Raw genomic sequence first — 54864 nt, 5'->3', positions numbered from 1 at the left:
CCTGGCAGCGGGTGGCCGGCTACTGGCGCGAGAGCGGCACGCTGTCGCCGATGGCCGCCCTGCCTGGCGCCCGCAGCTGCATGGCCACGCCCGGCGAACGCACGACCGACAACGACTGCCGCGCCTTCCTGGTCGACAACCCGTGGTCGGCCGCCTTCGTGTCCTGGGTCATGGCGCGCGCCGCGGTACCGGGCTTCGCCCGTTCGCCACGGCATATCGACTACATCCGAGCCGCCCGCCGCACCGTGGGCGCCGGCGGGCCGTACCGGCTCACCGACCCGGCACTGGAAAAGCCGGCACCCGGCGACCTGCTGTGCTTCCTGCGCGAGCGTAGCAGGCCACTCAGCTACAGCGGCCTGGCCCAGGCCCTGGACAGTGGCGGCGCCGACCGCTGGAAGTCGCATTGCGAAGTGGTCGTGGCCGCCAATGCCGGCGGCGACCAGACCCTGTACCTGATCGGCGGCAACGTCGCCAACACGGTGGCCATGCGCAAGCTGCCACTGGACCGCACCGGCCGTCTGGTCGTGCCGCCGCAGTCCGATGCGGCGCCGGCAGCACTGGAACCGGCCTGCTCGCCGGGCCGCGAAGAGGAATGCGACTTCAACCGGCAGGACTGGGCCGCGCTGCTGAAGCTGGTCGAGGCGGCGCCGGCGCAGCCGCCACCGGGCACGCCGGAGATACCGCGGTAAGCGGCACGCCAGGACGCCCGACCCCGGGCCGCTTCGCTGCCGATGCGTACGCATCCGCCACCGCGCCGGCGTGGTTCCGCTTTTGCGCGCGCCCGCCTAAAGTGGCGCCATGCCTACCTTGTTGATTCTGATGATCGTCGGTGCCATCGGCTATGCCTTCTGGGATGCGTCCCGGGCCGCGGCCGAGCGCGCCACCGAACTGGGCCGCAATGCCTGCCAGGCCGCGGACGTGCAGTGGCTGGACCAGAGCGTGCACGCGACCGGGCTGCGGCTGTGCCGGCTGCCCAGCGGCTGGCTGGGCTTCGAGCGCAGCTTCCGCTTCGATTATTCCTACGACGGCGTCGAGCGCCACAGCGGGCGCATGGTGCTGCGCGGCAGGCAGCTGGTGTCTTTCGTCGGACCGGCCACGGCGCGGGTCAGCATGCTGCAGCCGCGCACCGAGGAAGCGGAAGACATCTGAGCGGCGCCCCGCGCGCCGCGGTCGGCACGCCCGTAAACGAAACCGCCGCCTCGCGGCGGCGGTGTTGCCTATTTCACGACCCGCAGGAACGGGCGCTTGCCCGAGGGTTGCGGCGGATCCGGCGGCGTGGGCGGCGGCGTATCGTCGTCGTGCGGCTCCGGACCATCGGTACCCGGGATGTCGTCGGGCAATGCCATGCCCTGCCCGGTTTCGCGCGCATACACCGCCAGCACCGCGGCGATCGGCACGTTCACCGGGAAGCTGACGCCCGAGAAACGTGCGGTGAAACTCACCGCATCGTTGTCGATGTGCAACCGCATCACCGCGCGCTCGGCGATGTTCAGCACGACCCGCTCGTCCTTGACCGCGCTGGCCGGCACCTGTACGCCCGGCACGCCGGCATCGACCATGATGTGCGGGGTCATGCCGTTGTCGTTGATCCACTCCACCAGCGCCCTCAACAGGTAGGGACGATGGCTGCTCATGCGGAAAGATTCTTCACTCATGTGGCAAGTGTACGCGGCATCGAGCGCCATCACCGCCAGCGGGCGGTGATCGATAAGTCTGCATACAGCAGATGCGTCAGACCGGAAGGTCGCGCAGCTTCTTTTCCTGCTCGGTGAGACTGCGGATGAAACCCGGGTTGCGGAAGATGCGGTTGCCGTAATCCTCGATCGCCTTGCCATCCTTGGGCAGCGGGATGCCCAGCGCATCAAGCCGCCAGATGATCGGCGCCATCGCGCAGTCGGCCAGGCTCATTTCCGGATTGAGGAAGAACTTGGACGCCTTGAACAGCGGCACCGACTGCGCCACCAGTTCCTTCAGGCGCTTGCGGGCCGCCTCGGCCTGGGACTTGTTGCCCAGCTGGATCGCCTGCACCTGCGGCACCCAGTCGTGCTCGATGCGCAGCATCGCCAGGCGCAGGCGCGCCCGCGACAGGGGGTCCACCGGCATCAGCGGCGGATGCGGGTAGCGCTCGTCCAGGTATTCGCTGACCACGGAGGCCGCATACAGCACCAGCTCGCGCTCGACCAGGGTCGGCACCGAGTGGTAGGGATTGAGGTCGATGAGGTCTTCCGGCGGATTCTGCGGATCGACCGGCACCAGATCGTAGGTGACACCCTTCGCCGCCAGCACCAGCCGCACCCGGTGGCACAGGACATCGTCGTTGGCCGAGAACAACGTCAGGATATTTCGCATGCGCACACTCGCCGCCATCAAGGGCTCTCCAAGGGCCGGAATCCGCCAGCCTTACGGCGCCGCGGGCCCAGCGCCCGCGGTCCGCCACCTTCCCTGAGTGTGCAGTCAGCCGGTGCCGATGCCAAGTGCCGGGCGACTTCCCCCGGCGGCCCGGCGACCCACCCTCGCGTCAATGCACGTCCGTCCAGTACTCGTTCTTGAGCAGGTACGCCAGGAAGGCGAGCAGCGCCAGGAACAGCACCACCCACACGCCCAGGCTCTGGCGCTTGAGCGCGGCCGGCTCGCCGGCATACTCAAGGAAGTTGGTGATGTCGCGGACGGTCTGGTCGTATTCCTGCGGCGTCACCCGGCCCGGGCTGGTGACCACCAGCCGCTCCGGATGTCGCTCGCCGGCGACGTCGGGCTCGCCGAACTCGGCGTGCTGCAGGCCCTGCAGCTCCCACAGCGGATTGGGCATGGAGGCGTTCGGGAACAGCTTGTTGTTCCAGCCCAGCGGCCTCGACTCGTCCAGGTAGAACGACTTGAGGTAGGTGTAGACCCAGTCGCTCTGGCGCACGCGCGCGATCAGGCTCAGGTCCGGCGGCATCTTGCCGAACCACTTTTCGCCCTGCTCCTTGGTCATGGCGACATGGATCTGCTCACCGAACTTGGCACCGGTGAAGTTCAGGTTGTCCATCACCTGCTGCTCGGTCAGGCCGAGGTCCGACGCCATGCGCGAGTAGCGCAGGTACTTCAGCGAATGGCAGCCCGAGCAGTAGTTCATGTAGGCCTGGGCACCGCGCTGCAGCGATGCCTGGTCGGACAGGTCGTTGCCGGCCTGCTGCAGCGCTCCTTCGGTAGCGGCGAAGGTGGTGGCCGAGAACAGGAGCGCGGCAGCGGCCGTTGCCAGCAAGGCAATCCATTTCTTAGTCATGCGTCGTCACCCGCTCCGGCACCGGCTTGGTCTTGTCCAGCTTGGTCCACACTGGCATGGTCAGGAAGAAGAGGAAGTAATACGCGGTCAGGAAGCGGCCGATGATGGTCTCCACCGGGTCGGTACCCGGGCCCGCGCCGATCTTGCCCAGCCACACGAAGCTGATCGCGAAGCCGAACAGCAGCAGCTTGGACAGCAGGCCGCGGTAGCGGTAGGACTTGACCTTGGCGCGGTCCAGCCACGGCACCAGGAACAGGATCGCGATGGCGCCGAACATCACCAGCACGCCGCTGAGCTTGTGCGGGATCACCCGCAGCATCGCGTAGTAAGGCGTGTAGTACCACACCGGCTTGATGTGCGCCGGGGTCACCAGGCTGTTGGCCTCGGTGAAGTTGTCGTGCTCGAGGAACCAGCCGCCGAACGCCGGGGCGAAGAAGATGATGAAGGCGGCGATGATCATCATCGCGAACACGTAGAAGGTGTCCTTCACCGTGTAGTACGGGTGGAACGGCACGCCGTCGGCCGGGGCGGTCGGCGACCAGCGGTTGCCCTTCGGCCCCTTCTTGATCTCCACGCCATCGGGGTTGTTGGAGCCCACCTCGTGCAGCGCGCCCAGGTGCAGCACCACCAGCAGCAGCAGCACCAGCGGCACCGCGATCACGTGCAGGGCGAAGAAGCGGTTCAAGGTGGCGTCGGACGGCAGGTAGTCGCCCATGATCCACTCGGTCAGGCCATTGCCGATCACCGGGATGGCGCCGAACAGCGAGATGATGACCTTCGCGCCCCAGAACGACATCTGACCCCACGGCAGCACGTAGCCCATGAAGGCTTCGGCCATCAGCGCCAGGTAGATCAGCATGCCCAGGATCCACACCAGCTCGCGCGGCTTCTTGTAGGAGCCGTACATCAGGCCGCGGAACATGTGCAGGTACACGACGATGAAGAACAGCGAGGCGCCGGTGCTGTGCATGTAGCGGATCAGCCAGCCCCACTCCACGTCGCGCATGATGTACTCGACCGAGGCGAAGGCTTCCGCCGCGCTGGTCTTGTAATGCATGGTGAGGAAGATGCCGGTGACGATCTGGTTGACCAGCACCACCATCGACAGCACGCCGAAGATGTACCAGATGTTGAAGTTCTTCGGCGCGTAGTACTCGGACATGTGCTTCCGGTACATCGGCATCAGCGCCGGGGCGCGGTCGTTGACCCAGCCCATCACGCCGTTGGCGGCGCGAACGAGGATGTTGTCAGCCATGATTACGCCGCCCCCTTGGGATCGACGCCGATGACGATGGTGTTGTCGTCGGCGTAGTGATGTGGTGGCACGACCAGGTTGGTCGGTGCCGGCACGCCCTGGAACACGCGCCCGGCCATGTCGAAGCGCGACTTGTGGCAGGGGCAGAAATAGCCGCCCTTCCATTCCGGGTCATACGGCTCGGGCTTGATCTCGGCAGCCATCTCCGGCGAGCAGCCCAGATGGGTGCACAGGCCGACCAGCACCGAGATTTCGGGCTTGATTGAGCGCAGCTCCGGATTGGCCTTGCGCACGTAGTCCGGCTGCTGGTCGACGTTCTCGGACTTGGGGTCGCGCAGGCGGCCGTCGAGCGTCGGCAGCGCGTCGAGCACCGCCTTGGAACGCTTGACGATCCAGATCGGCTGGCCTCGCCACTCCAGGACCAGGCGCTGCCCCTCCTGCAACGCGCTGATGTCGGCATTCACCGGTGCGCCGGCCAGCTGGGCCTTGGCACTGGGATTCCATGACTTGATGAAAGGAACTGCTGCGAAACCTGCCCCGACTGCGCCGACCACGGCGGTGGTCGCTGTCAGGAAGCGCCGGCGTCCGGCATTTACTGGATCGTTTACCCCATCGTTGGCCATCCGGCCCTCCGATATTGATTAGGTGGCTTGCGGCTGCCTGCGACCGGTGGAACCGGACCGCTCAGAATCGAATCTCCCCCGAGTTTAGCTGAACGTTCAGCGGCCGCACAACGCGATGAAACACGAGTGCATGACTTTTGTCACGTGCTCCTGGAATTAAGCGCAAAAGCAATCATTGGCGCGAGCCCAGCTCGCCACGGTAGCGGTCGGCCAACTGCGCCACGCGCTTCACGTAGTACCGGGTTTCGTTGTAGGGCGGCACCCCGCCATGCCGGTCGACCGCACCCTCGCCGGCGTTGTAGCCGGCCGCGGCCAGCGTCAGGTCGCCATTGAAGCGGCGCAGCAGCCACGACAGGTACTGCACGCCGCCGCGGATGTTCTGGCTGGCGTCGTAGGCGTCGCTCACGCCGAAACGACGCGCGGTGGCCGGCATCAGCTGCATCAGCCCCTGCGCGCCGGCGCGGCTCAGGGCGGTGGGATTGAATGCCGACTCGGCATGGATCACCGCGCGCACCACGGCCTCCTCGACCCCGAACTCGCGCGCCGCGGCGGCGATCTCGGAGCGGTAGGCCTGGGTGTTGAGCCGGATCGTGCCGAAGTTGACCCCCGGGTTGGCGCCGCAGGCGTAGCAGCGCTCGATGTAGCTGTAGCGGATGGTGCGCACTTCGCCCACGCTGGCGACCTGCGCCGGCCGGGCGCTGGTGTAGTGACGCACGCCGTCCTTCATGTAGGTGTAGACCTGCCCGCTGACCACCCGTTGCGCACGGCTGGCGCCGGGTGGGGAACGCGGCGGCGCGCTACTGGCTGCCGCCGCTGTCGCCGTCGCCGGCGGCGCCGGGGCGGGAACCGGGGCAGGAGCCGGGGCGGTGGCGGCAACCGCGGTGGTCGGCCGCCGCTCGCTCGGGCGCGGCGCGGCGGACGACGGCCGGTAGCTGCCGACCACGCTGCAGCTGGCGCCATGAATGCGCTTGCTGACGTAATTGGAGACGCCGTCGGCACCGAGACACTTGTACAGGGTACCGGCACTGGCCGGCACAGCCGTCAGCGCGGCGATCAATACCCCAGCGATCCCCAGTCCGGTCTTCATTGCGGGCGGAAGTGTCCCAGTTTCCCGGCAGGAATGCCAACTGCCGGCCGCGGCCGGTACGCCCCCCCCGGCGGCAACCCCGGTACAATCGCCCCCCGCCGCGGCGCCAGCGCCGCCTGCCCGCCCACCCGTCTGGAATAAGCGCCATGCCCGGGACGCCAGCCTCCCCCCTGCCGAACGTGGCGGTTTCCGCCATGCCTTCCGTCGAAATGAATACCCCTGAACTGATCCCCCTGCCCGGGCGCGGGCGCGACGCAGCTGCCGGCTCGCCGGCGCGCGGCAAGCTCTATATCAAGACCCACGGCTGCCAGATGAACGAGTACGACTCGGCCAAGATGGCCGACGTGCTGGCCGAAGCCGAGGGCCTGGAGCTGACCGACAACCCCGAGGAAGCGGACGTGGTGCTGGTCAACACCTGCTCCATCCGCGAGAAGGCGCAGGAGAAGGTGTTCAGCCAGCTCGGCCGCTGGAAGGAGCTCAAGGCCGGCGGCCGCGACGTCATCATCGGCGTCGGCGGCTGCGTGGCGTCGCAGGAGGGCGAGGCCATCGTCAAGCGCGCGCCGTACGTGGACCTGGTGTTCGGACCGCAGACCCTGCACCGGCTGCCGGAACTGATCCGTGCCCGCCGCGAGCAGAACCGGCCGCAGGTGGACATAAGCTTCCCCGAGATCGAGAAGTTCGACCGCCTGCCCGAGCCGCGCGCCGAAGGCCCGTCGGCATTCGTGTCGATCATGGAAGGCTGTTCCAAGTACTGCTCGTTCTGCGTGGTGCCCTACACCCGCGGCACCGAGGTCAGCCGCCCGTTCGAGGACGTGGTGGTCGAATGCGCGCAGCTGGCCGCGCAGGGCGTGCGCGAGATCAACCTGCTCGGGCAGAACGTCAACGCCTACCGCGGCCCGTATGGCGACGGGGAACTGGCGGACCTGGGGCTGCTGATCCGCACCATCGCCGAGATCGACGGCATCGGCCGCATCCGTTTCACCACCTCGCACCCGCTGGAGTTCAGCGATTCGCTGGTGGACGCCTACCGCGACGTGCCCAAGCTGGCCAACTACCTGCACCTGCCGGTCCAGGCCGGCAGCGACCGCGTGCTCAGCGCGATGAAGCGCGGCTACACCGCACTCGAGTTCAAGGCCAAGATCCGCAAGCTGCGCGCGGTGCGCCCGGACATCTCGATCAGCTCGGACTTCATCGTCGGCTTTCCCGGCGAGACCGGGGCCGATTTCGAGAAGACCATGAAGCTGATCGAGGACGTGGGCTTCGACCAGAGCTTTTCCTTCATCTACTCGCGCCGCCCCGGCACGCCGGCCGCCGACCTGGAAGACACCACCTCCGAGGCCGAGAAGCACGCACGCCTGTCGCGCCTGCAGGCGCACATCAACGCATATGCCGCCGACATTTCCAGGAACATGGTCGGCAGCGTGCAGACCGTGCTGGTCGAAGGCACCTCGCGCAAGGACGACAACGAGCTGACCGGCAAGACCGAGAACATGCGCTCGGTGAACTTCCCGGGCCCGAAGCGGCTGATCGGCCAGTTCGTCGACGTGGTCATCACCGAGGCGCTGACCAATTCGCTGCGCGGGCGCATCGTCACCGCCGACTGAGTCGTGCCCGATGGCCGGCACGGGCGCGCCCTGGCGTGAACTGTCGGCCACTTCCGGAGCAGCCGAGCAGGCCTTGCGCGTGGCGGGCGGCGCCACGGCCTGCCGGCATGGTCGCGCAGGCATCATCCACACCCGCGACGGACAACCAGCCGCGCCCTGGACAAATCTTCGCCAGCACCCGCAACGCCTTGCCACGCATGGCCTGCGCGCATCCATCCACAGCTTCGTCGTGCAGGCATCCACATCCGGTGTGGACAACCGCGCAGCGTCCGCTCAGTCCAGCCGCTTGCGGAAGCGCAGGATCGCGCCGGCCATCATCACCGCGCTGAAGACCAGCAGCGCCAGCGCGTCGGGCCATAGCTCCCACAGGCTCGCGCCGCGCAGCATCATGCCGCGGATCAGGCGCAGGAAGTGGGTCAGCGGCAGCAGCTCCGCCAGCCACTGCACCGAGCGCGGCATGCCCGAGAACGGGAACATGAAGCCGGACAGCAGGATCGACGGCAGGAACAGGAAGAAGGTCATCTGCATCGCCTGGAACTGCGACTGCGCGCGGGTCGAGATCAACAGGCCCAGCGCCAGGTTGGCGACGATCAGCAGGCTGGCGGCGATGAACACGTGCCACAGGCTGCCCGCCATCGGCACGTGGAAGAACCATGCGCCCAGTGCCAGCACCATGCCGGTCTGCAGCAGGCCGACCGCCACGTAGGGAACGACCTTGCCGACCATCAGCTCGGCACTGGTCAGCGGCGTGGCGATCAACAGTTCCATGTTGCCGCGCTCGCGTTCGCGCACGATCGCCACCGCGGTGAACAGCACCATGGTCATGGTCAGGATCACCCCTACCAGACCCGGCACGATGTTGGTCGCGGAACTGCGCTGCGGGTTGTAGAAGCTGACCACGCCGATCGCACCCGGCGCCAGCGGGTCGAAAGCCATGCCCTCCAGCGGCATGCGCGCCAGCTGCGCCGCCGCGCTCTGGACCGCGTTGTCGCTGCCGTCGACCAGGATCTGCAGCGCCTCGCGGCCTTCGGCGCGGCGGCGCTCGTAGTCCGGCGGGATGACGATGCCGATGCTGATCTCGCCGCGGCGCATGGCATCGAGCAGTTGCTGCGGCGTCGCCGCCTCCAGCACCGGCGAGACCACGCCGCTGGCCACGATGTCGCGCGCCAGCATCCGCGAGGCCGAGGTCCGCGCCTGGTCGGCGAAGCCGGCGGACAGGTCGCGCAGGTTGGTGTTGATCGCGTAGCCGAACAGCAGCAGCTGCATCACCGGGATGCCGATGATCATCGCCAGGGTGATGCGGTCGCGCCGCATCTGCCGCAGCTCCTTGGTCATCACCCCCAGCAGACGGCGCAGCTTCATGCGTCGCCCCTGCCGGCCACCGGGCGCTGCCGGGTCGCGGCGACGAACACGTCCTCCAGGCTGGCGGGCTGCGGCAGCAGGCGCGCGGCGATGCCCGCCGTCTCCAGCGCCTGCGCCAGCGGCGCCTGGCCTGCGTCCTTGTCCAGCAGCACGCGCAGGCGGTTGCCGATCTGCGCCACGCTGGCCACGCCCGCGCAGGCCGACAGTGCCCGTGCCGCCTGCCGCGGCTGGTCGGCATCGACCACCAGGGTGCGCCCGGCCAGCCCGGCGGTGAGTTCGGCCGGGGTACCGTCGGCCACCAGCGCGCCGTGGTCGAGGATGGCGATGCGATGGCAGCGCTCGGCCTCGTCCATGTAGTGGGTGGAGACCAGCAGCGTGGTGCCGGCATCGGCCAGCTCGAACAGCTTTTCCCAGAAATCGCGGCGCGACTCCGGGTCCACCGCACTGGTGGGCTCGTCGAGGAACAGCAGTTCCGGCTGGTGGATCACCGCCGCCGCCAAAGCCAGGCGTTGCTTCTGGCCGCCGCTCATGGTGCCGGCCAGCTGCTTCTGCCGGTCCTGGAAATGGTATTGCTCGACCAGCGTGTCGATGCGCCGCCGCGCCTGCGCCCTGGGCAGGTCGTGCACGGCCGCCAGGAACTCCAGGTTCTCGCGCACGCTCAGGTCGTCGAACAGCGAGAACTTCTGCGTCATGTAACCGATGCGGCTGCGCAGCGCCTCGGCCTGCTCGGGAATGCGCAGGCCCAGCACCTCGATCTGGCCCGCGCTGGGCGTGAGCAGGCCGCACAGCATGCGGATGGTGGTGGACTTGCCCGAGCCGTTCGGGCCGAGGAAGCCGTATACCTGCCGGCGCGGCACGTCCAGGTCGATGCCGTCCACCGCCAGCAGCGCGCCGAAGCGCCGCACCAGGCCGCGCGCACGGATCGCGACCCCCGCCTCCTCCATCACCGCGCCCCCCCCGCGGCATCGGCCAGCACCTGCACCGGCGCTCCCACCGGCAGCGCAGCGGCCTCCTTGCCCAGGCTGATTTCAGCCAGGTAGCTCAGGCGCTCGGCATCCTGCCCGGTCAATGCAAAGTAGGGAGTGAATACCGGATCGCTGCGGATCATGCGCACGCGCCCGTCGAACACCTGCCCCGCCGGCTGTATCTGCACCCGCAGGCGGTCACCCACTGCCAGGCGGTTGCGCAGCGCCTGCGGCAGGTAGACGCGCGCATACGGCGCCTCGCCCACCAGCAGCACCACCAGCGGCGCCCCCGCCCCGGGCTGGTCGCCGAGCTTGTAGGGAAGGCTGTCGACGCGGCCGGCACGCGGCGCCACCAGCGTCAGTTTGTCCAGCAGCACCGATTGCGCCGTGGCCGTGGCCCGGGCCGCCGCCAGCGCCGCCTCGCCCTGCAACAGCTGTTCACTGCGGCTGCCGCGCAACCGTTCATCCAGTACCGCCGCGGCCAGCCGCACCTGTGCCTGAGCGCTGCGCGCGGCGGCAAGCGCGCGGTCCAGCTCCGCCGGCGCCACCAGCTGGCGCCGGGCCAGCGGCTGCAGCCGCGCGTGGTACGCCTGCGCCTCCCGCGCCTGCGCCTGCGCCGCGGCCAGCGCCGCGCGGGCCTGGTCGATGTCCTCGACGCGCGGGCCGTGGCGCAGTTCCAGCAATACGGCGTCGCTTTGCTCCACCCGCGCCTGCAACGCGTCCAGCTGCGACCGGGTCTGCGCCGGTTCCAGCTGCATCAGCGGCGCACCGGCAGCGACCTGCTGGCCCTCGCGCACGTCCAGGCGCACGATGCGCTCGGACACCGGCGCCGGCACCGTTACCCGGTCCCATTCCAGCGTGCCCAGCGCCTGCGGCGCCTGCCGCGAGCAACCGGCCAACGCCAACGCCAACGCCAACGCCAACGCCAACAACATTGCCACGGGGATGCCCCGGTCATTCATGTCCTGGCTCCAGAACCTGCGTCAACACCGCCAATGCGTGCCGCTGTACCGCATCGGCGCCCAGTTCCCCGGCACCGAACACCTGCTGCCAGATCGGCGCACTGGCCAGCGGGAACATCGTCAGCCCGACCATCGACACCACCATCAACCGCGGATCCAGCGCCGGGGCGAGTCGCCCGGCCTGTTGCGCGGCGCTCAACCGCTCCACCAGCAGGCGCGGCAGCAGCGGCCCGGCCTGCTCGATCATCATCCCGCGCAGGGCACCGCCTTCGCAGAGGATTTCCCGCACCCACAGCGTCGGCAGCCACGGATTGGCCACCACCGCGCGGGTGATGCCGGTGACGAAGCCGCCCACCATCGCCGCCACGTCGTCGCCCGCCTCGGCCACGCCGGCATGGACCGCGGCCATGACCGGCAACAGCCGCTCGGCCACCACCGCCTGCCGCAGCTGCAGCTTGTCGCCGAAGTAGTAGTGGACCAGCGCCGGCGTCACTCCGGCGCGACGGGCGATGTCGCGCAGCGAAGTGGCGTTGATGCCGTGGGCGACGAAGCAGGCCAACGCCGCGTCCAGCAGCCGTTCGCGCAGGTCGACGGCATCGGCACCGGGCCGCCGCCCCGGTGCGCGCTTGCGCGGCTTGCGCGCGACAGGTACCGGCTGCGCCGCGGCAGGCCGCGGCAGGGCGGCACCGGCAGGGTCCGCGGCTGGATTGGGGTGGGCACGTTTCATGATTCCATTTAATTCAATGAATAATTAAATTTCAATGATGATCCGTTGCGACCCGCACAGGGCGATGGCCCGGTCGCGTATGGCCAGCCCGGCCCGGCACCCGCGCGAAGCGGAAGTGAGACAATGCGGCATCGGCGCAGCGGCATTGATACCGGGCGCATCGGCACCATTTCTGCATCCATGACTGCGACCATCCATCACGACTTCACCCTCGACCCGGCCGACAACGAGCGGCTGGCCAACCTTGCCGGCCCCTTCGACGAGAACCTGCGCCAGGTCGAACTGCGCCTGGGCGTGCAGATCGCCAACCGCGGCAATGTGTTCCGGGTCAGCGGGCCGGGCAAGGCTGTCGGCGAGGCCGAGCGCCTGCTCAAGGCGCTGTACGACGAAGCCGCCGGCGCCCCCCTGGACAGCCACGCCATCCACCTGCTGCTGAGTCGCGCCAACGTCGAGCAGGTGGCCGAGCGTGCCTACGATGCGCAGGAGGTGGCGATCAAGGTCAAGCGCGGCACCGTGCGCGGCCGCGGCCAGAACCAGTCGCGCTACCTGCACCAGATCGCCACCCACGACATCAACTTCGGCATCGGCCCGGCCGGCACCGGCAAGACCTTCCTGGCGGTGGCCATGGCGGTGGAAGCACTGAACGAATCGCGCGTGCAGCGGCTGATCCTGGTGCGCCCGGCGGTGGAGGCCGGCGAGAAGCTGGGCTTCCTGCCCGGCGACCTCACCCAGAAGGTCGACCCGTATCTGCGCCCGCTGTACGACGCGCTGTACGAAATGCTGGGCGTGGAGAAGGTCGCCAAGCTGCTGGAGAAGAACGTCATCGAGATCGCGCCGCTGGCGTACATGCGCGGGCGCACGCTCAACGACGCCTTCGTGATCCTGGACGAAGCCCAGAACACCACCATCGAGCAGATGAAGATGTTCCTGACCCGGCTGGGCTTCGGCTCGACCGCGGTGGTCACCGGCGACCTCACCCAGACCGACCTGCCCAAGCACGTCAAATCCGGGCTGCGCGACGCCATCGAGGTGCTGCGCGACGTCGAGGGCGTGAGCTTCACGTTCTTCGAATCGCGCGACGTGGTCCGCCACCCGCTGGTGGCGCGGATCGTCAGCGCCTACGACCGCCGCGACCTGCAGCGGGTCAACCCCGCGGCCGGGTAAGGGCCGGCACGCCCGGCACCGATCCGCGCGGGAGGTGGCATGACCGGAGACGGGCGACGCGCCGCCCGCCACCGCCATCGACGCGGCGGTGCTCGCGGCCAAGGCCAAGGTCGGGCAACCGTCCGGGCACAAGCTGCACCTGGGCATACGCCTGCCGCCACAGGACTGGCCGCCGTATTCCAACGGCTCTCTGTCCTGCACGCAGCCCTGCTGCTTCAAGCTGCGCGCCCCGGCCGCGCAGGCGCGTATTGCGCCGGATGGATTCGAGGTGCTGGCCGACGAGGCCGCGCGCATGCGGGTCCCGGCCCTGCAGGTGGCCAATGGCGGCGGCTGCGCAGGCCGCACCCTTCATGTATCCAACGACATGACGCCGGAAGCGGGGGCCGCGCAACCGGTCCGCCAGATCACCCTGCTGCTGGGCGACAACCGCCATGCGTCCGCCGAAGAAGCCGGCATCGCCGACCCGCGCACCACCGCCGAGATCGTGGAAATCGCCTTCGACGCGGACGCGTGGAAGTCGCAGTGAAACGGCTTGCGCGCGATACTGTGCATCTCCGCACTGCCTGATCGCTGGAACCTGCCATGACCAAGGGCCCCGTCCGTCTCGATGTCGCCGTCAGCTACGCCCTGCCCCGCGCCGGGCTGCCGGCCGCGGTGAGTTTCCGGCGCTGGGTCGCCGCGGCGCTGGAGGGACGCATCCGCGAGGCCGACCTGGCGATCCGCCTGGTCGATGCCCGCGAAGGCCGCTCGCTGAACCGCCATTACCGCGGCAAGGATTACGCCACCAACGTGCTCAGCTTCCCGGCCGAGATTCCCGAAGGACTGCCCAAGGGCGTCAAGTTCCCGCTGCTCGGCGACCTGGTGATCTGCGCGCCGGTGGTCGCGCGCGAAGCCGGCGAGCAGCGCAAGGCACTCAACGCGCACTACGCGCACCTGACCGTGCACGGCGTACTGCACCTGCTCGGCTGGGACCACGAGGACGACAAGGAAGCCGAGGCAATGGAACAGCTCGAGCGCGAGATCCTCGCCGAACTGGGCATCGCCGACCCCTACGCCGGCGAGCGCTGACCGCCGCCCCCGGGTTGAAACCGGCGGCGATCCATCATTCAATCGCGTCAGCCATCGCCATGGAGTCATTCAGGATGAACGACCACACCCCGGCCCCGGTTCCGTCCACTACACGCTATCGCATCGGGCGCGTCGTACGCATGGTGTCCGGCGTGGTGTTCCTGGTGTCGTTCGCGGCCACCTGTTGCCTGTCGCTGATGGCGCCGCTCTTCGGCACGCGCACGTTTCCCGCGACGTGGGCGCTGGGGGTGGCAGGGCTGGCGCTGTTGACGGCGCCGATGGGCTGGCGCGCGATCGCCCGCCTGTTCGCCGGGCGTCCGGTCGCGGCGCTGCCGTTCTTCCGTGCATCGCCCCTGATGCTTGGCCTGGCATTCGCGCTGGCGGCGGCGTACTTCGCCCTGGCTCCGCGGTTCGATGCGGCCCAGGCGGCATTCACCCTGCATATCAACACGGCAATGGCCCTGCAGGCGATCGGCGCGGCGGCAACGCTGCTGTTGCTGTGCACACTGCTGGCCGTTCCGCTGATCCTGCTGCTGCGCCTGCTGGGATGGGGTGGCGACTGGCTGTGGCGGCGGATGAGCGCGCACTGATAACGTGGGCGTCCCTGCAACCGCCCCGCCCCTCGTGCCCACGATCCGCCCGATACCGCTGCTGCTCGCCGCCGCGCTGCCTGCCACCGCACTCGCCGACCCGGCCATCGACCTGCCCGCCCTGATCGAGTGCCGCCAGAGCGTGAGCGAGTTCGTCGCGCTGGCCCCGATCGCCGCCGATCCGCTCAAGGCGGTGGCCCTGGGCTGGCGGCCGCTGCCGCAGGGCAACCTGTTCATGAACGAGTACATGCTGAACACGCCGGTGACCGTGTTCGGCCATACGTCCGACCATATCGCCATGGCCGGCTCCAGCATCATGGCGATCCTCGACCTGGCCGATCCGCGGCCGCTGGCCAAGGCGCTGGAACTGGAAACCGGCTATGACGCCGACGGCAAGTTCATGGCCGGCCGCGAGCTGGTCAGCCGCGACGTCAACGATGCCAGGACCGGCGAGGCGCTGATCGAGTCGGTGATCCTGAGCGTGTCCAACGTCAAATCCCACCCCGGCAAGACCCTGGCCGGCTGCACCTACAGCCTGGACCTGCCGGCCGAGAACGAGGTGCCGGCCCCCGCCGCGGGCGCCACGGCGGACACGCCGCCGGGCTGAGCAGGCGCCCGCGGACATCCTGCTAGACTTTCCGTACCGCCCGGTCCGCCGGGTGCCCTGAACGAAGAGATGTCCGAAGACGACAGTAGTACCCCCCCGGAGCTGGGCGAAAAGAAACGCGGCTGGCTTGAACGCCTCAGCGCGGCCTTCTCCGGCGAACCCCATACCCGCGACGAACTGGTGGCCGTGCTGCAGACGGCCGAACAGGACGGCCTGATCGCCGCCGATACCCTGCGCATGATGGAGGGCGCCATCTCGGTGGCCGAGCTGACCGTCGGCGACGTGATGATCCCGCGCTCGCAGATGGTGTCCCTTCCAGTCGAGCAGCCGTTCCTGGAACTGATGAAGCAGGTGGTCGAATCCGGCCATTCGCGCTTCCCCGTGCACGGCGAGAACAAGGACGACGTGCTCGGCATCCTGCTGGCCAAGGACCTGCTGCGCGGCGTGGTCGCAGACAACAGCCACGCCACCATCCGCGAACTGCTGCGCCCGGCGGTGCTGATCCCCGAGTCCAAGAAGCTCAACGTGCTGCTCAAGGAGTTCCGGCTCTCGCGCAACCACATGGCGATCGTGGTGGACGAGTACGGCGGCGTCGCCGGGCTGGTCACCATCGAGGACGTGCTGGAGCAGATCGTCGGCCAGATCGACGACGAGCACGACGAAGCCGAGGACCACACCGCGCAGATCGCCATCCAGGCCGACGGCCGCTACGTGGTCGACGCGCTGACCGCGATCGAGGACTTCAACGAACGCTTCGGCGCCGGGTTCTCCGACGACGACTACGACACCATCGGCGGACTGGTCACCGAGGCCATCGGCCACCTGCCCGAGATCGGCGACGAACTCACCCTGGACCGTTTCGTGTTCCGGGTGGCGCGCGCCAATGCGCGGCGGGTACAGGCCTTCCACGTCACCGTGCTGCCGCCCGACCCGCAGGACGACGCTTGACCGCCCCGCGCCGCTCCCGGCCGCTGCGCCGTGCCCTGCCGCTCGCACGCCTGCTGGCGTGCGCGCTGCTGTACCTGCTGGTAGCCGGCGTGGCATCGGCCGCGGCCACCCCCGCCGCCGATGCCGCAACCGGCGCGCCGCGCATCGGCGTGGTGACGATGCAGCCCGGCGAGGTGTTCTTCGAACGTTTCGGCCACGACGCGCTGGTGGTGGCCGAGCCCGGCGGCGGCCCCGCCACTTCCTACAATTTCGGCTTCTTCGACCCGTCCGAGCCCGACTTCATCGGCAACTTCGTGCGCGGGCGGATGATGTACTACCTGGTCGCGCTGCCGCTGGACGAGGATCTTGCGCAGTACCGCGACGCCGGGCGCGGCGCATCCATCCAGTGGCTGGACCTGCCGCCACGGCAGGCGCAGGCGCTGGCCGACGACCTGGCCGAGCGCTCGCGGCCGGAGAATGCACGCTACCGCTACGACTACTTCACCGCCAACTGCTCGACGATGGTGCGCGACGCGCTCGACCGCGCCATGGGCGGCGGCCTGCAGTCGCAGCTGGCCGGGCGTTCGCGCGGCAACACCTACCGCAGCGAAGCGGTGCGGCTGGCCTCGCCGTCACCGTGGATGTGGCTGGGCTTCGACCTCGGCCTGGGCCCGTGGGCCGACCAGCCGCTGTCGCGCTGGCAGGAGGCGTTCGTGCCGATGCGGCTGGCCGACGGCCTGCGCGAGGCCCGCAACAGCGAGGGACGCCCGCTGGTGCAGGCCGAACAGGAACTGCTGCCGCAACGGCTGGCCGCCGAGCCGGGCGAGCATGACCGCACCTGGTGGCCCTGGCTGCTGACCGGCCTGGTCCTGGCCGGGCTGGTCTTCGCCGCGCGCCGCCACCGGCGCATGCTCGGTGGCGTCGCGCTGCCGTTCTGGCTGTTCTGTGGCGTGGCCGGCGTGCTGCTGGCCTATCTGTGGGGTGCCAGCGAACACCGTGCCGCCTGGGGCAATCGCAACCTGCTGCTGCTCAATCCGCTGGCGCTGGCCCTGCTGCCGGGCGCCTGGCAACTGCTGCGCGGGCGCCTGCCGGGCCGTGCGTTCGGCTGGCTGCTGTGGACGCTGGCCGCCATCGCCGCGCTGTCGCTGCCGCTGCATTGGCTGTCGCTGCAGGCCCAGTTCAACATGCAGTGGATCGTGCTGCTGCTGCCGGTCCACCTGGCGCTGGCACTGGCGCTGGGCCGCCGCGGCTTGGCGCCTGCGCCGGGCTGAGGCACGATGCGGTCCATGGACCCCGGTATTTCTCCCGCGGTGGCGCCGGCCAACCCGCCCTGCGTCATCAACTGCACCTGGTATGGCGAGGACGGCACGCTGCGTAATCTGTCGCTGGATTCGATCAGCGACGTGCTCGAAGCCAGCAGCCGGGGCTTTGTCTGGGTCGGGCTGTACGAACCCGACGACGCCGTGCTGGACAAGGTCCAGGCCGAGTTCGGGCTGCATGACCTGGCCATCGAGGACACGCGCAAGGCGCACCAGCGGCCCAAGGTGGAGACCTACGGCGACTCGCTGTTCGTGGTGGTGCACACCGCGCAGGTGGTCGAGGAGCGCATCCGCTATGGCGAGACCCATGCCTTCCTCGGCCCGCGCTATCTGGTGACGGTGCGCCACGGCGCCTCGCTGTCGTACGCGCCGGTACGCGCGCGGCTGGAACGCGAGCACGACCTGGTGGCCCAGGGGCCGTCGTTCTGCCTGTATGCGGTGCTCGACGCGGTGGTGGACAACTACCTGCCGATCACCGACAGCTTCGGCGATACGCTGGATTCGCTGGAGAAGGACATCTTCGCAGAGAACTACCGGCGCCGCACCGTCATCCGCCTGTACGACCTCAAGCGCGAACTCAACAAGATGCGGCTGGCGGTCACCCCGCTGCAGGACGCGCTGGCGCAGCTGCAGCGCAACCCGGTGCAGCTGCTCAACGACGACGCGCGGCTGTACCTGCGCGACGTGCAGGACCATGCCGCGCGGGTCAACGACGCCATCGACACCCTGCGCGAGATGCTCGGCACCGCGCTGAGCGTGAACCTGTCGCTGGTCACCCTGGCGCAGGGCGAGACGGTCAAGCAGCTCGGCGCGTGGGCGGCGCTGCTGGCCGCACCGACCCTGATCACCAGCTGGTACGGCATGAACTTCACCCACATGCCGGAGCTGGCCGGACGCTTCGCCTACCCACTGCTGGTGCTGATCGTCGGCGCGGTCTGCGCGGTGCTGTACCGGCTGTTCAAGCGTTCCGGCTGGCTGTAGGCCCGCGCCGCCCGCGGCCACTCCGACCCACATCACTGCCCTGCGGGGAACGCCATGCGCAACGATGCCCTCTTCGATCACCGCCGCCGGCATTTCCTGCGCGGCTCGCTGGCCGCCGGCGCCATGGCGCTGCCGGTGCTGGGCCAGCCGGGCAGCGCGCTGGCTGCCGAGGGCCGCGGCGATGCGCCGGCGCTGCCCGCGTCGATCCGCGCGCTGCAACCGGTCGCGCAGCGGGTGGTGCCGATCAGCGCCGGCGAACGCGCGCAGCGCCTGGCACGCGCGCAGCAGCTGATGGAGCGGCACCGGATCGATGCGGTGTTCATCGGCGCGGGCACCTCGTTGACCTACTTCACCGGCATGCACTGGTGGAACAGCGAGCGCCTGACCGGGGTGATCCTGCCGCGCTCGGGCGAGCCGGTCTATGTCACCCCCGAGTTCGAACGCGGTCGCACGCTGGAACAGATCCGGCTCGGCAACGACGTGCGCGGCTGGCAGGAAGACGAGGATCCGTATGCGCTGGTCGCGCAGGTGCTGCGCGGCGTCGGCGCCGGCAACGGCACGATCGGCATCGAGGAGACCGTGCCGTTCTTCCGCAGCAAGGGCATCATGGGCGCCCTGCCCCACGCCAGCTTCGTCGATGCCTGGCCGGTCACCGCCGGCTGCCGGCGCATCAAGAGCCCGGCGGAACTGGCGCTGTTGCGCCTGGCCAACCAGACCACGCTGGCGGTGTACGAGGCAGTGTGGAAGGCGCTGGTACCGGGCATGAGCGAGGACGACATCGCCGGGCTGGTCGCCATGGCCTATGCCCGCACCGGCCTGCGCGGCAGCGCCGACGTCAACATCGGTCCATACACCGCCTCGCCACACGGCTCGGATGCGCCGCAACGGCTCACCGAGGGCATGCCGGTCATCTTCGACGGTGGCTGCAGGGCCGACGGCTACACCAGCGACATCACCCGCACCGTGGTGCTGGGCCAGGCCGGCGACGACATCCGCCGGGTCTTCGACATCGTGCTCGACGCGCAGACCCGCGCGCTGCGGGCGGCGCGCCCCGGCGTGGCGATGGAGGCGCTGGACGCCGCCGCGCGCAAGGTCATCGTCGATGCCGGCTACGGCCCGGACTACGCCTACTTCAGCCACCGCCTCGGCCACGGCATCGGCATGGACATGCACGAGTGGGATTACCTGGTCCGCGGCAACACCCGCCTGCTCGAACCGGGCATGACCTTCAGCGACGAACCCGGGATCTACATCCCCGGCAGGTTCGGCGTGCGCCTGGAGGACATCCTGCACATCACCGCCGACGGCGCCGAACTGCTGACCCCGCAGAGTCCGTCGATCGATCACCCGTTCGGCTGACGCACCGCGCGTGCCGGCACCGGCTCAGGCCACGTAGACGGTCTTGATGTTGGTGAATTCACGGATGCCGTGCTCGGCCAGTTCGCGGCCGAAGCCCGAGCGCTTGGTGCCGCCGAACGGCAGCCGCGCATCGCTCTTGACCACGGAATTGACGAACGCCGCGCCGCACTGCAGCTGCGCGGCGACCCGCTCGCCGCGCGCGGCGTCGCCGGTCCACACGCTGCCGCCGAGCCCGAACGGGGTGTCGTTGGCCACCCGCACCGCCTCGGCCTCGTCCTTCACCCGCACGATCGCCGCCACCGGGCCGAACAGTTCCTCCTCGTAGGCCGGCATGCCCGGCGCGACGTGGTCGAGGATCGACGCCGGGTAGCCCGCATGCGTGCCGGCCAGCGGCTCGCAGCCCAGCAACGCCCTGGCGCCCTGGTCGATGCTCTGCCGCACCTGCCGGTGCAGGCCGTCGCGCAGGTCGGCGCGCGCCAGCGGCGCCAGCGTGGTGGACGGGTCCTGCGGATCGCCGTACACCCGCGCCTTGGCCGCCGCGACGAAGCGCTGCACGAAGGCGTCGGCAATGGCGTCGACCAGCACGAAGCGCTTGGCCGCGATGCAGGTCTGCCCGGCGTTGTCGAAGCGCGATTTCACCGCCGCGGCCACCGTCGCGTCCAGGTCGGCGTCGTCCAGCACCACGAAGGCGTCGCTGCCGCCCAGCTCCATCACGCACTTCTTCAGCTGGTCGCCGGCGTTGGCGGCGATGGCGCGGCCGGCGCGCTCGCTGCCGGTCAGGGTGACCGCCTTGACCCGGCGGTCGCGCAGCACCCCGGCCGCCTGTTCGTTGTCGATGTGCAGCACCGCGAACACCCCGGCCGGCATGCCGGCATCGGCCAGCACCGCGGCGATCAGGTCGGCGCAGCCGGGCACGTTGCTGGCGTGCTTGAGCAGCGCCACGTTGCCGGCCATCAGCGACGGTGCGAGGAAACGGAACACCTGCCATACCGGGAAATTCCACGGCATCACCGCCAGCACGCAGCCGATCGGCTGGTAGACCACGTAGCTGCGCTGCGCCTCGGTCGGGATCGGCTGCGGGCTGAGGTAACCGGCGGCATGGTCGGCGTAGTACTCGCAGGCCGCCGCGCTCTTCTCGATCTCGGCCAGCGCCTCGCCGCGCAGCTTGCCCATCTCCCGGGTCATCGTGCGCTGGATCTCGTCGCGGCGCGTGCGCAGCGCCGCGGCCACCTGGCGCAGCAGCACGCCGCGCTGCTCCAGCGGCAGGCCCGACCACGCCGGGAATGCAGCCTGCGCGGCGGCCAGCCGCTGCTCGACGGCGACGGCGCTCATCAGCTCGACCGTGCGCAGGTCACGGCCGTCGAAGGGGTTCAGGGTCGGGTAGGAAGCCATGGCGCTGCACCTGCATGAAACGGATGCGCCCATGGTAGCGCCGCCGGCGTTGCGCCCGCGTCAGCAGGCCAGGCGCCGGCCGCGCCCGGCCTGCGGCCGGATCAACCGTTGTCCTGCAGCGCCAGCTGCATGTCGCGCTGGCGCCGCCTGTCGGCGCGGGCGGAGATCCACCAGCCGAGGACCGCCACGGTCGATACCGCCAGCACCAGCAGCGTGGCCAGCGCGTTGATCTTGGGACTCACGCCCATGCGCACCGAGGCGAAGATCTTCATCGGCAGCGTGGTCGAGCTGGGCCCGGCCACGAAGCTGGCGATCACCACGTCGTCCAGCGACAGGGTGAAGGCCAGCAGCCAGCCGGACAGCAGCGCCGGGGCGATGATCGGCAGAGTGATCAGGAAGAACACCTTGAGCCGGTTGGCGCCCAGATCCATGGCCGCCTCCTCCAGCGAGCGGTCCAGCTCCTGCAGGCGCGAGGACACCACCACGGTCACGAACGACAGGGTGAAGGTGACGTGCGCGATCCAGATCGCCACCACGCCCTTGGACGGCAGCCCGAACAGGCCGCCCATCGACACCAGCATCAGCAGGATCGACAGGCCGATGATCACCTCCGGCATCACCAGCGGCGCGGTCACCAGCGCGCCGAACACGGTCTTGCCGGGGAAGCGCCGGAAGCGGGTCATCGCCATTGCCGCCATGGTGCCGAGCACCATCGACGCGCTCGCGGTCCAGAACGCGACCTTGACGCTGACCCAGGCCGCGTCCAGCAGCTGCCGGTCGCGGAACAGCTCGCCGTACCACTGCGTGGAAAAGCCCGCCCACACCGTCGCCAGCCGCGAGGCGTTGAACGAATACAGCATCAGCAGCAGGATCGGCAGGTACAGGAAGGCGTAGCCGAGCAGCAGCACGCCCCAGCCCAGCCAGCGTTGGCCGCGGACCATGCTCATGCCAGCTTCCCTTCCAGCGCGCGCTGCTGGGACCGGTTGAAGATGATGATCGGGACCAGCAGCAGGATCAGCATCACGATCGCCACCGCCGAGGCCAGCGGCCAGTCGCGGTTGTTGAAGAACTCGCCCCAGAGCACGCGGCCGATCATCAGCGTGTCCGGCCCGCCCAGCATTTCCGGGATGACGAACTCGCCCACCGCCGGGATCATCACCAGCATGCAGCCGGCGACGATGCCGCTGCGCGACAGCGGCAGGGTGATGCGCACGAACGCCTGCCACGGCCTGGCGCCGAGGTCGTAGGCCGCCTCCAGCAGGCGATGGTCGAGCTTGACCAGGTTGGCGTACAGCGGCAGCACCATGAACGGCAGGTAGCAGTAGACGATGCCGATATAGGCCGCCAGCGGCGTGTACAGGATCTGCAGCGGCTGGTCGATCAGGCCCATCCCCAGCAGCGTGCGGTTGACCAGGCCGTTGCTGTCGAGGATGCCGATCCAGGCGTAGACGCGGATCAGGAACGAGGTCCACGACGGCAGCACCACCAGCATCATCGCGATGTTGCGCGCCGATGGCGACATGCGCGAGATCACGTAGGCCATCGGGTAGCCGATCAGCAGGGTGAGCACGGTGGCGATCACCGCGATCCTGATCGAGCTGAGGTAGGCGACCACGTACTGGCTGTCGGCGAACAACTGGGTGTAATTGCCCAGGTTGAGGTTGACGGTGAAGGCGTTGTCCACGTACGCCACGATGGACGTGTACGGCGGCATCGCCACCGCCATCTTCGCGAACGAGATCTTCAGCACGATCAGGAACGGGATCGCGAAGAACAGCAGCAGCCACAGGTAGGGCACGCCGATCACGCCGGCGCGGGTGCCCGGCAGCCAGCGCCGCCAACCGCCAGGGTTCGGCCCGCGCGCGCTCATGAGGTCAGCACCACGCCGTCGTTGTCGTCCCAGCTCACCCAGACCTCGTCGTTCCAGGTGATGCCGTCGCTGTCCCAGCGCTTCATGTTGGCGAAGTTGGACAGGATCTTGGCGCCGCTGGGCAGGCGCACGTGGTAGACCGAGTGGCTGCCGAAGTAGGCGATGTCCTCGACCACCCCGAACGCCTTGTTGGTGTCGCCGGCGGGCTCGTCCTTGGCGATGTGCACCTTTTCCGGGCGCAGCGCGAACGCCACCGGCTGCCCTTCATAGCCGGTGATGCCGTGGCCGACGTAGATCGGTGCCGGGAAGTCGGCGGTGCGCACGGTGACGTACTCGGGCAGGTCCTCGTCGATCACGCCCTCGAACAGGTTCACCGAGCCGATGAAGCCGGCGACGAAGCGGTTGGCCGGCTGCTCGTAGATGTCGTCCGGCTTGCCGATCTGCTGGATCCAGCCCTGGTCCATCACCGCGATGCGGGTGGCCATGGTCATGGCCTCTTCCTGGTCGTGGGTGACCATCACGCAGGTCACGCCGAGCTGCTCGATGATGTTGACCAGTTCCAGCTGCATCTTCGAGCGCAGCTTCTTGTCCAGCGCGCCCATCGGCTCGTCCAGCAACAGCAGCTTGGGGCTCTTGGCCAGCGAGCGCGCCAGCGCCACGCGCTGCTGCTGGCCGCCGGAGAGCTGGTGCGGCTTGCGCTTGCCCAGCTTCTGCAACTGCACCAGTTCCAGCATCTCGCCGACGCGGCGGGCGATGGCGTCGCGGGCCATGCCGTCCTGCTTCAGGCCGAAGGCGATGTTCTGCTCCACGGTCATGTGCGGGAACAGCGCGTAGGACTGGAACATCATGTTGATCGGCCGCTCGTAGGGCGGCAGCGCATTGATTTCCTGGCCGTCGAGCAGGATCCGGCCGCGGGTCGGGGTCTCGAAGCCGGCCAGGCAGCGCAGCAGCGTGGACTTGCCGCTGCCCGAGCCGCCCAGCAGCGCGAAGATCTCGCCCTTGCGCACGTCCAGGTTGACGTCGTCGACGGCGACGAAGCCATCGAACTCCTTGCGCAGGTCGCGGATGGACAGGTAGCCGGGCTCGCTGTTCAGGGCGATGGCCTCGGGCCGGATGTCGGGCTTGGCATCAACGGGCATGAAGGGTTCCGGGAACGGGCGGGACGGACGGGCGCGCGTAGTGTAGTGCCGGCGTTTTGCCGGGGACACCACGCTTTTTCACGAAAGAACGTCCTGTTCGACGGCCCCCGGGCCGGAGGCGCGCGGCAGCCATGCCCGGCGCGGGCGCAGCCCCCTGGAGTCCAAGGGGGCCGGCCAGAGGCACGGGCGACGCGCAGAAAGGGGGCCATGGCCCCGGGGTCGCCCAGCGGCCCCGGGGAGTCCTGCGAACGCGTGGCTCAGCGCCCGGTCTTGATCTCGGTCCAGAGCCGGGTATAGAGCTTGTCCACTTCCGGCGGGTTGATCGCGTAGGTGAACATCTTCGCCGCCACGTCCTGCGGCGGATAGATGGTGCGGTCCTCGCGGATCGCCGCGTCCACCAGCGGCGTGGCCGACTTCACCGGGTTGGCGTAGTGGGTGACGTTGGTGTTGTTGGCGGCCACCTGCGGCTCGAGCAGGTAGTTGATGAACGCATAGGCGTTCTCCGGGTGCTTGGCATCCTTCGGGATGGCCAGCATGTCGAACCACTGCGGCGCGCCTTCCTTCGGGATCGAATAGGCCACTTCCACGCCGTTGCCGGCCTCCTCGGCGCGGTCGCGGGCCTGGATGATGTCGCCCGACCAGCCCACCACCAGGCAGGTGCTGCCATTGGCCAGCGAACCGACGTACTGGCTGGAGTGGAAGTTCTGCACGTACGGGCGGATGCTCTTGAGCAGGTCCGCGGCCTTCTGGATGGTGGCCGGATCGGTGCTGTGCGGGTCCTGGCCCAGGTAGTGCAGCGCGATCGGGATCATGTCCGCCGGGGTGTCGAGGAGGGTGACCCCGCAGTCCTTCATCCTGGCGATGTTCTCCGGCTTGAACACCAGGTCCCAGCTGCCGGCGATGTCGGTGCTGCCGCCGAAGCGCTCCTTGAGCTTGGCCACGTTGTAGCCGATGCCGGTGGTGCCCATCATGTACGGCACGCCGTACTTGTTCTCCGGGTCCTGGCCGGCGATGCGCGCCATCACCTCCGGGTCGAGGTTGGCCAGGTTCGGGATCTTGCTCTTGTCCAGCGGCAGGAACACGCCGGCCTGGATCTGGCGGCCGAAGAAGTTCAGCGTCGGCACCACGATGTCATAGCCGCTGTCGCCGGTCAGCAGCTTGGTCTCGACCATCTCATCGCTGTCGAACACGTCGTAGGTGACCTTGATGCCGGTCGCCTTCTCGAAGTTCGGGATGGTGTCCTCGGCGATGTAATCCGAGTAGTTGTAGACGTTGAGGACCTTGGCCTCGCCGCCGGCGTCGGCGGTCTGGGCGCCCTGCTCCTTGCCACCACAGGCGGCAAGCAGGGACAGGGCGACGCCAGCGGTCAGGATGCGCAGATTCATGGGTTCTCCAGTGTGATCCGGGAGGGGGCCGGCTGAACCGGCGGGACGTGCCATTGTCCCACGAAGCACCGGCCGGAGCGACGCCGCCCGCCCCGCCTTCACGCGGCCGCGGCGGCCGGAACGCGCACCGGGCGGGCGTTCACACGTTGAGCAGCAGGAACTCGCGCTCCCAGGAACTGATGACCCGGAAAAAGGTCTCGTACTCCTTGCGCTTGACCGAGACATAGGCCCGGCAGAAGCGGCGGCCGAGCAGTTCCTGCAGCGGCTCGCAGCCTTCCAGCCCGTCCAGCGCCTCGCCCAGCGAGCGCGGCAGCGCGTAACCGGGCGCCTTGGCGTTGCCGGCCACCGGCGCGGTCGGGGTGAGCTTCTCGCGGATGCCGAGCAGGCCGCAGGCCAGGGTCGCGGCCATCGCCAGGTAGGGGTTGGCGTCGGAGCCGGCGAAACGGCTTTCCACGCGGCTGTTCTCCAGGCTGTCGATCGGCACGCGCAGGCCGCAGGTGCGGTTGTCGAAGCCCCACTCCACGTTGCTCGGCGACACCTCGCCGAACACCAGCCGGCGGTAGGAATTCACGTTCGGGGCGAAGAACGCCATCGCCATCGGCACGTACTTCTGCAATCCGCCCAGGTACTGCATGAACAGCGCGCTGTACTCGCCTTCGCCTTCGCCGGCGAACACGTTGGCGCCGTCGCGGATGCGCAGCAGGCTCTGGTGGATGTGCATCGCGCTGCCCGGCTCGTTCTCCATCGGCTTGGCCAGGAAGGTGGCGTACACCCCGTGGCGCAGCGCCGCCTCGCGCATGGTGCGCTTGAACAGGAACACCTGGTCGGCCAGCGCCATGGCATCGGCGTGGGTGAAGTTCACCTCCAGCTGCGCCGCGCCGGATTCGTGGATCAGCGTGTCCACGTCCAGCTGCATCGCGTCGCAGTAGTCGTACATCAGGTCGAGGATCGGGTCGAACTCGTTGACCGCGTCGATCGAATACGACTGGCGCGCGGTCTCCGGGCGCCCGGAACGGCCGGCCGGCGGCAGCAGCGGGAAGTCCGGGTCGGTGTTCTTCTGCACCAGGAAGAACTCCACCTCCGGCGCGACGATCGGCTTCAGCCCCAGTTCCTCGTAGGCGGCCAGCACCCGCCGCAGCACGTTGCGCGGCGCCAGTTCGTGCGGCTGCCCATTGCGGGTGTAGCAGTCATGGATGACCTGCGCGGTCGGGTCGGTCGCCCACGGCACCATGCGCACCGTGTCCGGGTCCGGGCGCAGCACCATGTCCGAATCGGCCGGCGCCACCAGTTCGTAGTAGTCGTCGGGCGAGTCGCCGGTGACGGTGGTGGCGAAGATGCCCTCGGGCAGGCGCGTGCCGTAGTCGTGCGAGAACTTGTCCGCCGGGATGATCTTGCCGCGCGCGTTGCCGGTGATGTCCGGCACCAGGCATTCGACCTCGGTGATGTTGCGCTGCTTGAGCCAGCGCAGCAGGGTGCTGTCTTCCTGCACGACGGCGGGCTTGCGGGGGCGGGAACGGGGACGGGAGCTCATGACGGTTCGGCTTCGGTGGCATGACAGGCGCCCGCCACCGGTCTGTATGCCCTGCCCCGGTGGACAGGCCTGCTGGCACGCTACTGCCGCGCCGGCGTTTAGGCAACCGCATGCCGCCGTGCCCGGCGCTGCCGGGACACGTAGACTGCACTGCCCGCCCGCTTCGATGCGCCTGATGCCCGACGCCGCCGCCCGGCCCGACTATCCGCCCAGCTGGTACGCGGCCAGCCTGCCGCCGCTGGCGCCGCGCGCGCCGCTGCGCGGCCACGCGCGCGCCGACGTGGCGGTACTGGGCGCCGGCTATACCGGACTGACCGCCGCCCTGGCCCTGGCCGAAAAGGGCTACCGGGTGACCGTACTGGAGGCCGAGCGCGTCGGCTGGGGCGCCTCCGGCCGCAATGGCGGGCAGGCACTGGTCGGCTATGGCTGCGACCTGCATACGCTGGAATCGCTGCTCGGCGACGACGATGCGCGGCTGCTGTTCGAATTCTCGCGCGAGGGCCTGCGCCGGCTCAGGCAACGCATCGCGCGGCACGGCATCGACTGCGACTGGCGCGATGGCCATGCCAGCGTGCCGATCCGCCGCCGCCAGGAACGGGCGCTGCGCGCGGACATGGAAACCCTGGCGCGGCGCTACGACTACCTGCTGCAGTGGTGGGACCGCGCGCAGTTGCGCCAGGTACTGGCCAGCGACCGCTACCGCGGCGCGCTGTACGACCCGGGCAGCGGCCACCTGCACCCGTTGGCGTATGCGCAGGGGCTGGCGCGCGCGGCCGAGGCGGCCGGTGCCACCGTGCACGAGCATTCGCCGGTGCAGCGCCTGGAGCGTGGCGCGCGCCCGCTGCTGCATACCGCGCAGGGCAAGGTCGAGGCCGACTTCGTGGTACTGGCCGGCAATGCCTGGCTGCAGGGCATCGCCCCGGAACTGGAGACGCGGATGATGCCGGTCGGCACCTATATCGGCGCGACCGCACCGCTCGGCGCCGAACGCGCGCGCGCACTGATCGGCAACGACATGGCCGTGGCCGACGTGAACTGGGCGCTGGACTATTTCCGCCTCAGCCGCGACCACCGGCTGCTTTTCGGTGGCCAGGCCAGCTATTCGGCGCTGCCGCCGCCGGGCCTGCGCGGGGCGATGACCCGGCGCATGCGCGCGGTGTTCCCGCAGCTGGCCGACGTGGAACTGGAATACGTCTGGGGCGGCTACATCGACATCACCCGCAACCGCGCCCCGCACTGGGGCCGGCTCACCCCCAACATCTACTTCGCGCAGGGCTTCTCCGGCCACGGCGTGGCCAGCACCGGCCTGGCCGGCGATGTCATCGCCGAGGCCATCGCCGGCCAGGCGCAGCGGCTGGACGTGTTCGAACGGATCGCGCACCACCGCTTTCCCGGCGGTACCGCGCTGCGCCGCCCGCTGCTGGTGGCGGCGATGTCCTGGTACAAGCTGCGCGACCTGCTGTGGTGAGCGGCCGGCCGCGCGGCCGGGCCGTGTCCGGTGCCCGGCGCCGCGCTCAGGCGTCGTTGTCCCCGGCGTCGTGCCACAGCTCGTGCGCGTCGACGCGGATGAGCAGGGCCGCCTCCAGCGCATTGGCACGGGCGTCGGATTCGGCCAGCGCGCTTTCCTGCTCCTGGCGCTGCGCGGCGATCAGCTCGGCGATCCCGGCCTCGCCCAGCGCATAGGCGCGACGGACCTTGGCGGTGCTGGCACGTACCGCCTCCAGCGCCTGGCGGCTGTCGCGCCACAACCGCCAGGCAGCATCGGCGTGGCGCACGGTCTGCTCGGCCTCGCGCTGGATCATGCGCCGCATGCTCTCGGCCATGGCACTGCCGGCCTCGGCACCGGCGCGTTGCGCGTCGGCAGTGGCCGAACGCGCCGCGCCGCCGAACGGAATGCTGACCACCACCCCGAGCGAGCGTTCCTCGCCACCGCGCTCGTCCAGCCAGCGCAGGCCCACACTGGGATCCGGCCGGCGCTCGGCGCGGGCGCGCAGGGCCGCACGGTCCAGCCGCTCGGCCTCGCGCTCGGCGGCGCCGATCTCGTGGCTGCGGCTGACGATATGGTCGATGTGCAGTTGCGCACCCGCATCATCAGCGACCGGTTCCGGCAGCGACGGCGCCCGCCCGGGCAGCGGGATCGAGGGGAACGTGGTGCGCAGGGCGATGCGCGCGGCCTCGCAGCGTGCCGCCGCCGCGGTCGCCTGTGCATGGGCCTGCGACAACGCGGCCTGCGCGCTGTCGAGGTCGCGCCGGGCGGCATCGCCGGCGGCGACGCGGCGGGCGATGGCGTCGCGGTCGCGCTGCACCAGCTCCAGCTGCGCCTGTGCCTGCGCCACCCCGCCTTCGGCCCGCAGCCACTCCATCCACTGCGCCAGCAGCAGGCGCGCGGCCTGGTGCTCGGCATCGGCCAGCTGCAGGCCGGCGACCTCGCGGCCCAGCCGCCCGAGCTCGCGATCCAGCCGCGCCTTGCCCGGCAGCCGCACGCCACGGGTGAGCTGCGCTTCGTACTCGCGGTAGTCCAGGCCGCCGTGCACGCGCCGCTGCTGCGACATCAGGCTCAGGGTCGGCTCGTGCGCACCGGCCGCCAACCCGCGCGCCTCGGCCTCGGCACGGCGGGCGCCGGCCGCGGCGGCCTGCACCTGCGGATGCGCGGCGATGGCCTGCAAAACCAGCGTCTCCGGCGGCAGGTAGCCGGCATCGGTGGCGGCCGGTGCCACGCCGGGCAGGGCCAGGCACGCGGCCAGAGCGAGAGTCGAGCGCAGGCGTCTCATGCCAGCCTCCCGAAGCGTTCGACGATCTCGCTCCACCAGCGGATGTCGGCACCGGGCAGGCGCTGGCGCAGTCCGTCCAGCACGTCGTCCACGCGCTCGGCCGGCAGCACCAGCCAGGCCATGTCGCGGGCGACGCGGCCGCGCACACGCTCGCGGCTGCTGGCCTTGTCGAAGCTGCTGCCATGGCCTTCGCCATGCAGCGTGGTGAAACCGGGCAGGTCGGGCATGTCGAGCAGCGCGGCGATCACCGCGTCCTCCAGTACGGGAGAGAAAACCAGGTTCAGGCGACGCAGTTCCATCAACGGGCTCCGAAGCGGCGGAACAGGACCGGCAGCAGCAACAGCGTCAGTGCGGTCGAACTGACCAGCCCGCCGATCACCACGATCGCCAGCGGGCGCTGGATCTCCGAGCCGGGGCCGCTGGCGAACAGCAGCGGCACCAGCCCCAGGCCGGTGATGCTGGCGGTCATCAGCACCGGGCGCAGGCGCCGCCGCGCGCCTTCGCGCACCACCGTCGCCATGGCCATGCCGGTGGCGGACAACTGGTTGAAATGCTCGACCAGCACCAGGCCGTTGAGCACCGCGATGCCGAGCAGGGCGATGAAGCCGATCGAGGCCGGCACCGACAGGTATTGCCCGGTCAGCCACAGCGCGAGCACGCCACCGACCATCGCGAACGGCACGTTGCCCAGCACCAGTAGCGCCTGCCGCATCGAACCGAAGGTGGAGAACAGGACCAGGAAGATCAGGCCGATGGCCACCGGCACGACCATGCCCAGGCGCGCGGCGGCCCGCTGCTGGTTCTCGAACTGGCCGCCCCAGACGATGCGGTAGCCTTCGGGCAACGGCACCTCGCCGGCGACCCGGGTACGCGCCTCCTCGACGAAGCCGACCAGGTCGCGGCCGTCGACATTGGCCTGCACCAGAGCGAAGCGTGAGCCGTTCTCGCGGCGCACCGCCACCGGGCCGGTGCTGCGCTCGATCTGCGCCAGCGCCGACAACGGCACCTCGCCGGCGCCATCGCCGCGCGCCAGCAGCAGCCGCTCGAAGCGCGCCGGGTCCTGTTGCACGCCGGCATCGCCGCGCACCAGCACCGGGATGCGGCGGTCCGGGGCGATCACGGTGCCGGCCGGCAGGCCTTCGATCTGCGCGCGCAGTTCGTCCTGCACGTCGGCCACGGCCAGGCCGGCGCGGCCGGCGGCCTGGGCATCGATCTGCAGGCGCAGGTATTCCACGCCCTCGGCGGTCTGCGCCAGCACGTCCTGCGCGCCGGCCACGTCCTGCAGCACCTGCGCGATGCGCGTGCCGAGCTGATTGACGGTGGCCAGCTCCGGCCCGAACACCTTGACCGCGACGTCGCCACGGCTGCCGGTGAGCATCTCGCTGACCCGCATCTCGATCGGCTGGGTGAAGCCATAGCCGACGCCCGGGAAATCCTCCAGCACGGTGCGGATCTGGTCGGCCAGCCATTCCTTGTCCGGCTTGCGCCACTGCGCCTTGGGCTTGAGCTCCAGGAACACGTCGCTCTCGTTCAGGCCCATCGGGTCCAGGCCGAGTTCATCCGACCCCACCCGCGCGATCACGTGCAGGATCTCCGGCACCCGTGCCTTCAGCGCCCGTTCCACCGCCAGGTCCTGTTCGACGCTGCTTTCGATGCCGATCGACGGCAGCTTGGCCAGCTGCACCAGCAGGTCGCCCTCGTCCATGGTTGGCAGGAAGGTCTTGCCGACGCCGAACCACGCCGCCACGCCCAGCAGCAGCGCCGCGCCGGCACCGATCGCCACGCGGCGCGGCCGCGCCAGCGCACCGTCGAGCAGCGGCATGTACAGGGCATCGAGCTTGCGCATCAGCCACGGCTCGCTGTGGGCGCGTTCGCGCAGCAGCAGCGAGGCCAGCACCGGGATCACCGTCAGCGACAGCAGCAGCGAGCCGGCCAGCGCGAACACGATGGTCAGCGCCACCGGGCCGAACAGCTTGCCCTCCAGCCCTTCCAGCGTCAGCAGCGGCAGGAACACCAGGCAGATGATGAGGATGCCCGATGCCACCGGCGCGGCCACTTCGCGCACCGCGGCGAACACCCGGTGCAGGCGCGGCAGGCCCGCGCCGGACGCACCGGGGTCGAGCCGGCTGACGGTGTTCTCCACCACCACCACCGCCGCATCGACCAGCATGCCGATGGCGATCGCCAGCCCGCCCAGGCTCATCAGGTTCGCGCTCATGCCGAACGCGCGCATCATCAGGAACGTGAGCAGCGCCGCGAACGGCAAGGTCAGCGCCACCACCAGCGCCGCGCGCAGCTCGCCCAGGAACAGCAGCAGCAGCACCACCACCAGTACGGTGGCCTCGAGCAGGGCCTTGGTGACGGTGCCGACCGCGCGGTCGATCAGCGCGCTGCGGTCATAGAACGGCTCCACCCGCACCCCGGCCGGCAGTTGCGGCGCCAGCTCGGCCAGGCGCGCGCGCACCGCGCTGACCACCGCGCCGGCATCGGCACCGCGCAGGCCGACCACGATGCCCTGCACCGCCTCGCCCTGGCCGTCGCGGGTGACCGCGCCATAGCGGGTCATCCCGGCCATGCGCACCTGGGCCACGTCGCCGACCCGCAGGGTGATGCCGTCCTGCACCTTCAATACGATCCGGCGCAGATCCTCCAGCCCGCGCACCGCGCCCTCGGCGCGGACCACCAGCGCTTCCTCGCCGTCGCCGAGGCGGCCGGAGCCATCGTTGCGGTTGTTGCGCTCCAGCGCGTCGGCCAGGTCGCGGAAATGCAGGCCGGCGGCCGACAGTGCGGCGCGGTCGGGCACGACCACGTAGCTGCTCACCTCGCCGCCGAGCGCGTTCACGTCGGCCACGCCGGGGATGGTGCGCAGCGCCGGGCGGATCACCCAGTCCAGCAGCGCGCGGCGCTCGGCCAGCTCCAGGTCGCCGCCCTCGATGGTGAACATGAAAAGATCGGACAGCGGCGTGGCGATCGGCGCCAGCCCGCCGCCGACGCCGTCCGGCAGCGCGACGTTGCCGAAGCGCTCGGCAACCTGCTGCCGCGCCCAGTAGATGTCGGTGCCTTCGGCGAAGTCCAGGGTGATGTCGGCGATGGCGTACTTGGCGGTGGAGCGCAGCATCGTGCCGTTGGGCAGGCCGAGCAGCTCCAGCTCCAGCGGCGCGACGACGCGGCTCTCCACTTCCTCCGGGGTCATCCCCGGCGCCTTCAGGATCAGCTTGACCTGGGTCGGCGCGATGTCCGGGTAGGCATCCACCGGCAGTTTCAGGAACGCCAGCGCGCCGGCCAGCGCCAGCCCCGCGGCGGCCACCAGCACCAGCACCCGCTGGGTCAGGGAGAATTCGACCAGGCGTCCGAGCATCGGCTTACTCCCCGGCGGCCAGCAGCGCCTTCAATGCGCTGGTACCGGCCACCGCCACCGCCGTGCCGGCCGCGAGCGGCCCGCGCACCACCACCTGGGTCGCCGATTCGCCCAGCACCTCGACGGTCACCACCCGGTAGCCGCCAGCCGTGGCGGCGAACACCACGCTGTCGCGTCCCACCCGTGCCAACGCGCCGCGCGGCAGCGCCAGCGCCCCTTGCGGTGCCGGCAGTTCCAGTGTCACCGCCACCGGCTGGCCCGGCACGAGCACGCTGCTGGCCTCGAAGCGTGCGCGCACCGGCACGGTCTGGCTGGCGCCATCGACCGCGCTGCCCACGGCGGTGATCCGGCCGCGCGCATCGGTGCCGTCGATGCGCGCCACCTGCCCGGCCGCCAGGCGCATGCGTGCTGCCGCCGGCGCGCGGATGGCCACGTCCAGCTGCGAGGTATCGGCCACCACGAACGCGGCGGCCATCGCCTCCAGCGCCTGCCCCGGCGCCACCTTGCGTTCGAGCACGCGCCCGGCCAGCGGTGCGCGCAGTTCGTATTCGCCCGGCAGCCCGCCCCTGGCCGCCGGCGCCAGCGCCAGCGCCCGTGCGAACTGCGCCTGGGTGGCCCCGGTCTGCTCCCGCAGCGCGCGGCTGCTCTCGGCACGCGCGGCCGGCACGATGCCCTCGGCCAGCAGGTCGGCATCGCGCCGCGCCTGCCGCGCCGCCAGCCGTGCTTCGCTGGCCGCGCGCCCGGCATCGGCCTCGAGCATCATCCGTTCGCGGCTTTGCACCCGCGCCAGCGGCGCACCGGCGGCGACCTGGCTGCCTTCGACCGCCAGCACCCGGGTCACCGTACCGGCGTACGGCGCGGTCACCACCGCGCTGCGTTCCAGCGCCGGTTCCACCGTCGCCGGCAGGTGTTCGAGCGGAATGCCGGTGGCTGCGACCGCCGCCGCGTTGCGCACGCCCAGTGCGCGCGCCTGCTCGGCCGGCAGGCGGATCGCCGCAGGTGCGGCGGCGGCCACCGCGGCGCAACTGGCCAGCAGCAGCGCCAGGCCGAACGGCAGCGCCGGAAGGAAACGGGTACGGCAGGACATCGAACAACCTCGACGTGGGGGGCGGGGGTGCCGGGAGTCTGCGCGGCGCGGCTTTGGAAACGCTTAAGGCGCTCGAGTGCGAAGCAGTTGCGTTTGCGTCTCCGCAACGGCGGCGATGGCGGGGCCGCGCGCGCACCGCGGCGCCGCCGCGGCGCTGTCTGCGGCGGTACCGGGTGCCCGCAGCCGGCCATGGCCCGTGACCGGATGCAGCCGGCCCGGGAAGACGGAACGCCGGCGTCGGCCCCGCCGCCTCAGGCTTCGGGCAGCGCCGGGAACGGGCCCAGGCGGGCGACGAGGTCGCCGGCGTCGAGCCGGAAGTGCAGTTGCAGCGCCAGCACCCGCGCCAGGGTCCGTGCCAGGGCCAGGCCGAGCCCGCCGTGGGTATCGGGCGCCCGTTCCGGGCGCTTGCGCCAGAAACGTTCGCCCAGTCGCGGCAGGTCGCTGTCATGCAGGTCGGGCGCGGGATTGCGGACCTCGAGCCAGGCGCCCTCCGCCGCCACCCTCACCCCGGCGAGGATGCGGCTGCCGGCCGGCGCGTACTCGACGGCGTTCTGCAGCAGGTTGGCGACGATGCGCTCGAGCAGGGCCGCATCGCTCGACGTCCACCACTCCGCCGCGCCTTCGAGCTGGATGTGCGCACCGGCGGAAGTGGCGCGGGCCAGCACCTGCCGCTGCTGCTCGAGCAGCGCGCGCAGGTCGAGCGGCTCGGGTTGCGGTTCGGCCTGCCCCGATTCGTAGCGCGACAGGGCCAGCAGGCCATCGACGCTGCGCTGCATGCGCTCCACCGCCGCCAGCGATATCGCCAGCGCCGCCGCCGCGCGGCCGGGGTCGCCGCCGCGCAGCGCCAGCTCGGCGCTGGTGCGGATCTCGGCCAGCGGCGTGCGCAGTTCGTGGGCGACGTCGCGCGCGAACCGGCGTTCGCGTTCCAGCGCGTCGTAGAGGCGGCCGAACGCGCTGTCCAGGGCCGCGGCCAGCGGCGCCAGCTCGGACGGCAGCGTCGCGTCGAGCAGCGGCACCTGCGCGGTTTCCGGCGACAGCGACCCCACCCGGCCGCCCAGCCGCAGCAGCGGCCGCAGGCCACGGTTGACCACCACGATCGCCAGCGCCGCCGCGCCCAGCGCCGCCAGCAGGCTGACCAGCAGCAACGACAGGTGGATGCGCCGCTCCAGCACGTCGACATCGGTGCGTTCGATGGCGACGGTGAGCAGCGCCGCGCGCGGGTCGCCGGCCGGGCCCGGGGCCACCTGCTGCGCCACCGCGCGGCCACGGTGGCCGTCGGGAAGCACCAGGTCGTAGTACAGCGGCTCGGCGGCCGGCATCCGCGGGGGGCGTGCCAGCGCCTGCGTGCCGCTGGAGGACGAGCGCGCCAGCACCGCGCCGGTCGTGTCCCAGATGGTGTAAAAATCGGTGTGCCCATGCTCGCGGAACTCCGGCATCAGCGCATCCACCGGGGTGCCGCTGGCGAGCAGCGCGCCGACCGCGCGCGCGCGGTCGAGCAGCTGTGCGTCCAGCCGCGCGTACAGGTGGTGGTCGAGCATCTGGTCCAGCAGCAGGAACAGCACCACCAGCAGGCTGCCCAGCCCCCCGACCAGCGCCACGATCAGGCGCCGCCGGATCGACCTCAGCCAGCGCCGCTCAGACGACCACATAGCCGAACCCGCGGCGGGTCTCGATCAGGCCATCGACGCCGGCACGCGCGAGCTTGGCCCGCAGGGTGCTGACCAGTACCTCGATCACCTTGTCCGAGGCGGTGCTGCTGCCGGCATACAGCCGCTCGAACAGCGCGGTGCGGGTATGCACGCGGCCACGCTCGCGCAGCAGCAGTTCCAGCAGCGCGTATTCCTTGGGCGACAACGCGATCGCCCCGCCCGGGCCGGTCGCCAGGCAGGTGGCGGTATCCACGCCCAGCGCGCCGGCGACCAGCCGCGGCGAGGCATCGTCGAAGCGGCGCCGCGCCAGCGCCTTCAGTCGCGCCAGCAGCTCGTCGAAGGCGAAGGGCTTGACCAGGTAGTCGTCGGCGCCGCGGTTGAGCGCCTCGACCCGATCGCTGACCTGGTCGCGCGCGGACAGCACCAGCACGCGCGTGGCGCGCCGCTGCGCGCGCAGCCCGTCGAGCACCCCGAGCCCGTCGACGCCCGGCAGGGCCAGGTCCAGCACCATCAGGTCATAGTCGTAGTGCGCCAGGAACCCCAGTGCCTGGGTGCCGTCGGCGGCTGCGTCCACCGCATGGCCCTCCGCGGCCAGGGCAAGGGCCAGGCTCTCGCGCAGGGCGGTGGAATCCTCGACAAGCAACAACCGCATGGGGCAGACGGCATCAGCAGAGACGGCGGCATCATGCCCTGTCTGCACGGCCAATGCACCGCGGGCCTGTCATCGCGGCGTCGCCGGGGCCGGGTTAAAGTCCGCCGCGCCGCCGCCGCTAACTGGATGCGACGACCCGCCACCGGATCCCCCCCACCCATGACAGTGTCGCCGCCGGCCGGCTTCGACAGCCGACCGATCACTCCCCTGCCCCAGCGCATCCTGCTGGTCGAGAACTCGCGTACGTTCACCACGATGCTGCGCGAGGCCATCGAGCAGCGCCTGGAGCTGCCGGTCAGCGTGGCCTCCTCGCTGGCCGAGGCCGGCGCCCTGCTCGACGCCGAGGACGACTGGTTCCTGGTGCTGACCGGGCTGGTGCTTTCCGACGGCGACCGCGACGGCGTGGTGGCCTATTTCGTCGAACGCGGGCTGCCGACCATCGTGGTCAGCAGCGTCTACGACGAGGACCTGCGCCGGCGCGTGCTGCAGCAGGACATCATCGACTACGTACTGAAGAACACGCCCGGCAGCCTGGACTACCTGGTGTGGCTGGTGCAGCGGCTGGAACGCAACCGCCGCATCTCGGCGCTGGTGGTGGACGACTCGCCCTCGGCGCGCGGCTATGCCGCCTCGCTGCTGGCCATGTACGGCTACCGGGTCGCCGAGGCCGGCGACGGCCAGGCCGCGCTGCAGGCGCTGGAAGCCGACCCGGCGATCCGCCTGGCCATCGTCGACCAGGAAATGCCGGGGATGGATGGCGTCGAACTGACCCGGCGCCTGCGCGCCCTGCGCGCGCGCGACCGGGTGGCGGTGATCGGCATCTCCGGCAACTCCGACCCCTCGCTGATCCCGCGCTTCCTCAAGAACGGCGCCAACGACTTCCTGCGCAAGCCATTCTCGCGCGAGGAATTCTTCTGCCGGGTCTCGCAGAACGTCGACCAGCTGGAGCTGATCGGCACGCTGCAGGACCTGGCCACCCGCGACTTCCTCACCGGCCTGCCCAACCGCCGCAGCTTCCTGGAGCGCAGCCAGCGCCAGCTCGAGCGGCATGGCGCCGAGGCCGGCAGCGTCGCGGTGGCCATGGTCGACATCGACCATTTCAAGCACATCAACGACAGCCTCGGCCACGAGGCCGGGGACCAGGCGCTGCGCGCCGTGGCCGGGGTCCTGCACGCCCACACCCGGCCGCAGGACCTCAGCGCCCGCTTTGGCGGCGAGGAGTTCTGCCTGCTGGTCACCGCCCCGGACGAGGACGCCTGCACCCGCCACTTCGAGCAGTTGCGCGCGGCCGTGGCCGCCCTGGAACTGAGCCTGGGTGGCAGCACGCTGCGCATGACCGTCAGCATCGGCGTATGCCGCATGCCGGCGCGCAACTGCACCCTGCACGCGCTGATCGCCGAGGCCGACCGCCAGCTCTACCTGGCCAAGGCCGGCGGCCGCAACCGCGTCCATGGCGTGACCCTGAACTGACCGCCGGCGGGCTTTGATCCAGATCAACGCGCCGCGCCGCCGCCCTGCCTAGAGTGCGCCCGACAGCATCTACTTGGAGAAGCGGCGGTGGCACTTTTGGTCTGGCAGGACGATCTCAACACGGGCGTGGAGGTCATCGACCACCAGCACATGCGCATCGTGGAGATGCTCAACCACCTGCATGTGACCCAGAAGAGCATGGAGCGGGTCGCCGTGGGCGAGGTGATCGACGAGCTGATCGACTACACGCTGTCGCACTTCGCCTTCGAGGAAGAGCTCATGGAGGAGGCGGGCTACCCGTTCTGCGCCGCGCACAAGCGCGTGCACGAGGTCTTCATCAAGCGCGTCTCCGAGTACCGCATGCGCTTCGAGTCCGGCGAGGACATCACCGACGACCTGCGCAACATGCTCTCGCGCTGGCTGTTCAACCACATCCGCGGCGACGACAAGGCCTACGCCGAGCACGTCAAGCGCCACCTCAACAAGTTCGCCCGCGAACACGAGGAAGGCGGCTGGCTCGGACGCACCCTCAAGCGCCTGTTCCGCTGAGCGCACCGGGAGCCCGCCGGCGCCGCGCGGCGCATGGCGGCAGGCCTTGCACCATGGAACCGCCGGGAACGATGCCCGGCACCCGGCCATCGACGGCCGATGGCCGCCAAGGATGGCGGCCCCCCTTGCCCGCCACGCGCGGGACGGATCAGCGCCGCGCCGCGGCGCGGCGCTGGATCGCCCACAACGCCAGCGCGGTGGCCAGCGCGGTGACGCACAGGTAACCGCCGACCGCACCGACCCCGAACCTGCCCGCCAGCCAGGTGGCCGCATACGGCGCCGGCGCGGCGCCGAGGATGCCGGCCAGGTTGAACGACAGCGACGCGCCGGTGTACCGCACCTGCACCGGATAGAGGCTGGCCAGCATGGTGCCGCAGGGGCCGTAGGTCAGGCCCATCAGGAACAGGCCCAGCGACAGGAACCCCAGCACCTGCCACGGGTGCGCGGCCTGGAACAGCGGCTTGAACAGCAGGCCGAACACGAAGATCGCCAGCGTCGCCCACAGCATCGTGCGGATCGTGCCGTGGCGGTCGCCGTGCAGCGCCGCGAGCGGGATGCCGGCGGCGAAGAACAGGATGCCGACCATCTGCAGCAGCAGGAACTGCTCGCGGCCGTAGCCCAGCACCGACGTGCCATAGCCGAGGGTGAACACCGTCATCAGATAGAACAGCACGAAGGTCGCGAACGCCGCCAGGGTCCCGGCCACCAGCGCGAAGCCATGGCCGGCGATCACCTCGCGCATCGGCAGGCGCACCCGCTGCCCATGCGCGACCGCACGGCGGAAATCCGGGGTCTCGTGGATGTTCAGGCGCACCCACAGGCCGACGATCACCAGCAGCGCGCTGGCCAGGAACGGCACGCGCCAGCCCCAGGCCAGGAACGCGGCATCGTCCATCAGCCGGCCCAGCAGCAGGAAGATCCCGGCCGACATCAGGAAGCCCAGCGGCGCGCCCAGTTGCGGGAACATGCCGTACCAGGCGCGCTTGCCCGGCGGCGCGTTCTCGGTGGCCAGCAACACCGCCCCGCCCCATTCGCCGCCCAGGCCCAGGCCCTGGCCGAACCGGCACAGCGCCAGCAGCGCCGGGGCCAGCAGGCCGATGCCGGCATAAGTGGGCAACAGGCCGATGGCGACCGTCGACAGGCCCATCGTCAGCAGCGCCGCCACCAGCGTGGCCTTGCGCCCGATGCGGTCGCCGTAGTGCCCGAACAGCGCCGAACCGACCGGCCGCGCGATGAACGCCACCGCGAACGTCGCCAGCGACTGCAGCAGCGCCGCATTGGGGCTGGCCTCGGGAAAGAACAGCTTCGGGAACACCAGTACCGCCGCGGTGGCGTAGATGTAGAAGTCGAAGAACTCGATGGTGGTGCCGACCAGGCTGGCGGCGAGCACACGGCGTGGGGAGTTGGCGGAAGTCGCGGTGGAGGGCATGGGCGCCATGGCCGGGGGATACCCGCGCAGTCTGCCACGCGCCATGCGCCGCCCGCCGGCCGGTTGCGGACGACACCATCGTCCAGCCGCGGCGTGCCGCCTGCTCCCGGGCTGCAGGGCGACGCCCGCTGGCCGTCGCGGTCCCATGCCGGCCTGGAGGCGGGCGCGTTGACGCCCTGGCCACAGCCGCCGAACGGAAAGCGAACTTCGTTTTGCCGCGCCCTCCACCTCGGTTAACCGCGGCGCAGCGGCGACGCGCGCCACGGCGCCGGTTCACGGCCGCGTACACGATGGCTCCGCTAGGTTCGGTCATGCGCACATCCAAGCGCCGATACGACAGGAGCACCCCATGAACAATCGACCGCTGCATACCGCCCTCTTCGCCGCCGCGCTGGCCCTGGCCGGCACCGGCGCCGCCCAGGCCCAGGACGCGCTCACCGCGCCGCAGGTGCGCGCGCAGCTGGAGGCGCAGGGCTATACCAAGGTCGAGGACCTGGAGTTCAAGGACGGCATGTGGAAGGCCGATGCCACCAGTGCCAACGGCAAGCGCGTAGACGTGCGCCTGGACCCGCGCACCGGCAACGTGTACCCGGACAAGCCGGTGTCGGCGCTGGGCGAGGCCGATATCCGCGCCCAGCTGTCCGCCGCCGGCTACAGCGGCGTGCATGACGTCAAGCTCGACGACGGCCTGTGGAAGGCCAAGGGCACCACCGCCGCGGGCGAGAAAGTGAAGGTCCGGCTGGACCCGACGACGGGCGAAGTGATCGCGCTGGAAAAGGACTGAACGCCGTCGCGGTGCCGGCGGCATGAGCGCCGGCGATGACCCGGTCCGGGCCGGCCCGTGCGGCCCGGGCCGCGCTCAGCCCAGCAGACCGGCCTCGCGCAGCGCCGCTTCCACTTTGGGCTGGTTGCCCGGCTCCAGTTCGGTCATCGGCAGGCGCAGGGTGCCGCCACACAGGCCCAGGCGCTGCATCGCCCACTTCACCGGGATCGGATTGGCTTCGACGAACAGCTGCCTGTGCAGCGGCAGCAGCCGCTGCTGGATCGCCATGGCCGCCTGCACCTGGCCGGCCATCGCCGCCAGGCACAGCGCGCGCATCAGCCGCGGCGCCACGTTGGCGGTGACGCTCACGTTGCCGTGGCCACCGCAGAACATCAGCGCCACCGCGGTGGCGTCGTCGCCCGAGTACACCGCGAACCCGTCCGGCACCTCGCGGATCAGCCATTGCGCGCGTTCCAGGTTGCCGGTGGCTTCCTTGATCCCGACCACGCCCGGCACCTGCGCCAGCCGCAGCACGGTGTCGTGCTGCAGGTCGGCCACGCTGCGCCCGGGCACGTTGTAGAGCACGATCGGCAGGTCGCCGGTGGCCTCGGCGATGGCACGGAAATGGCGGTACTGCCCTTCCTGGCCGGGCTTGTTGTAGTACGGCACCACCTGCAGCTGGCTGTCGGCGCCCACTTCCCGCGCGTACCGCGCCAGGGCGATGGCCTCGGCGGTGGAATTGCCGCCGCATCCGGCCATCACCGGCACCCGTCCGGCGGCCTGTTCCACCGCCACGCGGATGATCTCGCAATGCTCTTCCACGTCCACGGTGGGCGACTCGCCGGTGGTACCGACCACGCCGATGCAGTCCGTGCCCTCGGCCACGTGCCAGTCCACCAGCCTGCGCAGCGCCGCATAGTCCACGCTGCCGTCTTCGTGCATGGGCGTGACGAGCGCGACGATGCTGCCGCGGAGGAGGACGTGGGAGGATGTCATCGCGGTATCCGGAAGGCGTTCGGGGGAACCCGGATTCTAATCGCGAAGCGGCGCCCGCCGCCTTCCACGCCCGCAATGGTTTCAACCGGCAGTAAACCGGCGCGCTCAGGCTCCCGCGGCGGCGGGATGCAGCCGTGCCCACAGCACGATCATCGCCAGCGCCATGAGCACCCAGACCGCCGTGGCCACGCCCAGGGTCACCGCCAGCGGCCAGCGCACGCTGCCGAAATACACCGCCACCAGGTAGCCGGCATAGGGGAACAGCGACCACAGCCCGAACAGCGCGGTTTTCTGCAGGTCGGCGCCGGAGCGCTGGCTGCCGACGATGTAGTGGGCGATCAGCGCGAAAGTGGGAAACAGCGGCACCAGGCCGGCGATGAAGAAACTCTTCGACCTGGCCAGCAGCGCGATCAGCAGCACCGCCAGGGCGCCCAGCAGCGATTTCAGGAACAGGGGAATCATCAGGTCGTCGAGGTGGCTGTGCGGGGAAAAGCGGGCGCCCTGCCCCGGCGCCGGCTAGCGGGCCGCCAGGACCAGCGCCAGCGCGATGGCGGCCGGCAGCGCCTGCACGAACAGGATCCTGCGGCTGGCGGTAGCGGCGCCGTAGAGGCCGGCCACGAGCACGCAGGCCAGGAAGAACATCCGCACGGGGTATCCGGCCGGGCCCAACAGCAGGGCGTAGACCAGGCCGGCGGCCAGGAAGCCGTTGTAGAGCCCCTGGTTCGCCGCCAGGACCCGGGTCTGCTCGGCGAACTCCCGGGTCAGGCCAAAGGCCCTGCGCCCTGCCGGCCTCGTCCACAGGAACATCTCCAGGACGAGGATCCAGGCATGGATCAGCGCAACCACGGCGGTCGCGATATCGGCGATGAGGAGCATGACCGCCTCGTGCAGTCGCGGCAGGCGAGCATGATCGACTTCCCGCAGGCCGGCAAGCACCGCGGCCGTGCCGTCCCCGGCCTCACTTACAATGCCGCCCCCCTCGTTCCACCGGCATGCGCATGGACATCATCGTCAACGAAGAACTCAAGGCCTACATCGATCCGCTGACCCCGGACGAGCACGACGCGCTGGAGCGCAGCCTGCTGGCCGAGGGGTGCCGCGACGCGCTGGTGCTGTGGGGCGACGTGCTGGTCGACGGCCACAACCGCTACGGCATCTGCCGCAAGCACGGCATCCCGTTCCAGACGGTGCAGAACACCCGCTTCCAGTCGATGCAGGACGTGCACCTGTGGATGATCGAGCAGCACCTGGGCCGGCGCAGCGTGTCCGACTTCCAGCGCGGCGTGCTGGCCCTGCGCAAGCGCGCGATCGTCGAGGCCCGGCACCGCGCCGAGCAGGAACAACTGCGCCGGGAGAGCGAGGGCGAAGCGCCGCTGGCGGCCGCCGACGGTCCGGCCGATGCCGACCTGCCGCCATGGGAGCCGGCGCCGAAACTGTCCAAGGCCGAAATCGCCCGCGAAGCCAAGCTCAGTGCCAGCCAGGTGACGCTGATCGAGAAGATCAGCGCGCAGGCCGCGCAGGAGGTGATCGAAGCGGTCAAGGCCGGCGAGATCTCGCTCAGCGCCGCGGCGGTGGTCGCCAGCCTGCCGGAAGCGGAACAGCGCGCGGCCGCCCAGGGCGGCAAGGACCAGCTGAAGGAAGCCGCCCGGCGCGTGCGCGAATCGCGCCGCAAGCCCAGGGCGGCGGCCGGGCCGGATACCGCGCAGACGCCGCCGGCCGTGCCCGCGCAGGCCGACGGCGACGCGCCCGAAGTGGACGCCCTGCGCCAGCGCGTGGCCTCGCTGACCGCGGAAAACCAGGCCTTGCGCATGGAGTTGGAAGCGCTGCGCGCGCGCCTGGCCAGCACCGCCACGGCGGAAGCCACCGAGGCCTGAGCGCCCGCGCGGTGACACCCGGCGCGCTTCCGCCAGGGCGCCGGCGGCCCGCCGTGGAATTGCAAGACGGCCGGCGACGCGGTCACCATGCGCCTGTCCCCACAGGAGTCGGCCATGGCCTCGGCATCCCCTGAACTGGAGCAGTTCGTCCGCGACGCGCTGATGCGCGGCCACGACCGCGAGCAGGTGCGCCAGGCCCTGCTGGCCGCCGGCTGGAGCGCCGAGCAGATACGCGGCGTGCTGGAGGGCTGGGCCGAAGTGGGTTTCGCGCTGCCGGTGCCGCGCCCGCGCGCCTCGCTGTCGGCGCGCGAAGCCTTCCTCTACCTGGTGCTGTTCAGCACCCTGTACTTCTTCGCCTGGAACCTGGGCAGCCTGGTGTTCGCCCTGCTCGAGCACGCCCTGCCCGACCCGGCCGACGCGCAGTGGCAGGTGGCGCGGCTGACCGGTTCGATCCACTGGTCGATCTCGGCGCTGGTCATCGCCTTCCCGGTGTTCGCCTTCCTTGCCCGCCACCTTGCCCACGACGTGGCGCGCAATCCGATCAAGCGCCTGTCGCCGGTCCGCCGCTGGCTGACCTACCTGACCCTGTTCGTCGCCGCCAGCGTGCTCATCGGCGACCTGACCACGCTGGTGTTCAACCTGCTCGGCGGCGAACTGAGCCTGCGCTTCGTGCTCAAGGTCGCGGTGGTGGCGGCGATCGCCGGCACCGTGTTCGGGCACTACCTGCGCGACCTGCGCCGCGAGGAAGTCGCTGACGGCGGCCACGCCGGCTCCGGTCGCGGCGTGCTGTGGGCGACCGGCGTCGCCACGGTGCTGGCGGTCGCTGCCGGCGTATGGACCATGGACTCGCCGATGCAGCAGCGGCAGCTGCGGCTGGACGAAGCCCGCATCGGCGACCTGCAGGCCCTGGAGTCGGCCATTGCCGTATGGCGCGGCGAGCACGACGCGCTGCCGCCCGACATGGACGCGCTGGCCGCGCAGCCGGGCGTCAACCTGCCGCGGCGCGATCCGGCCGGCGGCGCGGATTACCGCTACCGCCGCATCGACGACAGCCACTACGAACTGTGCGCGGACTTCGCCACCGACAGCGGCCAGCGCCGCGCGCGCTGGCGCCTGCCGCAGGCCGGGCAATGGGCGCATCCGGCCGGACCGCACTGCTTCCGCCGCAGCGCGGGCGACAAGGATTGAGCGTGGCGCCGGCCGATCCGCGCCGCGCCCAGCTGCGCCGGCTCAAGCTGTACGCGCTGGCGATGCTGCTGGCGATGCTGGCCGGCTTCGTCCTCAGCCACCTCAATGGCGGGCACGGCGCCTGGGCATGGGTCGGCGCGTTCTGCGAGGCGGCCATGGTCGGCGCATTGGCCGACTGGTTCGCGGTGGTGGCGCTGTTCCGCCGCCCGTTGAACCTGCCCATCCCGCATACCGCCATCATCCCGCGCAGCAAGGCGCGCATCGCCGACAGCCTGGCGCTGTTCGTGCGCGACCACTTCCTCGAGCCGGAGGCGTTGCTGGCCAAGCTGAAGGTCTTCGACCCGGCCACGCGCCTGGGCCACTGGCTGGCGCAGCCGCAGCAGGCGCGGATGCTGTCCGGCATGGCACGCGGCTGGGCACTGCAGGCGCTGGACCTGCTGGATGAATCGGCCGTGCGCCGGGCCATCCAGGGCTTCGTGGTCGAACAGCTGCGGCAATGGAACGCCGCGGCCACCGCCGGCGACCTGCTCGGCCTGCTGACCGCCGACGACCGCCACCAGCGGGTGCTGGACGAGGGCCTGACCCGCATCGCCGGCTGGCTCGACAGCGACACCGTGCGCCAGCGCGCCTCGGCGCTGATCGTGCGCTACATCCGCAAGGAATGGCCGAAGCTGGCCAGCACCGTGGACTGGGTCAAACCGATCGACGAGATCGGCGATTCGCTCGCCGAGCGCATGGCCCGCGCCGGGCTGGACGAACTGCAGGCGATCCTGTCCGAACCCGGGCATCCGCTGCGCCAGGACTACGCACGCTGGCTGGGCGGCTACCTGCAGCGGCTGCGCGACGATCCGGCACTGGCCGCGCGGGTGGACGCGCTCAAGCAGCAGGTGATCGACCACCCGGCCGTGCAGGACTACGTGCAGGGCCTGTGGCAGCGCATCCACCAGCAGTTGCGCGACGACTTGTCGCGCGAGGAGTCGGTGCTGGCCGCGCACCTGGAACGCAACCTCGGCAAGCTCGGCGCCACCATCGGCCGCGACCCGGCGCTGCGCGATGCGCTCAACCAGCACATGCTGGCCGGTGCCGAACGGCTCACCACGCGCCTGCGCAGCGGCGTGACCACGCATATCGCGCAGACGCTCAAGGCCTGGGACGAGCGCAAGCTGGTCGAGCAGCTGGAACTCAGCGTGGGTCGCGACCTGCAGTACATCCGCTTCAACGGCACCCTGGTTGGCGGCCTGATCGGCCTGCTGCTGCATGCGCTGACCGTCTGGCTGCGCTTCTGATCCCGGCCGGCGCCGCGATGCGCCGGGCACGCCCCGCATCGCGCGACCTCCTGCCCGCTCAATTGAAAATGGCGGCCGTTGATAAGCAGGCAGTGCGCCCTGCGCGGTGCGATGCATCGCATCCCTCGCCGTCCGTCCCGTATACCCCCGAGTCAAGCCGATGCGATACGGCGCCCGGTGCATCGTGGCGTGCATGCGGGCCGGCGTCGCGAGAGCCGACGTACCGCACGCGGTCAACGCAGGGCGTGGCGCGCTGCCGTGGGCGATCCCCCGCCTCCTGGCGGGCCACCCGGAACCCCCGAAGCAGTCCCCACGCCTGCTTCCGTGCCCATGGCCCGCGCTGCCGGCCATCGCCGACCTGCTGCGCCTGGCGCATGCGGCACGGGCAACCACCGCCCAGCGCGGCGGGAAGGAAACGCCGGCGACACAACGCCGGCGCAGAGGCCAGCGCATGATGGTCCAGGCCCTCGGCCTGTCGTTCCCGGCATTCGCCACGCTGTCGCTGGCGATGGAAAAACACCAGCAGGACCTATACGGCAAGGCTGCCGCGAGCCCGGCGCGCAGGCGGCTGTGGCGTCGGCTGGGCGATGCCGGCCGTGGGCGCCGGCCTGTGCGTATGCGCGCAGGGCTGGGTGCTGGGGCCAATCTGGCTCGGCGCGCGGATCGCTGCCGGACGGGTGCTGGCCCTCGCGCTCCATCCATGCCGTCCACGCGGGGGGGGCCGCTGGCGTGGACGCTGGCGCTCGCCGGACGGCGGGGCGCGCTGGGCTGACGGCAGCGACGCATGCGCGGCGATGCCAGGCGATGGGCGCTGCCCCGTTCCCGGATCGGCGACCCGGGAACGGCACCCGCCGCGCTTACGGCACGGCCGCGGTGACCACGATCTCGATCTTCCACGCCGGGTTGGCGAGCTTGGCCTGCACCGTGGCGCGCGCGGGCGTGGCGCCTTCCGGCACCCACTTGTCCCAGGCCTGGTTCATGCCCGCGAAATCGGCCATGTCGGCCAGGAAGATCTCCGCGCGCAGGATGTGGCGCTTGTCGGTCGGCGCCAGCCGCAGCAGGTCGTCGATGGCCTGCAGCACCTGCTCGGTCTGGCCGACGATGTCGGCGCTGGTGTCTTCGGGCACCTGCCCGGCCAGGTACGCCACGCCGTGGTAGATGGTCATTTCCGACATGCGCGGACCGGTATCGAAACGCTCGATCATGGGTTTTCCCGTGGGTGGATGTAGGCCCATTGTGCCCGCAACCGATGGTTTCAGCGGTGACGTCGCGGTTGCCGCCACAACTGCAGGGCGGCCAGCGCCAGCCATCCGACCACCAGCGCGATCACCGCCTTCTGTCCCAGCCCGCGCGGCGTGTCGCGCCACAGCACGTGCAGCCACAGGCCACCGAACGCCAGCCACGCCCACCACCACGCAAGCCGGTGGACGCCGCGCCATCGGCGGTCGCGGCCGAAGCACCAGGCCTGCAGCAGCATCGCGGTGGTGACGCAGAGAAATGCGGTCTGCGCAGCCAGCGCATGCACCAGCGGCGCCAGCACCGGTGCGCGCTGCGGCAGCCAGCTGTCGCCCACGGCCACCGTGGCCAGGCCGATGCCGGCGGCGCAGAACAGGGCCAGCGGCAGGCCGCGCCGTGCCGCGCCATGCGCCTGCGCGTACAGCGCGATGGCCAGCGCCACGATCGCCGCGGCCAGCACGCAGTAGGCGCTGCGCAGCCACAACCCGTGCGGGCCGTGCAGGTACAGGCTGAGCGTGGCGCGCGTCCAGTCCAGGTCGGTGCGCGCGAACTGCAGCCAGGCGGCGGTAGCGGCGAACAGCAGCAGCGCCGCCAGCACCAGCAGGGCAGCCCGGTGCGCGCGATCACGGCGCGGGCGGTGGCGGGAAACGGCCAGGGCAGGTTCCTTGCGAATGGGCAGGGCGCCAGCTTAGCCGCGTGCCCCACCCGTCCGCCGGCTGAAGGCCGCGCGCCCGCTTGCCAGCATCGTCACGCCATGCCGATAGTCTCTGCATTCCCGCGCCTGCATGGCGCCCTGTTCCCCTGCTCCGCATGGCCGACCCTGCCGTCTCCCCCGCTCCCGCAACCGCCGGCTGGCGCCGGTTCGCCGCCGTCGCCATCACCCTGGCGATCATGGGCATGGCCCTGCACGCACTGGCCGGCGAGTTCAGCGAACACGGCTACCGCCAGATCCGCACCGCCATGCATGCGCTGTCGTGGTCGCAGCTGGCGCTGGCGCTGCTGCTGGGCATGGCCAGTTATGGCTGCCTGATCGGGTTCGACGCGATCGGGCTGCGCCGCGCCAACCGGCGCCTGCCGGCGGGCCGGGTGGCGATCACCGCCTTCCTTGCCCATGCCGCCGGACAGACGCTGGGCTTCGCCGCGCTCACCGGCGGCGCGATCCGCGTGCGCAGCTATGGCAACGCCGGGCTCGGACTGGCCGAGATCGGCCAGGTGGTGCTGATGAGCACGCTGGGTTTCGTGTTCGGTGCCTGGGTCCTGCTGGGCCTGGCGCTATGGCTGGAGCCAGGTGCGGCGGCGTTGGCGCTGCCGCTGGCCGCGCCCTGGGTGCGCATGCTGGGCATCGCCCTGCTGCTGGGCTTCGGTGCGATGTGGCTGCTGGTCGGCACCGGCGGCCGCAGCATCGGCTGGCGCCGGCACCGGGTGTGGATACCGGACCGGCGCACGGTGCTGGAAGTCACCGCGCTGAGCCTGGTGGAGCTGGGGCTGGCGTCGGCCGCGTTCTACGTGCTGCTGCCGGCGCAGGATGGCGTGGGCTACATCGGCTTCGTCGGGCTGTACCTGGTGGCGGTGGTGGCCGGGCTGGTCTCCACGGTGCCGGCCGGACTGGGGGTGTTCGAATGGAGCCTGCTCAAACTGCTGCCGCAGGTGGCGCCGGCGGCCATCCTCGCCGCGGCGGTGGCCTACCGCGTCACCTATTACCTGGTGCCGCTGTTCCTCTCCACCCTGCTGGCTGGGCTGGCCGCCATCCGCCGGCCGCTGCGCAGCGGCGCCAGCACCGCCTGGAACGTGCTGCGACCGTGGCTGCCGCAGGTCATTGCACTGGCGGTGTTCGCGGTCGGCGCGCTGCTGGTGATCGACGGCACCCTGCCGGCGCCGCGACAGCGCGCGCTGCATGCGCCGCTGCCGATCGTGGAGACCTCGCACCTGCTGGGCAGCCTGGGCGGCGTGCTGCTGTTGCTGATCGGCCAGGGCCTGCAGCGGCGCAGCCATGCGGCATGGCTGATCGCGCTGGCGCTGAGCGTGGTGCTGCCGATCCCGGCCTGGCTGCGCGGCGGCCATGCGCTGGTGGCGCTGACCCTGCCGCTGGTGGCCGCGGCACTGTGGGCGGCGCGGCGCGAGTTCTACCGGCAGGGCGCGCTGCTCGACGAGGCGTGGTCCTGGCCCTGGCTGCGCAACGTGGCGCTGGTGCTGGTGGCCACGGTGTGGCTGCTGTTCTTCGTCTACAGCCATGTCGAGTACCAGAACGAGCTGTGGTGGCAGTTCGCCACCTCCGGCAATGCCCCGCGCGCGCTGCGCGCACTGCTGCTGGTCAGCATCGTGGTGATCGTGTTCGGGCTGGCGCGGCTGCTGCACAGCACGCGCGCGCCGTTGCCGCTTCCCGATGCCGCGCTGCTCGAACAACTGCGGCCGCTGCTGGCGCGCGCACACGACACCCAGGCCTGCCTGGCGATGACCGGCGACAAGGCGATCCTGCGCAGCGAAGACGGCAACGGCTTCGTGATGATGCAGCGCTACGGCGGTTCGCTGGTATCGATGGGCGACCCGGTCGGCCCGCCGGACACGGCGCGCACGTTGATCTGGAAGTTCCGCGAGGAGGCCGACCGGCTCGGCCTGCGCCCGGTTTTCTACCAGACCGGCGACCAGCACTGGCAGACCTATCTCGACCTGGGCCTGACCCTGGTCAAGCTTGGCGAGGAAGCGATGGTGTCGCTGGACGGCTTCAGCCTGGAAGGCAGCGCGCGCGCGGAACTGCGCCAGGCTTGGAACAAGGGCAGGCGCAGCGGCCTCGGCTTCCGCGTGGTGCCGGCCGAGGACGTCGCGCCGCTGCTGCCGGCGCTGGAGGCGATCTCCGACGCCTGGCTGGAGGAGAAGGCCGGCGACGAGAAGGGCTTCTCGCTGGGCAGCTTCGATCCCGCCTACCTGTGCCGCTTCCCGATGGCCCTGGTCGAAGCCGGGGGCCGGATCGTGGCGTTCGCCAACCTGTGGCAGGCCCCCCTCGCGCGGGAATTGTCGGTGGACCTGATGCGGCACTGCGCCGATGCCCCCAAGGGCACCATGGACTTCCTGTTCATCGAACTGTTCCTGTGGGGCGCGGCCAACGGCCATACCCGCTTCTCGCTGGGCATGGCACCGCTGACGGGGCTGGCCGAACACCGCCTGGCCGGGCGCTGGAACCGCTTCGCCAACCTGGTCGCGCGGCACGGCGAGCGCTTCTACGGTTTTGGCGGCCTGCGCCGTTTCAAGTCCAAGTTCGCGCCGGAGTGGCGCCCGCGCTACCTCGCCGCGCCGGGCGGCATGCACCTGCCCGCCGCGCTGCTGGACGTGACCCGGCTCATTTCGCTGGATCCGCGCCGGCAGTCGAACTGAGCCCGCGCAGCCGCTGCAGGATCACCCGCGCCAGCCCGGCATAGTCGCCCTGGAAATGATGGTCGCCGGGCATGCGCACGACCTGCGCCGAACCGGCCGGCAACCGCGGGCACAGCGCATCGTCGTCGTCCTGGCCGTACACGCAGACCGTGCGCGCCGCCGGCAGCCGGCGCATCTCCGGGGCGATCGGCAAGCCGTCGCCATCGCCGCCCAGCCAGTTGCTGACGTGGAACTCATAGTCGGCGTGCGTGCCCACCGACAGCAACGCGGTCATCGCCAGCATCGAGGCGGTATCGGCCGACAACCGGTTGATCGCCGCCGGCAACACGTCGGCGCCCTGCGAGAAGCCGAGCAGCACCAGCTTCGGGCGCTGCCACTGCCGCGCGTAGTGGCGGGCGATGCGGTCCAGGTCGGCGGCGAAACCGGCCGGCGTGCGCGCACTCCAGAAATAGCGCAGCGAATCCACGCCCACCACCGGGATACCGGCCTGGGCCAGCGCGCCGGCAACCTCCTTGTCCAGCCCGGCCCAGCCGCCATCGCCGGAAACGAACACGGCGAAGGTGTCGCCATTGCCGGCAGCCGGCACTTCCACCAGCGGCAGGCCGTCCAGCTCGTGCGGCACCGGCGGCAGGCTCACCCCGCGCTGCGCGCCCAGTACCCGCGCCGCGGCGACCTCGCCCGGCAGCGCGCTGCCGGCGGCAGTGCGCTGGAAGCGCCGCGCCAGTGGCACCGCCCGCGCGAAGGCCTCGACCTCGCCCGCCGGACAGCGCGGGGCACGCCCCGGCGCGGCATCCAGCCACGGGAAGCCCAGTGCCACCGGCAGCAGCGTGCCGCCGTGGATACCGTCGCCGCAGATCATCCGCGCATCGTCCAGGCGCGGGCAGAAATCCTCGGTGAGCAGACCGGCGAACACATCCGGGCCGGACTGCGCCGACACCGCATAGGCCAACGCCGCCCCAGCGCCATCGCCGCCAAGGATCGGCAGGTGGTAGGTCGGTACGCGCAGATAGGCCTGCACGTAGCGCGAGAAGTTCTCCACGTCGCCGGCGGAGAAGCCGCAGCTGCCCCCCGCCTTGGCCAGTACCCCGGCCAGGTGGCGGGTATCGACGTCCACCACCATCGCACCGTCGCGGCGCAGCGCCTGCAGTCGCGCCTGCCGCAACGCGGCGTCGCCCTGCCCGGCGAACCACACCACCACCCGCTGCACCGGTCCGTCGGGCAGCAGCACCGGCACCCGTTCGAACCGACCGTGACTGACCGGCTCCACCGCCAGCGCCGGCGCGGCCAGCAGGCTCGACGCCATCACCACCACCAGAGCCAGCGACGCATGTGCCATGAGAGCTTCCTTGACCGGGGGAAACGGCAAGCCTACGCCAGCCCAGGCGGGCATAGCGTGGAAAACGCGGTGTCAGTCGCCCGCGTCCGGATGGCGCAGTTTCCATGCCGCCAGTGCCTGCCGGTAGCGCGCCAGCTCGTCGGCGTACAGGTCCAGCACGCACAGCGGGCACCCACTGCCACAGCATTCGTTGGGGCCCGGCTCCTCCGGCGGCATGGGCCGCGGGTCCGGGTCGGGGGTGGGAATCGGGTTCATCGCTTCGGCCGGTGTGGCCGTCGTTAAAACAGGATGGAGCAATTCTAGGCCATGGGGCCGCCAGGCAGCCTCAACCTCAACATGCTGTTGCTGTTGCTGTTGCTGTTGCTGTTGCTGTTGCTGTTGCTGTTGCTGTTGCTGTTGCTGTTGCTGTTGCCGTGATTTTGCTCTGCTCTTGGCTCTTGGCTCTTGGCTCTTGGCTCTTGGCTTTTGCCTTCCGGGTCCCCTTCCGCAGCGACGCAGCCGGCGGGAATAACCCGAAGGGCGGCGTGCAGGGATGCACGCCGTTTTTCTACGCGACAGGGGCGAACCGGAAATAGGCGAAGCCCTGCTTCGCCCCGGTGAGCGGGCTGGCGCCGTGAGGCGACTGCCCCGGCCCCAGCTGCATCGCAGCTGGGTCGCGTAGAAAAATCCCGCTGGCGGAGTGGACCTGCGGCACGCAGTGCCGTGGGCGCGGAGGCAGGGGCGTGCTTTCTCTTGGTTACTTCTCTTTGCACGAGCAAAGAGAAGTAACTCGCTCCTGCGAAGCAGGGGTGAAAGCTCTGCTTTCAAGCCTTTCCCATGGCCTTGTCCGTTTTTGGCTAGCAGGTTCTCCTCCTGCACCTCCTCTTGCTTCTGAACCTCAAGGAATCGAGGCCGACAAAAGCAGGATCAAAGGCTTTCGCTCCCCTTCGAGGAGCGAACCACCTTTCTTTGCTCGTGCAAAGAAACGTGGCCCAAAGAGGCGCTTTTCAACAGCCGAATGGCTGGTCAACACGCCACTGCCGACGCGCTACGCGCGCCGGATCCACTCCGCCGGCGGGATTCTTCTACGCCACATCCCTGCAGGTCGCCCTTCGGGTTATTCCCACCGGCTGCGTCGCTACGGAAGGGGACCCGGAAAGTCAAAAGCTAAAAGAGCAACAGCCAAAGCCAAAGCAGGCCTCAGCCCGTCACCCGCCGCAGATTCGTCCGCGCCTGCGCGTCATACCGTTCATGGAAGAAATCGCTGAAGAAAATGCGCGGCTGCGCCAGCACCCCTTTCAGGAACCGCCGGCGGTTGAGCCGGAACAGCAAGCCCGGCACCTTGCCGCGATACTCCTCGGCGATGCCACGGTCGTAGGCGTCGAACACCGCCGCGGGCGCGCCGAGGATGGCCATGTCGGCATCCAGGAACAGCGCCGCGTCCGCGTCCAGTTCATCGCCGCGCAGGCGACCGTGGCGCGCGGTGAGCTCGATCAATGCCGCCACCCGCTCCGCATCCACGCCGGCATCGGGCAGCCAGCGTGCGATCGCCGCCCGCGCCATCACCGCCGAGCGCGCTTCGTTGTCGCCACGCCCGGCCTCGTACACCGCGTCGTGGTACAGCATCGCCAGCGCCACCTCGCGCGGCTGCCGCCATCCCGGGCCGGCGGCGACGTCGCGGTGGTGCTGCAGAAGCGCCTGCACATGGCCGAAATTGTGGTACGCGCGCGGCGGCTGCGCGTGCGCCGCTTCGATCTCGGCCAACTGGTCTGCCGGCAGGGGCATCGGGATCAGGTCCATGCGCCATTCTAGGCATCGGCCGCGGTGGCAGCGACGTCGGTCGCGGCCGGCTTGATCGCTGCGCAACCGGCCCGCCCGGCGGTGCGGGTCAGCCCAGGCTCCAGCGCCCTTCCATCTGGTAGCGGGTCTGACCCAGGTAGCTGCGGATCAGCACGAACTCGCGCACCAGCCAGCGCATCGGCTGCACCGGCTGTACCGGCAGGCGTCGCTTGTCGTAGAGCAGGGTCAGGTGCGGCGTGAACCCCGGATCCGGGCGGCTGCCGATGGCCTGCAGACAGCGCGCGAGCTCCTGGTGCAGGCCCTGCAGCAGGTCGGCGCCATGCTCGCTGCGCAGCACGAACGGATGCTGGCGGCCGCCGGCGAAGCTGCCGACTTCATCGAAACACACTTCGAATTCCGGCATGCGCACCCGCGCCGCGGCCTGCTGCACCTTCGCCAGCAGGCTCGGTGGCAGGCCGGCGTAATCGCCCAGGTGATGCAGGGTGACGTGCAGGCGTTCGCGCGCCAGCGGGCGCCCGTCCAGGCCATGTTCGGCACGCAGTCCCTCGGCCAGTTCGGCGATGCGCCAGGCCGTGGCCGGATCGGGCATCACCGCGAAGAACAGGCGCTCGGTGGGAATGTCGCTGCCGAGACCCAGCGACAGTTGCGCCTCGGCGGAGGGAATGAACTTCGTCATGGTCGAATGGAAACGCCGGCCGGCGGGAGCACGCCGGCGTGTGGCGGCCGGCCTCGTCTGGGGCGCGGATACTAGCAGACCCTGCGGTACGCCGGGCCGCCCGTTGCCGGCGCCCGCGGTACGCATGGCGAAAATATGACCAGCCCCGCGCAACGCCGCTGGCGCAAGGGGTGCGGCGACTTATCCACACCTTTGCCAGCGGCCGGTCCACACCGCC

General features: G+C 70.5%; 53 protein-coding genes (1 of these 53 only partly in view). 21 read left to right on the top strand and 32 right to left on the bottom strand.

Annotation, left to right across the window (positions count from 1 at the left end; translation table 11 throughout):
* Both F0P95_RS09990 and F0P95_RS09985 read left to right on the top strand, forming a co-directional pair.
* Positions 1-689, top strand: the 3' portion of a protein-coding gene (locus F0P95_RS09990; protein WP_182336929.1) for a DUF2272 domain-containing protein. 187 nt of this gene lie to the left of the window's left edge; the window shows 689 of its 876 coding nt (coding positions 188-876); its start codon lies off the left edge, out of view; it ends in the stop codon at positions 687-689.
* A 109-nt stretch (positions 690-798) separates the two neighbouring features.
* Positions 799-1149, top strand: a complete 351-nt coding sequence (locus tag F0P95_RS09985; RefSeq protein WP_182334069.1) for a DUF3301 domain-containing protein — start codon at positions 799-801, stop codon at positions 1147-1149.
* A 68-nt stretch (positions 1150-1217) separates the two neighbouring features.
* Here the strand turns inward: F0P95_RS09985 and F0P95_RS09980 are convergent, their stop codons facing one another.
* The 6 genes from F0P95_RS09980 to F0P95_RS09955 form a co-directional block, all read right to left on the bottom strand.
* Positions 1218-1655, bottom strand: coding sequence for a ClpXP protease specificity-enhancing factor (locus tag F0P95_RS09980; protein ID WP_056932281.1), 438 nt, complete (start codon positions 1653-1655; stop codon positions 1218-1220).
* A gap of 76 nt (positions 1656-1731) precedes the next feature.
* The gene (locus F0P95_RS09975; RefSeq protein WP_182334067.1) at positions 1732-2367 is read right to left on the bottom strand and encodes a glutathione S-transferase N-terminal domain-containing protein; all 636 of its coding nucleotides are present in this window, start codon (positions 2365-2367) and stop codon (positions 1732-1734) included.
* 151 nt (positions 2368-2518) lie between these two features.
* Entirely contained in the window at positions 2519-3262 is a 744-nt protein-coding gene (locus tag F0P95_RS09970) for a cytochrome c1 (protein ID WP_182334065.1), read from the bottom strand.
* Positions 3255-4517 carry a cytochrome b gene (locus tag F0P95_RS09965; protein ID WP_182334063.1) on the bottom strand — a complete coding sequence of 421 codons (1263 nt, stop codon included), beginning with the start codon at positions 4515-4517 and terminating at the stop codon, positions 3255-3257. The genes F0P95_RS09970 and F0P95_RS09965 overlap by 8 nt, the downstream gene beginning before the upstream one ends.
* Before the next feature lie 2 nt (positions 4518-4519).
* A complete protein-coding gene (gene petA, locus F0P95_RS09960) occupies positions 4520-5140 on the bottom strand; it encodes a ubiquinol-cytochrome c reductase iron-sulfur subunit (protein WP_182334061.1) in 621 nt (206 codons plus the stop codon).
* A 172-nt stretch (positions 5141-5312) separates the two neighbouring features.
* Positions 5313-6227, bottom strand: a complete 915-nt coding sequence (locus tag F0P95_RS09955; protein ID WP_182334059.1) for a lytic transglycosylase domain-containing protein — start codon at positions 6225-6227, stop codon at positions 5313-5315.
* A gap of 146 nt (positions 6228-6373) precedes the next feature.
* Here F0P95_RS09955 and miaB point away from each other — a divergent pair, with 146 nt between their 5' ends.
* Entirely contained in the window at positions 6374-7831 is a 1458-nt protein-coding gene (gene miaB, locus F0P95_RS09950; protein ID WP_425515856.1) for a tRNA (N6-isopentenyl adenosine(37)-C2)-methylthiotransferase MiaB, read from the top strand.
* A 273-nt stretch (positions 7832-8104) separates the two neighbouring features.
* Here miaB and F0P95_RS09945 read toward each other — a convergent pair whose 3' ends face one another.
* Genes F0P95_RS09945 through F0P95_RS09930 form a run of 4 tightly spaced genes read right to left on the bottom strand, consistent with a single transcriptional unit; the run spans position 8105 to position 11847 of the window.
* Positions 8105-9193 carry an ABC transporter permease gene (locus F0P95_RS09945; RefSeq protein ID WP_182334054.1) on the bottom strand — a complete coding sequence of 363 codons (1089 nt, stop codon included), beginning with the start codon at positions 9191-9193 and terminating at the stop codon, positions 8105-8107.
* Complete coding sequence (locus F0P95_RS09940) at positions 9190-10116, bottom strand: ABC transporter ATP-binding protein (protein WP_182336927.1); 927 nt, start codon at positions 10114-10116, stop codon at positions 9190-9192. The genes F0P95_RS09945 and F0P95_RS09940 overlap by 4 nt, the downstream gene beginning before the upstream one ends.
* A 20-nt stretch (positions 10117-10136) precedes the next feature.
* Positions 10137-11120, bottom strand: a complete 984-nt coding sequence (locus tag F0P95_RS09935; protein ID WP_425515855.1) for an HlyD family secretion protein — start codon at positions 11118-11120, stop codon at positions 10137-10139.
* Positions 11113-11847 (bottom strand): TetR/AcrR family transcriptional regulator, encoded by a 735-nt coding sequence (locus tag F0P95_RS09930; protein ID WP_182334052.1) that lies wholly within the window; start codon positions 11845-11847, stop codon positions 11113-11115. The genes F0P95_RS09935 and F0P95_RS09930 overlap by 8 nt, the downstream gene beginning before the upstream one ends.
* A gap of 180 nt (positions 11848-12027) precedes the next feature.
* Between F0P95_RS09930 and F0P95_RS09925 the strand changes: the two genes are divergently transcribed.
* The 9 genes from F0P95_RS09925 (at position 12028) to F0P95_RS09885 (ending at position 19862) form a co-directional block, all read left to right on the top strand.
* Positions 12028-13011: a PhoH family protein gene (locus tag F0P95_RS09925; RefSeq protein WP_182334050.1), complete on the top strand. Its 984-nt coding sequence runs from the start codon at positions 12028-12030 to the stop codon at positions 13009-13011.
* Between the two features lie 88 nt (positions 13012-13099).
* Positions 13100-13537: a hypothetical protein gene (locus F0P95_RS09920; RefSeq protein WP_182334048.1), complete on the top strand. Its 438-nt coding sequence runs from the start codon at positions 13100-13102 to the stop codon at positions 13535-13537.
* Between the two features lie 56 nt (positions 13538-13593).
* Positions 13594-14079 carry an rRNA maturation RNase YbeY gene (gene ybeY, locus F0P95_RS09915; protein WP_054664592.1) on the top strand — a complete coding sequence of 162 codons (486 nt, stop codon included), beginning with the start codon at positions 13594-13596 and terminating at the stop codon, positions 14077-14079.
* Between the two features lie 74 nt (positions 14080-14153).
* Positions 14154-14669 (top strand): hypothetical protein, encoded by a 516-nt coding sequence (locus tag F0P95_RS09910; RefSeq protein ID WP_182334046.1) that lies wholly within the window; start codon positions 14154-14156, stop codon positions 14667-14669.
* Between the two features lie 34 nt (positions 14670-14703).
* A complete protein-coding gene (locus tag F0P95_RS09905) occupies positions 14704-15276 on the top strand; it encodes a hypothetical protein (protein ID WP_182334044.1) in 573 nt (190 codons plus the stop codon).
* Between the two features lie 69 nt (positions 15277-15345).
* Positions 15346-16224, top strand: a complete 879-nt coding sequence (locus F0P95_RS09900; protein WP_182334042.1) for a CorC family transporter — start codon at positions 15346-15348, stop codon at positions 16222-16224.
* Positions 16221-17474 (top strand): lipoprotein N-acyltransferase Lnb domain-containing protein, encoded by a 1254-nt coding sequence (locus F0P95_RS09895; protein ID WP_182334040.1) that lies wholly within the window; start codon positions 16221-16223, stop codon positions 17472-17474. The genes F0P95_RS09900 and F0P95_RS09895 overlap by 4 nt, the downstream gene beginning before the upstream one ends.
* A 15-nt stretch (positions 17475-17489) precedes the next feature.
* The gene (locus F0P95_RS09890; RefSeq protein WP_152985045.1) at positions 17490-18503 is read left to right on the top strand and encodes a magnesium and cobalt transport protein CorA; all 1014 of its coding nucleotides are present in this window, start codon (positions 17490-17492) and stop codon (positions 18501-18503) included.
* A gap of 54 nt (positions 18504-18557) precedes the next feature.
* A complete protein-coding gene (locus tag F0P95_RS09885; protein WP_182334038.1) occupies positions 18558-19862 on the top strand; it encodes a M24 family metallopeptidase in 1305 nt (434 codons plus the stop codon).
* A gap of 24 nt (positions 19863-19886) precedes the next feature.
* Here the strand turns inward: F0P95_RS09885 and F0P95_RS09880 are convergent, their stop codons facing one another.
* The 6 genes from F0P95_RS09880 to F0P95_RS09855 form a co-directional block, all read right to left on the bottom strand.
* Complete coding sequence (locus tag F0P95_RS09880) at positions 19887-21254, bottom strand: NAD-dependent succinate-semialdehyde dehydrogenase (RefSeq protein ID WP_056932096.1); 1368 nt, start codon at positions 21252-21254, stop codon at positions 19887-19889.
* Positions 21255-21355: 101 nt separating this feature from the next.
* Positions 21356-22201, bottom strand: a complete 846-nt coding sequence (locus tag F0P95_RS09875; protein ID WP_054664574.1) for an ABC transporter permease subunit — start codon at positions 22199-22201, stop codon at positions 21356-21358.
* A complete protein-coding gene (locus tag F0P95_RS09870; RefSeq protein WP_182334036.1) occupies positions 22198-23124 on the bottom strand; it encodes an ABC transporter permease subunit in 927 nt (308 codons plus the stop codon). The genes F0P95_RS09875 and F0P95_RS09870 overlap by 4 nt, the downstream gene beginning before the upstream one ends.
* Positions 23121-24263 carry an ABC transporter ATP-binding protein gene (locus F0P95_RS09865; protein ID WP_182334035.1) on the bottom strand — a complete coding sequence of 381 codons (1143 nt, stop codon included), beginning with the start codon at positions 24261-24263 and terminating at the stop codon, positions 23121-23123. Before F0P95_RS09865 ends, F0P95_RS09870 begins: the two co-directional genes overlap by 4 nt.
* Before the next feature lie 257 nt (positions 24264-24520).
* On the bottom strand, positions 24521-25648 hold the full coding sequence (locus F0P95_RS09860) for a polyamine ABC transporter substrate-binding protein (protein ID WP_182334033.1): 1128 nt from the start codon (positions 25646-25648) through the stop codon (positions 24521-24523).
* Between the two features lie 139 nt (positions 25649-25787).
* On the bottom strand, positions 25788-27179 hold the full coding sequence (locus F0P95_RS09855; protein ID WP_182334031.1) for a glutamine synthetase family protein: 1392 nt from the start codon (positions 27177-27179) through the stop codon (positions 25788-25790).
* Between the two features lie 166 nt (positions 27180-27345).
* Here F0P95_RS09855 and F0P95_RS09850 point away from each other — a divergent pair, with 166 nt between their 5' ends.
* Positions 27346-28647: an NAD(P)/FAD-dependent oxidoreductase gene (locus F0P95_RS09850; protein WP_182334029.1), complete on the top strand. Its 1302-nt coding sequence runs from the start codon at positions 27346-27348 to the stop codon at positions 28645-28647.
* A gap of 46 nt (positions 28648-28693) precedes the next feature.
* Here the strand turns inward: F0P95_RS09850 and F0P95_RS09845 are convergent, their stop codons facing one another.
* The 6 genes from F0P95_RS09845 to F0P95_RS09820 form a co-directional block, all read right to left on the bottom strand.
* A complete protein-coding gene (locus F0P95_RS09845; RefSeq protein WP_182334027.1) occupies positions 28694-29950 on the bottom strand; it encodes a TolC family protein in 1257 nt (418 codons plus the stop codon).
* On the bottom strand, positions 29947-30249 hold the full coding sequence (locus tag F0P95_RS09840; RefSeq protein WP_054664553.1) for a DUF3240 family protein: 303 nt from the start codon (positions 30247-30249) through the stop codon (positions 29947-29949). Before F0P95_RS09840 ends, F0P95_RS09845 begins: the two co-directional genes overlap by 4 nt.
* The gene (locus tag F0P95_RS09835; RefSeq protein ID WP_182334025.1) at positions 30249-33308 is read right to left on the bottom strand and encodes an efflux RND transporter permease subunit; all 3060 of its coding nucleotides are present in this window, start codon (positions 33306-33308) and stop codon (positions 30249-30251) included. Before F0P95_RS09835 ends, F0P95_RS09840 begins: the two co-directional genes overlap by 1 nt.
* A gap of 4 nt (positions 33309-33312) precedes the next feature.
* Positions 33313-34395, bottom strand: coding sequence for an efflux RND transporter periplasmic adaptor subunit (locus tag F0P95_RS09830; protein WP_182334023.1), 1083 nt, complete (start codon positions 34393-34395; stop codon positions 33313-33315).
* 251 nt (positions 34396-34646) lie between these two features.
* On the bottom strand, positions 34647-36044 hold the full coding sequence (locus F0P95_RS09825) for a sensor histidine kinase (RefSeq protein ID WP_182334021.1): 1398 nt from the start codon (positions 36042-36044) through the stop codon (positions 34647-34649).
* A complete protein-coding gene (locus tag F0P95_RS09820) occupies positions 36031-36696 on the bottom strand; it encodes a response regulator transcription factor (RefSeq protein WP_182334019.1) in 666 nt (221 codons plus the stop codon). The genes F0P95_RS09825 and F0P95_RS09820 overlap by 14 nt, the downstream gene beginning before the upstream one ends.
* A gap of 159 nt (positions 36697-36855) precedes the next feature.
* On the opposite strand from F0P95_RS09820, the gene F0P95_RS09815 reads away from it, so the two are divergent.
* Positions 36856-38166, top strand: coding sequence for a GGDEF domain-containing response regulator (locus F0P95_RS09815; protein WP_056932105.1), 1311 nt, complete (start codon positions 36856-36858; stop codon positions 38164-38166).
* Positions 38167-38253: 87 nt separating this feature from the next.
* Positions 38254-38715 carry a bacteriohemerythrin gene (locus tag F0P95_RS09810; protein WP_054664537.1) on the top strand — a complete coding sequence of 154 codons (462 nt, stop codon included), beginning with the start codon at positions 38254-38256 and terminating at the stop codon, positions 38713-38715.
* Positions 38716-38863: 148 nt separating this feature from the next.
* Here the strand turns inward: F0P95_RS09810 and F0P95_RS09805 are convergent, their stop codons facing one another.
* Positions 38864-40144, bottom strand: a complete 1281-nt coding sequence (locus F0P95_RS09805; RefSeq protein ID WP_182336923.1) for an MFS transporter — start codon at positions 40142-40144, stop codon at positions 38864-38866.
* Between the two features lie 349 nt (positions 40145-40493).
* Here F0P95_RS09805 and F0P95_RS09800 point away from each other — a divergent pair, with 349 nt between their 5' ends.
* Positions 40494-40928: a PepSY domain-containing protein gene (locus tag F0P95_RS09800; RefSeq protein ID WP_182334017.1), complete on the top strand. Its 435-nt coding sequence runs from the start codon at positions 40494-40496 to the stop codon at positions 40926-40928.
* A 75-nt stretch (positions 40929-41003) separates the two neighbouring features.
* Here the strand turns inward: F0P95_RS09800 and dapA are convergent, their stop codons facing one another.
* The 3 genes from dapA to F0P95_RS09785 all read right to left on the bottom strand — a co-directional run bounded on the left by dapA (position 41004) and on the right by F0P95_RS09785 (position 42779).
* Positions 41004-41903: a 4-hydroxy-tetrahydrodipicolinate synthase gene (dapA, locus tag F0P95_RS09795; protein WP_182334014.1), complete on the bottom strand. Its 900-nt coding sequence runs from the start codon at positions 41901-41903 to the stop codon at positions 41004-41006.
* Positions 41904-42008: 105 nt separating this feature from the next.
* Positions 42009-42365, bottom strand: coding sequence for a GlpM family protein (locus F0P95_RS09790; RefSeq protein WP_054664528.1), 357 nt, complete (start codon positions 42363-42365; stop codon positions 42009-42011).
* A gap of 54 nt (positions 42366-42419) precedes the next feature.
* Positions 42420-42779, bottom strand: coding sequence for a DUF1304 domain-containing protein (locus F0P95_RS09785; RefSeq protein WP_182334013.1), 360 nt, complete (start codon positions 42777-42779; stop codon positions 42420-42422).
* Between the two features lie 122 nt (positions 42780-42901).
* Here F0P95_RS09785 and F0P95_RS09780 point away from each other — a divergent pair, with 122 nt between their 5' ends.
* The 4 genes from F0P95_RS09780 (at position 42902) to F0P95_RS17725 (ending at position 47023) form a co-directional block, all read left to right on the top strand.
* Complete coding sequence (locus F0P95_RS09780) at positions 42902-43777, top strand: plasmid replication/partition related protein (RefSeq protein ID WP_182334011.1); 876 nt, start codon at positions 42902-42904, stop codon at positions 43775-43777.
* Between the two features lie 114 nt (positions 43778-43891).
* Entirely contained in the window at positions 43892-44965 is a 1074-nt protein-coding gene (locus F0P95_RS09775) for a DUF5671 domain-containing protein (protein ID WP_182334009.1), read from the top strand.
* Between the two features lie 2 nt (positions 44966-44967).
* Entirely contained in the window at positions 44968-46251 is a 1284-nt protein-coding gene (locus tag F0P95_RS09770) for a DUF445 domain-containing protein (protein WP_182334006.1), read from the top strand.
* Positions 46252-46411: 160 nt separating this feature from the next.
* A complete protein-coding gene (locus F0P95_RS17725; RefSeq protein ID WP_331252889.1) occupies positions 46412-47023 on the top strand; it encodes a DUF3325 family protein in 612 nt (203 codons plus the stop codon).
* A gap of 85 nt (positions 47024-47108) precedes the next feature.
* Here F0P95_RS17725 and F0P95_RS09760 read toward each other — a convergent pair whose 3' ends face one another.
* A complete protein-coding gene (locus F0P95_RS09760; protein ID WP_054664520.1) occupies positions 47109-47456 on the bottom strand; it encodes a RidA family protein in 348 nt (115 codons plus the stop codon).
* 50 nt (positions 47457-47506) lie between these two features.
* Positions 47507-48082 (bottom strand): DUF998 domain-containing protein, encoded by a 576-nt coding sequence (locus F0P95_RS09755; RefSeq protein ID WP_182336921.1) that lies wholly within the window; start codon positions 48080-48082, stop codon positions 47507-47509.
* Between the two features lie 215 nt (positions 48083-48297).
* On the opposite strand from F0P95_RS09755, the gene mprF reads away from it, so the two are divergent.
* Positions 48298-50856 carry a bifunctional lysylphosphatidylglycerol flippase/synthetase MprF gene (gene mprF / locus F0P95_RS09750; RefSeq protein ID WP_182334004.1) on the top strand — a complete coding sequence of 853 codons (2559 nt, stop codon included), beginning with the start codon at positions 48298-48300 and terminating at the stop codon, positions 50854-50856.
* Here the strand turns inward: mprF and F0P95_RS09745 are convergent.
* The 4 genes from F0P95_RS09745 to thpR all read right to left on the bottom strand — a co-directional run bounded on the left by F0P95_RS09745 (position 50822) and on the right by thpR (position 54647).
* The gene (locus F0P95_RS09745; RefSeq protein ID WP_182334002.1) at positions 50822-52192 is read right to left on the bottom strand and encodes a virulence factor family protein; all 1371 of its coding nucleotides are present in this window, start codon (positions 52190-52192) and stop codon (positions 50822-50824) included. The genes mprF and F0P95_RS09745 overlap by 35 nt on opposite strands.
* Positions 52193-52264: 72 nt before the next feature.
* Positions 52265-52447 carry an oxidoreductase-like domain-containing protein gene (locus F0P95_RS09740; protein WP_182334000.1) on the bottom strand — a complete coding sequence of 61 codons (183 nt, stop codon included), beginning with the start codon at positions 52445-52447 and terminating at the stop codon, positions 52265-52267.
* Between the two features lie 924 nt (positions 52448-53371).
* Positions 53372-53971 (bottom strand): HD domain-containing protein, encoded by a 600-nt coding sequence (locus tag F0P95_RS09735; RefSeq protein ID WP_182333999.1) that lies wholly within the window; start codon positions 53969-53971, stop codon positions 53372-53374.
* An 88-nt stretch (positions 53972-54059) separates the two neighbouring features.
* On the bottom strand, positions 54060-54647 hold the full coding sequence (thpR, locus tag F0P95_RS09730) for an RNA 2',3'-cyclic phosphodiesterase (RefSeq protein ID WP_054664503.1): 588 nt from the start codon (positions 54645-54647) through the stop codon (positions 54060-54062).
* Positions 54648-54864: the final 217 nt, after the last annotated feature.

The sequence above is a fragment of the Stenotrophomonas acidaminiphila genome, assembly GCF_014109845.1.
Lineage (GTDB): Bacteria > Pseudomonadota > Gammaproteobacteria > Xanthomonadales > Xanthomonadaceae > Stenotrophomonas > Stenotrophomonas acidaminiphila.
Note: the sequence above shows the minus strand (reverse complement) of the source record. Positions and strands in the feature narration are given on the sequence as shown.

Excerpts from the sequence above, each read along its gene's own strand:
- F0P95_RS09985 (WP_182334069.1), top strand. The coding sequence starts at position 799 with ATGCCTACCTTGTTGATTCTGATGATCGTCGGTGCCATCGGCTATGCC.
- F0P95_RS09980 (WP_056932281.1), bottom strand. The coding sequence starts at position 1,655 with ATGAGTGAAGAATCTTTCCGCATGAGCAGCCATCGTCCCTACCTGTTG.
- F0P95_RS09975 (WP_182334067.1), bottom strand. The coding sequence starts at position 2,367 with ATGGCGGCGAGTGTGCGCATGCGAAATATCCTGACGTTGTTCTCGGCC.
- F0P95_RS09970 (WP_182334065.1), bottom strand. The coding sequence starts at position 3,262 with ATGACTAAGAAATGGATTGCCTTGCTGGCAACGGCCGCTGCCGCGCTC.
- F0P95_RS09965 (WP_182334063.1), bottom strand. The coding sequence starts at position 4,517 with ATGGCTGACAACATCCTCGTTCGCGCCGCCAACGGCGTGATGGGCTGG.
- petA (WP_182334061.1), bottom strand. The coding sequence starts at position 5,140 with ATGGCCAACGATGGGGTAAACGATCCAGTAAATGCCGGACGCCGGCGC.
- F0P95_RS09955 (WP_182334059.1), bottom strand. The coding sequence starts at position 6,227 with ATGAAGACCGGACTGGGGATCGCTGGGGTATTGATCGCCGCGCTGACG.
- miaB (WP_425515856.1), top strand. The coding sequence starts at position 6,374 with ATGCCCGGGACGCCAGCCTCCCCCCTGCCGAACGTGGCGGTTTCCGCC.
- F0P95_RS09945 (WP_182334054.1), bottom strand. The coding sequence starts at position 9,193 with ATGAAGCTGCGCCGTCTGCTGGGGGTGATGACCAAGGAGCTGCGGCAG.
- F0P95_RS09935 (WP_425515855.1), bottom strand. The coding sequence starts at position 11,120 with ATGAATGACCGGGGCATCCCCGTGGCAATGTTGTTGGCGTTGGCGTTG.
- F0P95_RS09930 (WP_182334052.1), bottom strand. The coding sequence starts at position 11,847 with ATGAAACGTGCCCACCCCAATCCAGCCGCGGACCCTGCCGGTGCCGCC.
- F0P95_RS09925 (WP_182334050.1), top strand. The coding sequence starts at position 12,028 with ATGACTGCGACCATCCATCACGACTTCACCCTCGACCCGGCCGACAAC.
- ybeY (WP_054664592.1), top strand. The coding sequence starts at position 13,594 with ATGACCAAGGGCCCCGTCCGTCTCGATGTCGCCGTCAGCTACGCCCTG.
- F0P95_RS09910 (WP_182334046.1), top strand. The coding sequence starts at position 14,154 with ATGAACGACCACACCCCGGCCCCGGTTCCGTCCACTACACGCTATCGC.
- F0P95_RS09900 (WP_182334042.1), top strand. The coding sequence starts at position 15,346 with ATGTCCGAAGACGACAGTAGTACCCCCCCGGAGCTGGGCGAAAAGAAA.
- F0P95_RS09890 (WP_152985045.1), top strand. The coding sequence starts at position 17,490 with ATGGACCCCGGTATTTCTCCCGCGGTGGCGCCGGCCAACCCGCCCTGC.
- F0P95_RS09885 (WP_182334038.1), top strand. The coding sequence starts at position 18,558 with ATGCGCAACGATGCCCTCTTCGATCACCGCCGCCGGCATTTCCTGCGC.
- F0P95_RS09880 (WP_056932096.1), bottom strand. The coding sequence starts at position 21,254 with ATGGCTTCCTACCCGACCCTGAACCCCTTCGACGGCCGTGACCTGCGC.
- F0P95_RS09875 (WP_054664574.1), bottom strand. The coding sequence starts at position 22,201 with ATGAGCATGGTCCGCGGCCAACGCTGGCTGGGCTGGGGCGTGCTGCTG.
- F0P95_RS09870 (WP_182334036.1), bottom strand. The coding sequence starts at position 23,124 with ATGAGCGCGCGCGGGCCGAACCCTGGCGGTTGGCGGCGCTGGCTGCCG.
- F0P95_RS09865 (WP_182334035.1), bottom strand. The coding sequence starts at position 24,263 with ATGCCCGTTGATGCCAAGCCCGACATCCGGCCCGAGGCCATCGCCCTG.
- F0P95_RS09860 (WP_182334033.1), bottom strand. The coding sequence starts at position 25,648 with ATGAATCTGCGCATCCTGACCGCTGGCGTCGCCCTGTCCCTGCTTGCC.
- F0P95_RS09855 (WP_182334031.1), bottom strand. The coding sequence starts at position 27,179 with ATGAGCTCCCGTCCCCGTTCCCGCCCCCGCAAGCCCGCCGTCGTGCAG.
- F0P95_RS09850 (WP_182334029.1), top strand. The coding sequence starts at position 27,346 with ATGCGCCTGATGCCCGACGCCGCCGCCCGGCCCGACTATCCGCCCAGC.
- F0P95_RS09845 (WP_182334027.1), bottom strand. The coding sequence starts at position 29,950 with ATGAGACGCCTGCGCTCGACTCTCGCTCTGGCCGCGTGCCTGGCCCTG.
- F0P95_RS09840 (WP_054664553.1), bottom strand. The coding sequence starts at position 30,249 with ATGGAACTGCGTCGCCTGAACCTGGTTTTCTCTCCCGTACTGGAGGAC.
- F0P95_RS09835 (WP_182334025.1), bottom strand. The coding sequence starts at position 33,308 with ATGCTCGGACGCCTGGTCGAATTCTCCCTGACCCAGCGGGTGCTGGTG.
- F0P95_RS09830 (WP_182334023.1), bottom strand. The coding sequence starts at position 34,395 with ATGTCCTGCCGTACCCGTTTCCTTCCGGCGCTGCCGTTCGGCCTGGCG.
- F0P95_RS09825 (WP_182334021.1), bottom strand. The coding sequence starts at position 36,044 with ATGTGGTCGTCTGAGCGGCGCTGGCTGAGGTCGATCCGGCGGCGCCTG.
- F0P95_RS09820 (WP_182334019.1), bottom strand. The coding sequence starts at position 36,696 with ATGCGGTTGTTGCTTGTCGAGGATTCCACCGCCCTGCGCGAGAGCCTG.
- F0P95_RS09815 (WP_056932105.1), top strand. The coding sequence starts at position 36,856 with ATGACAGTGTCGCCGCCGGCCGGCTTCGACAGCCGACCGATCACTCCC.
- F0P95_RS09805 (WP_182336923.1), bottom strand. The coding sequence starts at position 40,144 with ATGCCCTCCACCGCGACTTCCGCCAACTCCCCACGCCGTGTGCTCGCC.
- F0P95_RS09800 (WP_182334017.1), top strand. The coding sequence starts at position 40,494 with ATGAACAATCGACCGCTGCATACCGCCCTCTTCGCCGCCGCGCTGGCC.
- dapA (WP_182334014.1), bottom strand. The coding sequence starts at position 41,903 with ATGACATCCTCCCACGTCCTCCTCCGCGGCAGCATCGTCGCGCTCGTC.
- F0P95_RS09790 (WP_054664528.1), bottom strand. The coding sequence starts at position 42,365 with ATGATTCCCCTGTTCCTGAAATCGCTGCTGGGCGCCCTGGCGGTGCTG.
- F0P95_RS09785 (WP_182334013.1), bottom strand. The coding sequence starts at position 42,779 with ATGCTCCTCATCGCCGATATCGCGACCGCCGTGGTTGCGCTGATCCAT.
- F0P95_RS09780 (WP_182334011.1), top strand. The coding sequence starts at position 42,902 with ATGGACATCATCGTCAACGAAGAACTCAAGGCCTACATCGATCCGCTG.
- F0P95_RS09775 (WP_182334009.1), top strand. The coding sequence starts at position 43,892 with ATGGCCTCGGCATCCCCTGAACTGGAGCAGTTCGTCCGCGACGCGCTG.
- F0P95_RS17725 (WP_331252889.1), top strand. The coding sequence starts at position 46,412 with ATGCGATACGGCGCCCGGTGCATCGTGGCGTGCATGCGGGCCGGCGTC.
- F0P95_RS09760 (WP_054664520.1), bottom strand. The coding sequence starts at position 47,456 with ATGATCGAGCGTTTCGATACCGGTCCGCGCATGTCGGAAATGACCATC.
- mprF (WP_182334004.1), top strand. The coding sequence starts at position 48,298 with ATGGCCGACCCTGCCGTCTCCCCCGCTCCCGCAACCGCCGGCTGGCGC.
- F0P95_RS09745 (WP_182334002.1), bottom strand. The coding sequence starts at position 52,192 with ATGGCACATGCGTCGCTGGCTCTGGTGGTGGTGATGGCGTCGAGCCTG.
- F0P95_RS09740 (WP_182334000.1), bottom strand. The coding sequence starts at position 52,447 with ATGAACCCGATTCCCACCCCCGACCCGGACCCGCGGCCCATGCCGCCG.
- F0P95_RS09735 (WP_182333999.1), bottom strand. The coding sequence starts at position 53,971 with ATGGACCTGATCCCGATGCCCCTGCCGGCAGACCAGTTGGCCGAGATC.
- thpR (WP_054664503.1), bottom strand. The coding sequence starts at position 54,647 with ATGACGAAGTTCATTCCCTCCGCCGAGGCGCAACTGTCGCTGGGTCTC.